Genomic DNA, 57,046 nt, shown 5'->3' on the forward strand with positions numbered 1-57,046 from the left:
GCCTGCAACACCAGGCGGACCAGCACGGGCAGAGGCCTGATGTCGTCGACGAGCCCGACCAGGGCGATCACGAGGGCGGAGCCGATCAGGGACAGGGGAATTGCGCCGGTGGCCCAGGCCGCCCAGGGCGCAGCCACCAGCAAGGTGGCTGCGATGACCGCGATGCCGGCGCCTTGCGGGGTCGGGATCTTGTGCGACGAGCGCGCGTTCGGACGCGCCAGCGCATAACGCTGCAGCAGCGGCATGCTCAGCCAGGTGATGCAGGCGGAGATCAGCGCAGCCAGCACGGCCGGCATGAGCGCGAGCAGCAGCAGTCCGGCCGCAAGGTCCGGACCGGCGACGAACGTCGTCACTCCGGCACCCCGATCGGCGCCGTCCCTTGCGCGGCCTTTTCCGCGCTGAGGATCCAGACCAGACCGCCGACCGCGCCGACGATGAAGAACACCGCGCCATACAGCAGCGAGACGTTGACGCCCTCATTGGTGGCGAGCCCGGCGAAGCCGAACGCCAGGCCCATCGTGGCCTCGCGCACGCCCCAGCCCGCGATCGAGATAGGCATCATCGTGATCAGCATCACCGGCGGCACGAGCAGGAAGACGTCGCTGAAGCCAACCGGGGCGGCGATCGACTGCACCACGCACCAGGCGATGACGACGGCGAGCACGTGCACGAGGATGGAGAGGATTGCGATGGCCGGCCCGCGGCTGCGGCTGAAGATCACGCGGTTCGCGATCACCGCGCAGGCGTGAAGGTGGTGGGTGGCCCACCACGTCTTCAGCCAGCGCCAGTTCAGCGCGCCGAAGATCAGGAAGCCGACGCCGCCGGCGAGCGCCAGGAGGTCGACGAGCAGCAGCGCCGAACGCCCGTGCGCATCGGTGATCAGCGTGTAGCTCCAGGGCAGGCTGCCGACGATGAGAACCGCGAGCGCGATCAGGCCGATCGCGCGGTCGACGAAGATCGAGTAGGTGGCCGCACGCCAGCCGGCGCCGGCGCGCGCGACGAGCCAGAGCCGGACCGCGTCGCCGCCGATCGCCGACGGCAGTGTCTGGTTGAAGAAGGAGCCGATCACGTTGTAGCGCATGGCCCGGCCGAGCTCGAGCGGCGCACCGCAGGCGGCGCTGATCTCGCGCCAGCGCAGCACGCCGACGAAGATTTGCAGGAACGTGATCGCGATCGCGAGGCCAATCCAGAACAGGCTGGTCACGGTGAAGCGCGACAACAGCTCGGTCAGGTCGACCTTGCGCAGCGCCAGATAGAGCAGCGCCACGGAAATCAGGATTTTGGCCGCAGAAAGCAGGATTCGGCGCATCTCGCCCGCACGACAGGGTTTGCGAAGATTTGAGGCAACCCGACGCGAGGCGTCGAATTCGGCCGCTTTGGTATGGTTTTGGCGCCGATCTTGCAATAGCCCTCGTACAAGTGTCCCCTCGCAAAGGAGCCTCACGTCGGGCGCGGCGGGCCTATTGCGACCCCCTCGACGTCGCGGCTAAACAGGATCGGGCTAGGGATCCAGGGAACAGGATGACGGATCAGGCGATTTTGGTCACGGGGGCGGCCGGCTTCATCGGCTTTCACGTCGCCCGGCAGCTCCTCGGCGAGGGCCGCATTGTCGTCGGGCTCGACAATCTCAATTCCTATTACGATCCCGCGCTGAAGCGGGCGCGCCTGGCGCTGCTGCAGGGCGATCCCCGTTTCTCCTTCGTCGAGGCCGATCTGGCCGACCGCGAAACGATGGCGGCGCTGTTTGCGCGGCATGGTTTCACCGAAGTGGTGCATCTGGCGGCGCAGGCCGGCGTGCGCTACTCGATCGAGCAGCCGCACGCCTATGCCGATTCCAATCTGGTTGGCTTTCTCAACGTGCTCGAGGGTTGCCGCAACAACGGCTGTCGTCATCTCGTCTACGCATCGTCATCTTCCGTCTATGGCGCCAACACAAAAATGCCATTTGCGGTTGCTGACCGGACCGATCATCCCGTGAGCTTCTACGCCGCGACCAAGAAGGCGAACGAGGTGATGGCGCAATCCTACAGCCATCTCTATCGCCTGCCGGTCACGGGCCTGCGCTTCTTTACCATTTACGGGCCATGGGGACGGCCCGACATGGCCATGTTTCTGTTCGTGAACGCCATCCTGGCGGGCAAGCCGATCCGGCTGTTTAACCATGGCCAGATGCGCCGCGACTTCACCTATATTGATGATGTCACGCGTGTAGTATCCAAGCTGATCGATCTTGTGCCCGCGAACGATCCGGCTGCCGCAAATGCGCCGTTTAAGCTCTACAATGTCGGCAATCACCGCCCGGAGGAACTGATGCACGTCGTCGGTCTTCTGGAGCGCGAGCTGGGCCGGACGGCGATCAAAGAATTGCTGCCGATGCAGCCGGGAGATGTGCTGGAAACGTTCGCGGATGTCGAGGATTTGATGCGCGACACCGGCTTTGCACCGTCAACGCCGATCGAGCATGGGGTCCATAATTTTGTCACCTGGTATCGGGACTACTTTAGGGTTTGAGATGACGATGGACAAACGCATAATCCCCCTGATCATGTGCGGCGGCGCCGGCACGCGGCTGTGGCCGGCTTCGCGCGAGGTGCGGCCCAAGCAGTTCCTGCCGCTGTTCGGCACGCGCTCGACCTTCCAGGACACGCTGCTGCGCGTCTCCGATCCTTCCCTGTTCGACCGGCCCATCGTCATCACCAACGCGTCCTATCGATTCATGGTGCTGGAGCAGCTCGCCGAGATCGGCATCGAGGCCGACGTGATCCTCGAGCCGATGCGCCGCGATTCCGGTCCCGCGATCGCCGCCGGCGCGGTGTTCGCGCAGAACCGCGCCAATGAAGCCATCGTGCTCGCGCTCGCGGCCGATCACGTCGTGCAGGACAATGCCGCTTTCGTCGCCGCCTGCCGCGAGGGGCTTGCCGCCGCGAGCACCGGGCGCATCGTCACCTTCGGCGTCAAGCCGGAGCGGCCCGCGACCGAATACGGCTACATCAACCCGGGCGAGGTGATCTCCGGCGAGGTGCATGCGGTCACGCGCTTCGTCGAGAAGCCGGATGCGGTGAAGGCCTCCGACTACGTCAATTCGGGCTATCTCTGGAACAGCGGCAACTTCATGTTCCCGGCGAGCGTCCTGCTCGACGAATATCGCAAGGTCGACGCGGCAAGCGTCGAGGCCATCACCAATGCGGTCAACAATGCCGGCCGCGATCTCGGCTTCGTGACGCTGGAGCCGGAGGCGTTCGGCGCGGCCAAGGCGATCTCGATCGACTATGCCGTGATGGAGAAGACGTCGCGCGCCGCCGTCGTGCCGGTGTCCTGCGGCTGGTCCGATGTCGGCTCCTGGCACGCGGTGTGGGAATTGTCCGACAAGGACGCGCAGGGCAATGCCGCGCATGGCAGCGCCGTGTTCGAAGACTCCCGCAACTGCAACGTCACCACCGACCAGGCGCTGGTCGCGCTCGAAGGCGTCGACGATCTCGTCGTGGTCGCGACCGCGGATGCGGTGCTGGTCTCGCGCCAGAAGGATGCCAACGGGCTGAAGCGTCTCGTCACCAAGCTGAAGGCGGTCGCGCCGAAGGTCACCGAGGAGCATCTCAAGGTGCACCGGCCCTGGGGCAGCTACCAGTCGGTCGACAATGGCGAGCGCCACCAGGTCAAGCGCATCGTGGTGAAGCCGGGCGGGCGGCTGTCGCTGCAGAAGCATCATCATCGCGCCGAGCACTGGATCGTGGTGCGCGGCACGGCGCAGGTCACCGTCGACGAGACCGTGAAGATGGTGCACGAGAACGAGTCGATCTACATCCCGATGGGCGCGGTCCATCGCATGGAGAACCCCGGTAAAATCATGCTGGAACTCATCGAGGTCCAGACTGGAAGCTATCTCGGGGAGGACGACATCATCCGGATTGAAGACGACTACCAAAGGTCGTAACCAGCAAGCTCCGAATCACGCGACCCGGGCCCGACAAGCGGTATCTTTTTCGGCTTAAGGCCCGGGGAACGTGTAACTTTTTGAATCAAATCGTGTCCGGGCCGCAAGGGTGGCATTCGCCACAAATGTGGCGTCCGTGCTAGAAGCGCGCCGGGGATTTGCGTTGAATCGGGGTTTACTCACATGAGTTCCAAGGGATCTGCACCGGCAAAGGCCGGCTTGCGCGTCGGCGTCATTGGTGCCGGCGTGATGGGCAGCAACCATGCGCGCGTGCTCAGCGGCCTGCCGGGGGTGAGCCTCGTCGGCGTCGTCGATCCTTCGCCCGCCCATCGCACCCGTGCGACGGAACTTGCCAATTGCCCGAGCTTCGAGACGCTCGACCAGTTGTTCGCCGCCGGCGTCGATGCCGTCACCATCGCAGCTCCGACCCATCTGCATCACGAGGTCGCGCTCGCCTGCATCGCCCAGAATATCCATGTCCTGGTCGAGAAGCCGATCGCGTCCACGGTCGAAGAGGGCCGCGAGATCGTCTCTGCCGCGCAGAAGGCCGGCGTCACGCTGATGGTCGGCCATGTCGAACGCTTCAATCCGGCGGTCGCCGCCGTCAAGCAGGCCATCGCAGGCGAAGATATCCTCTCCATCGCGATCACCCGCGTCGGCCCGTTCCCGCCGCGCATGTCCAATGTCGGCGTCGTCATCGACCTCGCCGTGCACGACATCGACCTGATCCGCTGGTTCACCGAATCCGACATCGTCGAGGTGCAGCCGCAGCTCTCGAGCGCGATCGCCGAGCGCGAGGACATCGCGCTGCTGCAATTCCGCACCGCCAACGGCGTGCTCGCGCACATCAACACCAACTGGCTGACGCCGTTCAAGGCGCGCAGCGTCACGGTCGCCACGCGCGGCAAATACGTGATGGGCGATCTCTTGACGCGCCAGGTCACCGAATGCTTCGGCTTCAAGCCTGACGGCAGCTACTCGATGCGGCATCTGCCGGTCGGCCATGACGAGCCGCTCCGCGCCGAGCTGATCGCGTTCCTCAAGGCCGTGCGCAACGGCGAGACGCCGGCAGTCACCGGTGACGAAGGCGTCGCCAGCCTCGAGATCGCAACCCAATGCCTCGAGACGCCGTCACGGCCCGCAGCGACGTCGTCGGCCGTCAAGGGCCCGCGCCGCGTCGCCGGCTGATCCCCGTCCATGTCGACCGCTCACGACCAGCAAGGCGCCAAGAGCCAGACCATGAACCAGCATCTTCGTTCCGAACCCATTCCCTTCATCGACGTCGCCTCGCAGCGCCGCCGGCTCGGCGCCTCGCTCGATGCCGCGGTCAAGCGCGTGCTCGACCATTGCCAGTTCGTCAATGGCCCCGAAGTCGCTGAGCTCGAGAAGCAGCTCGCGGCTTATAGCGGCGCCAAGCACGTCATCGGCTGCGCCAGCGGCACCGACGCGATCCTGATGGTGATGATGGCGAAGAATGTCGGGCCCGGCGATGCCGTGCTGTGTCCGTCCTTCACCTTCATCGCGACGGCCTCGCCCGTGGCGCGGACCGGCGCAACGCCGGTTTACGTCGATGTGGACGAGACCACCTTCAACATGAGCCCGGACTCGCTCAAGCGCGGCATCGCGACCGCCCGCAAGGCCGGCCTCAAGCCGGTCGCGGTGATTCCGGTCGACCTGTTCGGCCAGCCCGCCGATCACGATGCCATCGCCGAGATCGCTCGGGCCGAAGGCCTGTTCGTGCTCGATGACGCTGCGCAAGGCTTTGGCGCGAGCTACAAGGGCCGCAAGCTCGGCACTTTCGGGCTCGCCACCGCCACCAGCTTCTTCCCGGCCAAGCCGCTCGGCTGCTTCGGCGACGGCGGCGCGATCTTCACCGATGACGACGAGCTCGCGGCGACGCTGCGCAGCATCCGCGTGCACGGGCAGGGCGTCGATAAATACGACAACGTCCGCCTCGGCCTGACCGGCCGGCTCGACACCATGCAGGCCGCGATCCTGATCGAGAAGCTGAAGATTTTCGACGACGAGATCGCCGCCCGCAACAGGGTCGCGGAGCGCTACGCGCGCGGCCTGAGCAACGTCGTGACCGTGCCGCGCCTGACGCCCGGCAACACTTCGGTCTGGGCGCAGTATACGATCCGTCTTCCCAAGGGGACCGACCGCGACGGCTTCGCTGCCGCGCTAAAAGCCCAGGGGGTGCCGACCGCGATCTATTACGGCAAGTCGATGCATCAGCAGACGGCCTACAAGCAATATCCGGTCGCCGAGGGTGGCCTGCCGGGTTGCGAGAGCCTGTCGCAGGACGTCATCAGCCTGCCCATGCATGCCTATCTGACCGAAGCCGACCAGGAACGAATCATCGCCGCCGTGCAGGGCGCGCTGGCGGGTTGATCTCGCGCTTTCTGCTGCGCTGGCCGTCATGCCCGGGCTTGTCCCGGGCATCCACGTTCTTTGTGCTGCGTGAAGACGTGGATGGCCGGGACAAGCCCGGCCATGACGCTGTTGCGACTGTCGGAGCACGCTAGCGAACGCGTCGGGTCCTATCGCCCGACCCGCAGGGAGAAGCGGACCTCCGACGCAGCTTCCACCTAGACCTAATCGCGCCATGCTCTAAAACAGGCGCATGCTCGGACGCATCTTCACGGTCGGTGGTTACACGCTGCTCTCGCGGCTGACGGGGTTTGCCCGCGACATCATGCTCGCGGCGATCCTCGGCGCCGGCCCCGTGGCCGATGCCTTTTTCGTGGCGCTGCGGCTGCCCAATCATTTCCGCGCGATCTTCGCGGAGGGCGCCTTCAACGCCGCCTGGGTGCCGGCCTATGCCCATGTCCATGGCGAGAAGGGCGAGGCGGCGGCGCACCTGTTCGCCGACCGCATCTTCACGCTGCTGCTGGCCTCGCAGGTGGTGCTGCTGATCGTCGCCTGGCTGTTCATGCCGCAGGCCATGAGCATCCTGGCGCCGGGCTTTTCCGAGGATGCCGAGCAGCGCAGGCTCGCGATCGAGCTCACCCGCATCACTTTTCCTTATCTGCTGCTGATCACGCTGGTGACGCTCTATGGCGGCATGCTCAACGTGATGCAGCGCTTTGCCAGCGCAGCGGCGGCGTCGATCTTCCTCAACGTCGCGATGATGATGACGCTGGCGGTTGCCGTCTGGTTTCCGACCGCAGGCCACGCCGCGGCGTGGGGCGTGCTCATCTCCGGCTTCCTGCAGTATTTCCTGCTCGCCGGCGATCTCGCCCGCCATGGCGGCCTGCCGCGCTTTGCGCCCCTCAAGCTCGACGAGGACGTGCGCGGCTTCTTTAGGGCGTTGGGACCTGCGACGCTGGGCTCGATGGGCACGCAGGTCGCGCTGTTCGCCGACACCATCATCGCGACCTTCCTGCCCGCGGGCGCGCTGTCCGCGCTGTATTACGCCGACCGCCTCAACCAGCTCCCGATCGGCGTGATCGGCATCGCCATCGGCACCGTGCTGCTGCCGGAGATGTCGCGGCGAATCACGGCCAACGACCTCGAGGGCGCGATGAAGGCGCAGCGCCGCGCCTTCGACTTCACGCTGCTGTTCTCGATCCCGTTCGTCGCGGCGTTCCTCACCGTGCCCGACGAGATCATGCGCGCGCTGTTCGCCCGCGGCGCGTTCTCCAAGGCCGATGCGGTTGCCGCTGGCGCTACGCTCGCGGCCTATGCGATCGGCCTGATCCCCTTCGTGCTGATCCGCAGCGCGGTCGCGACCTTCTATGCGCGCAAGGATACGGCGACGCCCGTGCGGGCGTCGCTGACCGGCATCGCCGTCAACGTCGCCCTGAAGGTCGCCTTGATGGGATCGCTGGCCCAGATCGGCCTCGCGCTGGCGACGGCTGTCGGTGTCTGGACCAATCTCCTGCTGGTGCTGTTCTTCGCCGTGCGACGCGGCTTCCTCGTGCTCGATCGCGCCTGGCTGATGTCACTCGCAAAATTCCTGCTGACTGGCATCATCCTTGCCGCCACGTTCTTGCTGATCGCGCGCTTTGGCGGTCCCTTGTTAGGTTCGATTCATTTCCGTGATGAATTGACGCTGGTCCTGCTCGCCGTCGGCGGCACGACCGTCTATGCGCTCACGATCCTCGTTTTGTTCGGCCGGCGCTGGCTGGTCTCGCTGGTGCGCGGTTAAGGCGGCCTGCGGCAAGCCTTAGTGAAAGTTCGACCGCGGACCACAGGCGGACATCGTAAGCGCGGCGTGACATAATCATGCCCTCAGTCCCTATGAGAGAAAATGGCACGCCCGCTGACCCCCATCGAGCGAGACTTGGTTGTCTTCATTCTAGGACCATCCTCAGCTTCGTATGGCCATTTTGACCTTGTGGAAGACATGAACGACGGTGGAATGGGTAGCCTTCGCTTTGTGGGCAGCGAAGACCGGCGTCTCGGCAAGTGTATTGGCGAGGCCGAATTTGACGATGCAGATGGGGTGCCGGTCTCGGTCGCGCTGAACGTCGATCAGTACGGACAATTGTTTGAACTCGATTTCTGGAAAGTGGATTTTTCGCCATTGAAGCAGATAGCGGCTCTAGAAGAATTCCGACGCCCGGCTTCGGACGCTCAGGACCCTGGATAAGACCCGCGCTCGACCCGTTCGGACATTCAGTCTGCAGCGGAGCGAAGAGTTCGCCTCCAGGCTGCAACCAACATTCGTACATCTCTTGATTTCGCGCGATCGCCGTGGTAGGTGTCGCTCATGATTAAACGTTCGCGCACCGTCAACCGCAACCACATGACCCGCTTCGGCTGGGCCGTGGGAGGAGTCGTGCGCTAGGAATACGACGACATCTTTTCCACCAGGCCCCGCCGGCATCGGACGGGGCCTTTTCTTTGGCCACGCTCCCTGCCGGCTCAACAGCAGGAGCATGCGATGCCACCCCAATTGACGACCATCACATCCGAGTCCGAGCGCGATGCCGCAGTGCTCCGCCTCGACCGCTCGATCGCGTTGGCAAAGGAAGCCATGGACGAGGTCTTGACGGCTGCGGCGCGCGTTAACGCATCCGTTGCAACGCCGCGCAGCACCTTCCCGCGAGGGGAAGACGCGCGCGGGGCGGCCGAACCGGCGCAAAGCCTCCTCGGCCTGCTCACGCAATACTGGGATGCGCTTCGGCGCCGGCATTCGCAGGTAGCGTTGCAGGGCCTGAGCGACAGGGAGCTGCGGGATATCGGCCTGACGCGCGGCGAAATCGACTACCTCACGCCCCAACGCGCGGTCGATGCGTTGAGAGATCGTGCGGCTGATCTATGGCGCCGAGGTGTGATATGAGCGGTCAACCAAACGGCTCTTTAAATGATTCCGTTTATTGAACGGCTGAATCACGCGACCAATGTGCTCATTGCGGGCTGCGGCGGCGGCTTCGACGTCTTCGCCGGAGTTCCGCTTGCGCAGCATTTGACCGCGCGTGGCAAGAACGTTGTGTTCGCCGGCCTGTCTTTCACGAACTTGTGGCTGTGCGGCGGTGAGCGTGTCGGCGAGACGGTTTGGCGCGTCGACCAGAGCGCCGCCGAGATTCCGTACTTCCCGGAGAAATGGCTGGCCGAATGGCTCGCCCGGGGCGAACAGCTCGTGCCAATCTATGCGTTTGCGAAGAGCGGCGTTCGGCCACTGGCCGCGGCGTATCGCTCGATCATCGATCGTCACGACATCGACACGGTTATTCTGGTGGATGGCGGCACAGACAGCATCGTCTTCGGCGACGAACCGGGTGTCGGCAGCGTCGTTGAGGATGCGGTCACGCTTGTGGCTGCCGATCATGCCGCGGGCGAGAACGTGCTGCTGGCGGCGATCGGCTTTGGCGTGGATCACTATCACGGGGTCTCACATCACGCTTTTCTGGAGAACGTCGCTCAACTGATTCGCGATGGCGGGTTTCTCGGCGCGTTCGCGTTGTCGCAGGGCAGCAAGGAAGTCGATGCCTTCCTCGATCTGGTCGATTATGCGAACCAGAGGCAGCCGCAGCATCCGAGCATTGTTTGCAATTCGATCGCAAGTGCGCTGCGGGGCGAGTTCGGTAACTATCATGCCACCAACCGGACCAGCGGGAGCGAGCTTTTCATCAACCCGCTCATGGCACAATATTGGACGTTCCGATCCTCGGCGGTGGTTCGCCGTATCGAGTATGCGGGAGAGCTGGGTGAGACCGAGCGTGCGGAAGACGTCCGCCGGATCATCGATCTTCACAGGGAAATGACCGAGCTGCGACCTTTTCGTCCGATCCCGCTCTGACAGGGCAGGCTCGGGCCGAATCCTCGCGACCAGGCCCGCCTAAACCCGTTTGCCTTGCCAGTTTTTCCACGGCAATATGCCCGCAAAACAACCATGGAACGGGAAGATAAAATGGCGGCTCCCATCAAGTTCGGCGTTGGCCAAAGCGTGCTGCGCAAGGAGGATGACGCGCTCATCCGCGGCAAGGGCCGCTATACCGACGATTACGCGCCGCAGGCTGTGCTCCGCTGCCTGATGCTGCGCTCGCCGCATGCGCATGCCAAGTTCACCATCGATGTCAGCCGCGCCCGCGGACTGCCCGGCGTGGCGCTGATCCTGACAGCCGCCGATGTCGGCGATCTCGGCGATCTGCCGTGCCTGTTCAACCTCGAGACCGACCCGTTCAAAGGGCCTCCTTATCCGATCCTGGCCAAGGACGAGGTGCGCCATGTCGGCGATTCCGTTGCCTTCGTCGTCGCCGAGACCATCGACCAGGCCCGTGACGCGATCGAGGCGATCGAGGTCAAATGGTCGCCGTTGCCGGCGGTGACCGGCGTCGTCAACGCCGTGAAGAAGGGCGCGCCGCAGGTCTGGCCCGACAAGGCCGGCAATGTGCTGTTCGACGTCTCGATCGGCGACAAGAAGGCGACCGAGGCCGCGTTCGCCAAGGCGCATGCGGTCGCCGAGATCTCGATCGTCAATCCGCGCGTGGTCGCGAGCTTCATGGAGACGCGCGCGGCGGTGTGCGAATATGATGCCAAGCGCGATCATCTGACGCTGACGGTCGGCAGCCAGGGCAGCCACCGCCTGCGCGACATCCTGTGCCAGAACGTGCTCAACATCCCCACCGACAAGATGCGGGTGATCTGCCCCGACGTCGGCGGCGGGTTCGGCACGAAGCTGTTTCCGTACCGGGAATACGCCCTGATGGCGGTCGCCGCGCGAAAACTGAAGAAGGCGGTGAAATGGGCCGCCGATCGCTCCGAGCATTTCATGGGCGACGCGCAGGGCCGCGACAATGTCACCACCGCGAAGATGGCGCTGGCCGAGGACGGCAAGTTCCTCGCGATGGATTGCGACCTGATGGGCGACATGGGCGCGTACCTCTCCACCTTCGGGCCCTACATCCCGCATGGTGGCGCCGGCATGCTGCCGGGCCTCTACGACATCCAGGCCTTCCATTGCCGGGTGCGCACCGTCTTTACCAACAGCGTACCTGTGGACGCCTATCGCGGCGCGGGCCGCCCCGAAGCCGCCTATGTCATCGAGCGTCTGGTCGATGCCTGTGCGCGCAAGCTCGACATGACGCCGGATGCCATCCGCCGCAAGAACTTCATCCAGCCGAAGGCGCTGCCGTACAAGACCGCCACCGGCAAGATCTACGATTCCGGCGACTTCGCCGCGCATCTCAAGCGCGCGATGGAGATCGCCGAGTGGAAGGAATTTGGAAAGCGCGCCAAGGCGGCCAAGAAGGGCGGCCTGATCCGCGGCATCGGGCTTGCGAGCTATGTCGAGGTCTGCGGCACCATGGGCGAGGAGACCGCCAATGTGCGGATGAACCCTAACGGCGACATCACCGTCCTGATCGGCACCCAGTCGAGCGGGCAGGGCCACCAGACCGCCTATGCGCAGATCGTCGCCGAGCAGTTCGGCGTCGCGCCCGAGCGCGTGCATATCCACCAGGGCGACACCGACGAGATCAAGACCGGTCTCGGCACCGGCGGCTCGGCCTCGATTCCCTCGGGCGGCGTCAGCGTCGAGCGCGCCACGCGTGAGCTCGGGCAGAAGCTCAAGGAGATTGCGGCGCAAGCCCTGGAGGCCAGCGCCGGCGACCTCGAGATTTCGGAAGGCGTGGTGCGCATCGCGGGCACCGACCGTTCGATCTCGTTCGCCGATCTCGCCAAGCGACCCGGCGCCGATCCGTCGAAGCTGAACGGCAGCGCGACCTTCGCCAGTGCCGACGGCACCTATCCCAACGGCACCCATGTCGCGGAGGTCGAGATCGATCCGGCCACCGGCATCATCAGAATCGTCAACTACGTGATCGTCGATGATTTCGGCAAGACGCTCAATCCGCTGCTCTTGGCCGGCCAGGTGCATGGCGGCGCCATGCAGGGCATCGGCCAGGCGCTGATGGAGCAGGTGGTCTATGGACCCACCGACGGCCAGCTCATCACCGCGACCTTCATGGACTATGCGCTGCCGCGTGCGGCGGACGGGCCGGCCTTCGTGTTCGAGACCGCCAACGTCCCCTGCAAGACCAATCCATTGGGCGTGAAGGGGGCGGGCGAGGCCGGCGCGATCGGCTCTTGTCCCGCCATCGTCAACGCTATCGTCGACGGGCTCTGGCGCGAATACAAGATCGACCACATCGACATGCCGGCGACCCCCGAGCGGGTCTGGATCGCGATCAGCGAGCATCATCGCCGTCACAGCCTGTAAGTCCAAGCAAACCGCGGAACGCGTGTTGCGGGCTCAGCCAACGATCCGGCGTGCGACGATTTATCGTCGCGCGCCGGAGGGAATGAAATCTGCCAATCGGTGTTGGCCCATGGAGGGGTCGGCACGATCCTGAGATCAAGGAAAGGGATTTTGCGAATGAAGAGAGTTTTGATTGTCGGGGGCGCGCTGCTGCTCGGAATGGGCGCGGTTTGGGCGCAACAGGACTCCGTCAAGGAAGTTCAGACCCTCATGAAGGGCAACGGCAAGAATGCCGGCGCGGTGTCGGCGATGGTCAAGGGCGAGAAGCCCTACGACCAGGCCACGGTGGATAGCGCGCTGGCGCAGTTCGAAGATACCGCCAAGAAGCTGCCGAACCTGTTTCCGGCCAGCGCCAAGGGCGTGAAGCTCGACGGCGACTACTCGACCTCGCCGAAGGTCTGGGAGGACAAGGCCGGCTTCGACGCCAAGATCGCAAGCTTCGCCAAGGTCGTCGGTGAAGCCAAGGGCAAGATCAAGGACCTCGACTCGCTCAAGGCGAATTTCCCGGCCGTGGGCAAGGAATGCGGCGGCTGCCACGAGACCTTCCGCGTCAAGAACAGCTGAGGCGAGGATCGTAGCCCGGATGGCGCGCAAGCGAAATCCGGGAAGGTCTGACCAAGCTGAAAGTCTGTCCCGGATGTCGCTTCGCTCATCCGGGCTACAAGAAACAATCGAAAGGGCGGTTGCGACAGCAGCCGCCCTTTTTCTATTTGCAAGGTCTGACGGGGCGCCGTCCGAACAGTTATCTTCGCAAGCAACGGCCGTGGCGTTGATGCGAGTCGGGTCATCGTTCCCGATCGCTCACGACATCAGGAACTCCAGCGCCCGGCGAGCACCTGATCAACAGAGAGACAGGCCATGGTCAAACCGCATCCGTCGAAGACTCACATCGGCAACCACATGCTGCATCCGGAAACCCTGATGCTGACCTACGGCTATGATCCGCAATTGTCGGAAGGCGCCATCAAGCCGCCGGTGTTCCTGACCTCCACCTTCGTGTTCAAGACGGCCGACGACGGACAGGACTTCTTCGATTTCGTCGCCGGCCGCCGCGAGCCGCCGGAGGGCATGGGCGCGGGCCTCGTCTATTCCCGCTTCAATCACCCCAACAGCGAGATCGTCGAGGACAGGCTCTCGATCTACGAGCGCACCGAGAGCTGTGCGCTGTTCTCGTCGGGCATGGCGGCGATCGCGACCACGATCCTCTCCTTCGTCCGCCCCGGCGACGTCATTCTGCATTCGCAGCCGCTCTATGGCGGGACCGAAACGCTGCTGACCAACACGCTGGCGCGCCTGTCGATCGGCGCCGTCGGCTTTGCCGACGGGATCGACGAAGCTGCGGTCAAGCAGGCCTCGGAGCAGGCCATGGCCAAGGGCCGGGTCTCGATGATCCTGATCGAGACCCCGGCCAATCCCACCAATGGCCTCGTCGACGTCGCCATGATCCGCCGCATCGCCGATGCCATTGGCAAGGCCCAGGGACACACGCCGATCATCGCCTGCGACAACACGCTGCTCGGCCCGGTGTTTCAGCGGCCGATCGAGCACGGCGCGGATCTGTCGCTGTATTCGCTGACCAAATATGTCGGCGGCCATTCCGACCTGATCGCGGGGGCCGCGCTCGGCTCGAAAGCGCTGATGAAAGGCATCAAGGCGCTGCGCGGCGCCATCGGCACCCAGCTCGATCCGCATTCCTGCTGGATGATCAACCGTTCGCTCGAGACGCTGAGCCTGCGGATGGAAAAGGCCGACGCCAATGCGCGCCTCGTGGCGGACTTCCTGGGCGATCATCCCAAGGTGGCCAAGGTCCATTATCTCGGTCATCACGAGGAGGGTTCACCCGCGGGCCGCGTGTTCGCGCGGCAATGCCTGGGGGCGGGATCGACCTTCTCGTTCGACATCGTCGGCGGCAAGGAGGCCGCGGTGAAATTCCTCAACGCGCTGCAGATCCTCAAGCTGGCGGTGAGCCTCGGCGGCACCGAGTCGCTCGCGAGCCTGCCGGCAACCATGACCCATTCCGGCGTTCCCGCCGACATCCGCCGTAAGATCGGCGTGCTCGATTCCACGATCCGGCTGTCGATCGGCATCGAGAACCCGTCGGACCTGATCGCGGACCTCACGCAGGCGCTGAACGCGGCCTGAGCAGGATGGAAAGGTGCGTAGCCCGGATGGAGCGCCAGCGTAATCCGGGTCTTCATCTCTCGGAGTCCGTCCCGGATTGCGCTGCGCTCCATCCGGGCTCCGAAGTCGTTTCGGAATCGAAAAGGCCGGACGCCCCCTCCTGCGCCCGGCCTTTTGCGACGAAGCAATCTTGGAAGCTTACTTCGTCACTTGACCGCGGATCTCGCCGCCCGGGTTGGCCGCGGTGTGAATGTTGACGTAGAGCTTGCCGGCGAGCAGATCGGCGGCCTGCGCGTCGGTCAGCGTCGCTTCACCCTTCACGGGGCTGGCGGTCGCATTCGGGATTGCGATCGCGACGCCGGCGTTCTTGCCGGCCTCCGCGGGACCATGGAAATGGGCGGCGGTGGCGGGGCCGGACAGCCCGGAATAGCTGACCGTCCAGGACAGCTTCTTGCTGGCGGCATCATAGTTCAGGTCGGCGGTTCCAGTGGCGCTGCTGGTCGTTGCCGGCACCTCGGACTTGCCGTCGAGCGTTGCTTTCAGCTTTTCGGCGCTGGCCGGAGCCGCAAAGGCGATGGCACCGAGCGCTACGGCGGCAATGACGGTCTTGTTCATGACGTTCTCCCTGCTGAACCCGTTCGGGCTGCCAAACTTCCAACAGTCGGCATTTCAGTTTATTCCCGTTTTTGGCTGGGCCGGGCTAAATTCTTCGTGGCTGGAGCCGCGACGACGTCGGCCCTAGGTTCGCCGCGACGAGTGAATGGATCCGCATGCTGCAACGAACAATGCTTCTTGGGGCGCTCGCGCTGGTCGCAGCCTTGGGCGTCTATTGGTGGCTCAGTGCGCCGGTGGTGGCCGCCGCGGGCAATGCGCCGGCCCATGTGGCCAACCTCGCCAATGGCGAGACCATGTTCAATGCCGGGGGTTGCGCGTCCTGCCATGCCACGCCCGACCAGGGCGATCGCCTCAAGCTCGGCGGCGGCGTCGCGATCAAGTCCCCGTTCGGAACGTTCTACGCGCCGAACATCTCGCCCGATCCGAACGACGGCATCGGCAAATGGACGGACGCCGACTTCGTCAACGCGGTGATGCACGGCGTGTCGCCGGGCGGGCAGCATTATTTTCCCGCTTTCCCCTATACGTCCTATCAGCACGCCAGGCGCGAGGACGTGCTCGATCTCTTCGCCTATCTGAAGACGCTGCCACCCGTGGCCGGCAAGGTGCGCGACCACGACATGCGTTTTCCCTTCAACATCCGGCGCAATGTCGGCATCTGGAAATTCCTGTTTCTGGACGACAAGCCGCTTGTTGCCGACGGCGCCAGGTCGCCGCAATTCAATCGCGGCGCCTATCTCGTCAACAGCTTCGGCCATTGCGCCGAATGCCACAGTCCGCGCAACGCGCTCGGCGGCATCATCTCCAGCCAGCGCTTCGCCGGCGGGCCCAATCCGGAAGGCGAGGGCTGGGTGCCCAACATCACCCAGAAGCGCCTCGGCGAATGGAGCGTGAAGGATATCGCCTATTTCCTGAAGAACGGCGAACTCCCCGACGGCGACAGCGTCGGCGGCGCGATGACCCGCGTGATCAAGAACACCTCGCAATTGTCCGACGAGGATATCGCGGCGATGGCGGACTACCTGAAATCGCTGCCGCCGGTAGAAGGGCCGCCGCGTCCCAAGCGCAAGGAAGCGGGCAAGGACGCGGGCTAGCTCAGCTCGCGCCGAACGCCTTGAAGGTGATGATGGTGAGGGTGTCCTGGATGCCCGGCAGCACTTGCACCTTCTCGTTGACGAAATGGCCGATGTCGGTGTCGTTGTCGACGTAGAATTTCACAAGGAGGTCGTACTGGCCGGCCGTGGAGTAGATCTCGGACGCGATCTCGGCTTCGGCAAGCGCATTGGCGACCGTATAGGACTGGCCGAGCTTGCATTTGATCTGGACGAAGAAAGGAACCATCGCGGGCACTCCGAAAGCATATCTGGCGGCTAATAGGCCAAACCCGGCCGGATTTAGCAAGCGGACTTGCCGGCCGCCAGAGGCTCAGGAGGTCACGGTGGCTGCGGCGAATGCATCCCTCAGCCGCTGGGCGAGCTCGACCTTGCGATAGGGCTTGGTCAGCACGATCGCCTGTGCATGCGCGTGGCCCTGCTCGACCAGGGTCTCCAGCGCGTAGCCCGAGGTGAACAGGACCGGCAGCGAGGGGCGAATCCGCCGCGCCTGGTCGGCGAGGTCCCAGCCGCTCATGCCGCCGGGCATCACGATATCGGTGAACAGCATGTCGATGCTGGGGTCGGTGCGGAGCTGCTGCAGGGCCTCCTTGCCGTTGACCGCGGCCACGACGCGATAGCCGAGGGCTTCCACCCTGCGGATCGCGGAAGAGCGAACGAACGGATCGTCCTCGGCGATCAGGATCGTCTCGTATCCGCGCGGCGCCGCGTCCTCGCTGTCGGACAGCTCGGCCGGTGATGGCCCGACATCCGCGCGCGGCAGGTAGATCCGGACCGTCGTGCCAAGGCCCGCCTCGCTGTAGATCGTGACGTGGCCATTGGATTGCCTGGCGAAGCCATAGACCATGCTGAGGCCGAGACCGGAGCCCTTGCCGACCTCCTTGGTGGTGAAGAACGGCTCGAACGCGCGCCGGGCGACCTCCGGCGTCATGCCTTCGCCGTCGTCGGTGATCGAGATCAACGCGTAGGTGCCGGAGGCGACTTCGGGGTGGAGGATGCGATAATCGTCGTCGAGCGTCGTCAACTCCGTGCTCAGGGTGAGGTGACCTCCGGCCGGCATGGCATCCTGGGCGTTGAGCGCAAGGTTCAGCACGGCGGATTCGAGCTGGGCGCGGTCGGCGAAGGCCTGGATGGTGCCGAGCCCGGAGCTCGTCTTGATCTCGATGTCTTCGCGCAAGGTGCGCTTAAGCAGCTTGAACATGGATTCGAGCAGGCTGCGGCAATCGATCGTCTGCGGCTGCAGCAATTGACGGCGGCTGAATGCGAGCAGCCGCTGCGTCAGCTCGGCACCCCGTTCTCCCGATTGGGAGATGTCGTCGGCAAAGCGCCGCAGGTCGGGCCTCGCCTTGAGCTGCTCGCTGAGATGCTCGGCGTTGCCGATGATGACGGTGAGCAGATTGTTGAAGTCGTGAGCGATGCCGCCGGAGAGCTGGCCGACCGTCTCCATCTTCTGCGCCTGCTGGAGCTTCTGCTCGGTCAGCTTGCGCGCGGTCAAATCGTGCACGATGCCGACGAAGATCAATTCGCCGTCCTGCCGCGCCTGGCCGACCGACAAGTCCATCGGGAAGGTCGATCCGTCCTTGCGCAGGCCGGTGGCCTCGCCGGCGGTCGCGAACTGCCTTGCCTGGCCGTCGGCCGTGGCGCCCGCCTCGGGCAGCAGCATCCTGACGTTCAGGCCCATCACCTCGTCGGCGCCGTAGCCGAACAGCCGCTCGCAGGCCGGATTGAACAAGAGAATGCGGTCCTGCGCGTCGAACAGAATGACGCCGTCGACCGCGGTCTCGACGATCGCCGTAAGGCGCGTCACGCTCTCGCGCATCGCACGCTGCGCGTCGCGGACCTGCTGCAGCAGCAGCGTGGCGTCCCGGCTCTTGATCTCCTCCTCCTCGAGCGCGGCCTGGACCTGCCGCAGCTCGAACGGGGAGGGGATCGTCAGGATTTTCGGCAGCAGCGGCCAGAGCGCGCCGGCCGTGACCACGGACGCCACCGCGGTCGCCGCCTTGACGATGCCCTCGATGCCGTAGACCGGCACCCACAGCGTGTAGATCGACAGCACATGGGTGAGGCCGCACGCCATGATGAAGATCGCGAAGGCCCAATAGACCCAGCCGAATTTGAGATCGCGCCGCTTGGTGACCAGGATTGCGAGCGCAAACGGAATCGAGAAATAGGCGGCTGCGATGCAGGCGTCGGAAACGACGTGAAGCCAGATCAGCTCAGGCTCCCACAACAGGCAGATGCCGTGCGGCGAGAACATGGACGAGTCGAGAAGACGTTCGAAAAAGGCCCACATCGTTCCACCCAAAGATTCCATTCCAGGCGGCTTGCGGACCGGAGGCGGCCCGCGACATCGGTGTCGCCGGACAGTTCCACCACTGACGTCTTACGCATCGGCGAAGCAGTGCGCGACTATACCAAGGGTTCGGCCCGGTTGCATTTTCATGCCCGCACCCATCGCGGCACGGAGGCCATGCTCCGTCCGCGCGACTCCTCGGGAACACGGGCAGTCGCGGTTTACGGCCAGTGGCGGCTCGGCAGCGCTTGCCGGAGTTCCAAGGTCGCGCTAGGACGGGCCATGGCGTTCCCATCCAACCCATGTGCCCGTCGATGACGACCCCGGTCGCACTCACCATTGCCGGGTCCGACTCGAGCGGCGGCGCCGGCATCCAGGCCGATCTGAAGACCTTTGCCGCGCTCGGCGTCTATGGCGCGTCCGCCATCACCGCCCTGACCGCACAGAACACGCGCGGCGTCACCGGCATTCACGCCGTTCCGGCGGAGTTCGTCACCGCCCAGATCGATGCGGTGTTCTCCGATCTCGATGTTGGCGCCGTGAAAATCGGCATGGTGGCCCAGGTCGAGAGCATCGATGCCATCGCAGCCGCGCTGCTGCGCTGGAAGCCGAAGCATGTCGTGCTCGATCCCGTGATGGTGGCGACCTCCGGCGACCGCCTGCTGGCCTCCGAGGCTGTCGAGGCCCTGCGCACCAGGCTGATGCCGCTGGCGTCGGTGATCACGCCCAACCTGCCGGAGGCCGCCGCTCTGCTCGAGGAGCCGGTCGCGCGAAGCGAGGCCGAGATCGAAAGCCAGGGACGGCGCCTGCTGGCGCTGGGCTGCCGCGCTGTCCTGATCAAGGGCGGGCACGGCGAGGGGCCCGAGAGCACCGATTATCTCGTCGATGCCGGCGACGCGCTTGCGCTGACCGCGGCCCGTGTGGCGACCCGCAACACCCATGGCACCGGCTGCTCGCTGTCCTCGGCGGTCGCCGCGGGCCTCGCCAGGGGCGAGGACCTGGAAAAAGCCGTGCGCAACGCCAAGGCCTGGATCAGCGCGGCGATCGGCGCCGCCGACCGCTTCAGCGTCGGCCACGGCCACGGCCCGATCCATCATTTCCACAGGTTCTACTGAGACGGGTTACCCAACCTCTCCCGCTTGGGGGAGAGGTCGCGCCGAAGGCGCGGGTGAGGGTTCTCTCCTCTTGGGGGATCCCACTGCGGAACACCCTCTCCCCAACCCTCCCCCGCAAGCGGGGGAGGGAGCGCACTGACTGTGTGGCTTCTAACGGCAATCTGATCTCTGACCCACTGCGGCGCCATGTCGCCTGATTGTCGCATGCGACTGATATTCGCGGGGAGGGCGAGGCGAAGCTTGATTCGTAATCGAGGGCGCCTCGAAGGTTCAATCGGTCATCCCCCTGTCACGGGACATTGTTACAGGCTGGCGCATGGGAAGTTACGATGTGAGTGACGAGAGCCCGGAGCGGCGCTTTCGCACGTTGTTCATCTCCGACGTTCATCTCGGAGCCCGCGGTTCTCAAGCCGATCTTCTGCTCGACTTCCTGCGCTACCACGACGCCGACACGATCTACCTCGTTGGCGACATCGTCGACGGCTGGGCGCTGAAATCGAGCTGGCACTGGCCGCAATCGCACAACGACCTCGTGCAGAAGCTTTTGCGCAAGGCGCGCAAGGGCGCCAAGGTCATCTACATTCCCGGCAATCACGACGAGTTCCTGCGCAACTATTACGGCACGCATTTCGGCGGCATCGACGTGGTCGAGAACACCGTCCACACCGGCGCGGACGGCAAGCGCTATCTCGTCATCCACGGCGACATCTTCGACCTCGTGGTGCAGAACGCGCGCTGGCTCGCCCATCTCGGCGACAAGGCCTACGACTTCGCGATCCAGATGAATCGCTTCGTCAACTTCTTCCGCCGCCTGTTCAAGGTGCCCTATTGGTCGCTTTCGCAATGGGCCAAGCAGAAGGTCAAGAACGCCGTCAATTACATCGGCGCGTTCGAGCAAGCGCTCGCCGCCGAGGCTCGGCGTCATGATGCCGACGGCGTGATCTGCGGCCACATCCACTACGCCGTGATCCGCGACGAAGGCGGCATTCGCTACATGAATTGCGGCGACTGGGTCGAGAGCTGCACGGCGCTCGTCGAGCACGACGACGGCCATTTCGAGATCATCACCTGGGCGGATCATCTGCAGAAGCCTGCAGCCGTCCCCGAGGTTGCAGCCAGAGCTGCATAGACAGAGGCCGCCTGATGCGCATCCTGGTCGCGACCGACGCCTGGCACCCGCAAGTCAACGGTGTGGTTCGGACGCTGACCAAGCTTGCCGACGCCGCCAAGGGGCTTCACATCGAAGGTGCCGGCGTCGAGTTCACCTTCCTGACCCCGCAATCCTTCCGCACCTTCGCGATGCCGAGCTATCGCGACGTGCGGCTCGCCATGCCGCGCCCGGCGCGCATCGCGAAGCTGATCGCGGAAGCTTGTCCCGACAGCATCCACATCGCGACCGAAGGGCCGATCGGCCTGATGGTCCGCCGCTATTGCCGCCAGCGCAAGCTGCCCTTCACGACCAGCTTCCACACCCGCTTTCCCGAATATGTCCGCGCCCGCGTCCCGGTGCCGGGCTCGCTGATCTGGCGGGCGCTGCGCCGCTTCCATGCCCCCAGCAGCGCCGTGATGGCGGCAACGCCGGCGCTCGCGCGCGAGCTGACCGAGCGCGGCTTTGACAACGTGGTGCTATGGCCGCGCGGCGTCGACACCGGACTGTTTCACCCCCGCGCCGTCGACCTCTGCCTGCCGGCACCGGTGTTCCTCTCCGTCGGCCGCGTCGCCGTGGAGAAGAATCTCGAAGCCTTCCTCGATCTCGACCTGCCCGGCACCAAGGTCGTCGTGGGCGACGGCCCGGCACGCGCCGCGCTGGAAGAGGCCTATCCCGATGCGATCTTCCTGGGGGAAAAGCACGGCGAGGAACTGGCGGACATCTATGCGGCCGCCGACGTCTTCGTATTCCCGAGCAAGACCGACACGTTCGGCCTCGTGCTGCTGGAGGCGCTCGCCAGCGGCCTGCCGGTTGCGGCCTTCCCGGTGAAGGGCCCTCGCGACGTGATCGGGGACGCTCCGGTCGGTGCGCTCGATCCCGACCTGCGCAACGCCTGCTTCGCGGCGCTCGACGTCTCCCGGCAGGACTGCGTCGCGTTCGCCTCGAACTACACCTGGGAAGCCTCGGCCCGGGCCTTCGTGGACAGCATCAGGGCGGTCGGCGCGGTGCTGCCGGGCCGAAACGGCGCGGAACAGCCTCGCTTCGTGGCCTGAAGAGGACAAAAACCTCTCGCGGAGGTGTCTTGCCCGGGCCTCATCGGCCGCGATACATTCGGCCATGACCGAACAGCTCCTCCCGATCGGCCCTGCCGATATCGACGCCGCAGCGCGCGTGATCGCGCCCTACGCCATCCGCACCCCGCTGTTGTCCTTTCCAGTGCTCAACGAGCGCGTCGGCGCGAAGGTGTTCCTGAAGCCGGAGATGCTCCAGCGCACCGGCTCGTTCAAGTTCCGCGGCGCCTTCAACAAGGTGTTCTCGATCCCGCAGGACAAGCGCGCCGGTGGCGTCGTCGCGTTCTCGTCCGGCAACCACGCCCAGGGCGTGGCGGCGGCTGCAAAGATCCTCGACATGCAGGCGACCATCGTGATGCCCGCGGATGCGCCGCTGTCCAAGCGCGAGCGCACCAAATCCTACGGCGCCGAGGTCGTGCTCTATGATCGCGACAAGGACGACCGCGAGGCGATCTCGCGCGGCATCGCCGAGAAGCGCGGCGCGACGCTGGTGCGGCCCTACGACGATCCCTTCGTGATCGCAGGCCAGGGCACCGCCGGCCGCGAGATCGCCGAGGACATGGCAACGCTCGGCCTCAGCCCCGACATCGTGGTGGCGCCGGCGTCCGGCGGCGGCCTGATCGCGGGCGTCGCGACGGCCGTGAAGGCGCGCTATCCGCGCGCCGAGATCGTCGTGGCCGAACCTGAGTCGTTCGACGATCACGGCATTTCGCTCACCGCAGGCCATCGCGAGCCGCATGGGCCCGCGGGCCGCACCATCTGCGATGCGCTGATGGCGCTGATACCCGGCGAGATGACCTTTGCGATCAACAGCAAGCTGCTCGCGCGCGGGGTCACGGCGTCGGACAAGGAAGTCGGGGCGGCCGTGGCGTTCGCCTATCGCGAGCTGAAGCTCGTGGTCGAGCCGGGCGGCGCGGTGGGGCTCGCCGCGCTGCTGGCAGGCCGACTCGATGTCGCCGGAAAGAACGTCGTCATCGTGCTGTCGGGCGGCAATGTGGATGCGGACCTGTTCGCCGAGCTGGTGGCCTAGCCGTCATTCCGGGGCTCGCGAAGCGAGAATCCGGAATCAATTTCTCCACCGTCTCTGCCGCACGATGGATTCCGGGCCTGCACCTGGCGGCGCATCCCGGAATGACAAGAACTGACATGGCGAAAGGGGCAGAGCGTTTCCGCTCTGCCCCTTCTTGTTGTGAATATTCGGACGAACTCTCCGCTTACTCGGTGCAACCTCTCCTGCTTGCGGGGAGGTCGGCGCGTAGCGCCGGGTGGGGGTTCTTTCCTGATCGGGAGTGTCCCGTTGCGGAGAAACCCTCTCCCCAACCCTCCCCCGCTAGCGGGGGAGGGAGCGCGCCTTCCTCTTCCTATCAGCGCATGAAGCCGCGGTGGTTGTTGCCGCCGCCCATGTTCGGGGACTGGTTCATCGACTGGCGGAAATTGTTGCCGCCGTTGTTGACCGTGCGGTTGGTCGCGTTGAACTGCTGGCGGTTGTTGTTCTGCACCTGCACCTTGTTCACCGGGTTGTTGCTGATCTTCACGCCGTTGTTGACACGGATCGGGTTGTTCTGCGTCTGAACATTCACCGGCTTGGTCTCGACGGTCGTGCCGCCCTTGCCGACATTCACCGGCATGCTGACGATCTTGCCCGGCTTGCCGTTGATGTTGCCGTTGACGTTGCCGCCATCCGGCTTGTTGTTGGTCGCCGGCAGGGTCACGATCTTGCCGATGCCGCCATTGTTGGTGGTGGTGTTGGTCGGTGCGGGCAGGGTGACGATCTTGCCCGGGGTCGGCGACGGCGTGCCGTTCTGCTGGCCCGGCTGGTTGTTGTTGCCGGCCGGCAGGTTGACGATCTGGCCGCCATTGCCGAGCTTGCCGATCACATTGCCATCGACCGGCTTCTGCACGACCGGCAGATTGCCGTTGATCTGACCGCCGCCATTGCCCTGCTGCATCTGCGGCATGTATTTGGGCTGGCCGAGATTGCCGATCTTGAAGGTCGGAGCAATGTTCTGCGGAGCCAGGAACTTGGTCGCCTGCATCAGGGGGATCTGCTTCGGCTGCATCTGCAGCTTCAGCGCCATTTGCGCATAGGGGCTGTTGCCGTAGCTGTCATAGAAGGTCTTGTAGCCGAAGGGCGAGTTCACGAGCACCGCCTTGTGCCAGGCCTGCGAGAGCAAGATGTTGTTGAGCAGCCAGCGGACGTGGTCGCACAGCGGGTCGTGCGGATACATCTGGATGAACTCCTGATAGTATTCCGGGCGGCCCTCGGACACGACGTAGTCATAGGCCTGGCGCGTCGAGCGGCTCGGCAGGTTGGCGGCCATCTGCACGACAGGAGCATTCACCGGCGCGCGGCTCGCGGCAACCACGGTGTCACCGAAGAAGGTGAAGTCCGAGGTGAGCGAGGAGCTCTCCCACGGGATCTGCGCGCCGCTGGTAGACTGGTTCACCTGCAGGCGGATGCGCTTGAACAGCTGCTCGATCGGCACGTTGGGTTCGCGCGCGACGTTCAGGAAGGCTTGCGTGTAGGGGCTGTGGCCGCCCGTGCCGTCGAGCGCTTCGGCGCCCGGCGCGGTCGAGTAACCGACGATCGAGCCGTTCGGCGCATCGACGATGGCAAGGCCGCGGCCGGCATCGTTGACGGTCGGGAACGGATTGTTACGGCAGGCATCGAGGATCACGATGCGCATGCGGCTCGGGATCGTCTCCAGCGTCGACATGACGTCGACGAGGCGCACCGAATTGCTGATGAGCTCGGTCGGGTTGGAGACCTTCGCGTCGACCGGCACGAGATAGTTCTCACCGGCGAGTTGCACGCCGTGGCCGGCGTAATAGACCATCGCCACCGTGTTCGGACCGCGCGCGGAGACCTTTGCGGAGAAGTCCTGCACCACGCGCAGCATGTCGTTCTGGCCGAGGTCGGTCGCGGCAACCACCTCGAAGCCGGCGGAGTTCAGGAACTGCGCCATCGACTGCGCGTCGTTGTCGGGATTGGCGAGCTGCGGGGCGTTCTGGTAGTTCGAATTGCCGATCACCAGCGCCACCCGCTGCTCGGGGCCCTGCAGCGCGGGCGCGGGCTCGACGGGGGCGACTTGCGCGCAAACGGGGCCGCAGGCGAAGCCGAACAGGCTTCCCACGAGGCCGGCTGTCATCAGCAAAGGCTTTAGGCGGAACATGGCGTGCTCCTTTGGCACTGATCTCGATGCGAGATTGGTTGCGGGGAAGCCTGACCGCGTTCGAGCTTGAGGACCGTGATCGTTGTCACCATCGCGCCCTCCGTGATCTGAATCACGCTTGGAACCTGCTATGGTGAACGATCGCTAACGGGAACCGTCCTCACATGCTGAAATCGATTGATCCGATCCTGACGCCCGATCTGCTCTGGCTGCTGGCGTCCATGGGCCACGGCGACGATCTCGTGGTCGTCGACGCCAACCATCCGGCCACGCACATCGCCCGCTCGACCTCGTCGCAGCGCCTGATCCAGCTGCCGGGCTTGACGATGGAGGCGGTCGTCCGCGCCATCATGTCGGTCTATCCGCTCGACGATTTCGATCCCGATCCGGTGCGCGTGATGGCCCCGGTCGACGATCCCGACCGCGTGCCGGACGTGCAGCGCGCGGTGCTGGCCGAGATCGCGCGCGCCAATGGCAGTGCCATGGTGCCGGGCAAGCTGTCGCGATCGGATTTCTATCGCGCGGCGGCCGCCGGATTCGGCGTCGTGCAGGTCGGCGACAGCAGGGGCTATGGCTGCTTCCTGATCAGGAAGGGCGTGATCAGCTAGAGCACGGTCCGGAAAAGTGTGCAGCGGTTTTCCAAAAAGATCATGCTCAAACGATAGAGGCTCGCATCAGCTCCGAGGGCCAGCCGATCCGGACGAGGAGGCCGTCGGGGCCATTGATACCGACTTCATACATGCCCCATTCGCGGTGACGCAGCACGCCGCCGGGTCGAATGATGAGATCATCCACGCGCGCGGCGATGGCCTCGACCTCGGGCGTGCGAATGAAGATGCCGAAGGGATTGTGCTCCGGCACGCGCCATGGGCCATCGCCGGCTTGGGTGAGATGAACCTCGCAACCCCAACCTCTCATGATGACGTAACCGGCATCGCCGCCTGTGCGCGCAAAGCCGAGACGTTCCCAGAAGGGAATCGCGGCGGGAAGATCGTTGCTGGGAACGATCGCAAAAGCGCCGACGTGCGGGCTTTCAGGCATTCGGTCACTCCGGAACATGCAAGCGGTTCGCGCCGCGCTGACGCCGCGCGTTGCGAGCTTATCGAGCGCGGCCGCCCGGCAGAAGCGGCGAAACGTCCCGCACTCGAATTTGAATGGCGCGGCGGGAACTGACTGTCTATGTTTGCTCCATGTCTCGCCTTATGTGTCTATTTGTTGCCGTCGTCCTGTCGCTGCTGCCGACCGTTGCGCCCGCTGCGTCAACGCAAAAGCGCCCCAAGCAGGCCTTTCAAGGCTACGGCTTCCTGCCCGGCTATCGCCAGCCGCTGAGCAACAGCATTCCGCTCTACAAGCAGAAGGACGCGATGCGCCGAATGTCGCGCGCCGACCGCCGCCATTGGTACATCGATCCGGTTCCGCAATATTACCGCTGGGACGGCGAGTGGCACTATTTCGGCCGCCCCGGCTTCAACGGCGGCCGCTACAACGGCGGCAGCTTTGGCCCGTGCTGGACCCGCACGCCGATCGGTGCGGTGTGGAATTGCGGGTGATCAAGTAAAGGCGCTCGCTGTCTCAGCACGTCATTGCGAGCGCAGCGAAGCAATCCAGAATCCCTCCGCGGAAAGACTCTGGATTGCTTCGCTGCGCTCGCAATGACGATGTCGCGGGAGCATGCGCCTCAATCGGGGGCCATGGTGCTGGGGAGGTTGGTGCTTCTGAGTCCCGGCTCTGCGCTTCGCTTGTCCGGGACACGAGAGTAAGGACGCGTCTCCCTTACGAGAAGAACGCGATCTTCTCGGCCTGGGTCATGCGGCGGATCGGGGCGAGGGGATCGTTGGCCGGTGTGCGGGGCTTTTGCAGAATGCCGCTGGCGAGGATGGTGGCGCCGAGCGAGGTCTCGGTCATGGATGAGGCCAGTGGCGAGGGCATCGGCGGCAGCGTCGCGGTTGGTGCTGCGGCGAAGTTTGCCGTCGCGACCATGGCCGGAGCCGGCTGCTCCATCACTTCGGCGGCGGCCTCCGCGATGGCGTCGGTGAGGCGCGCGAGCGAGTCCATTGCGATCGGCGCGTCTGCGGCGGGCTCTTCGGCCACGGGAGCTGAGACCGGCTGAGGCGCGATCGGCTCGGGCAACTCGGCCGCGAGCGGCGCTGCGGCCTCCGCGATCATCGGCTCCGGAACGGCCGCGTCCATCTCGGCCGCCGCCATGATCTCGTCGAACTCCGGATCGGGCGCGGCCATCTCGAGCGCGATGGCCTCGAGCACGGCGTCGTCCTCAGCCTGCGCAGCAGCATCGAGCGCGAATGCGTCGGCGGCTTCCGCGACGACGGCATCAGCGGGCTCCTCGAAGGAGACGCTCTCAAGCGCAGCATCTTCGGTCGCGGCAGCCTCAGTCGCGAGAGCCTCGGTCATGAGAGCCTCGGTCACGAGAGTATCGGGCGCGATCTGCTCGCGCGCGATGTCCTGGACCGCGACTTCGCTCTCGACGACGATCTGGCTTTCGACCGCGCTCTGGCTTTCGGCCGCGATCTCCGCTGCGGCCGCATCGTTCAATGCCTGCTCGGCAGCAGCGAACGCATCGGCCGCGGCGCCCGTTTCCATGGCGGCTTCGGGCTCGCCAGCCGCTGCGAGATCCTGCGGCGTCTCCGTAAAAGCCACGGGTGCTTCGGCGCTCGCGGCTGCTTCTCTGGCCATTGCCGCAGCCGCGGTCTCGACCGGCGGAACTTCCGGGACGGGTGCGGCCGCTTCCTGCACGGGAGCCGGCGCGGGAGGCGCCGCCTGCGGCGTTGCGCCGCCGTCGGTCTGCTCGACCCGATCCTTGAGCAGATCGAAGGCGATCCTGAGATCGACGCGGGGGTCGATGGTCGAGGCCTGTCCGCAGGCGGCCTCGATCGAAGACAGCTGCGAATCAATGAGGTCGCAGATTCGCCCGTCGGCGCCGATCTCGCGCCAGCGCCAGGAGATCTCCTTGATGATGCGCACCCCGCGCGGAATCGGCGCGAGGCTTGCCTCGATCGTCGCGGGGTCGAACGCTGCAAGCGCGATGGTCTCGGCCTCGCGGATCGCGCGGCGAATCTCGACCAACGCTTCGGGCAGGCGGTCCTCGACGACAGGTTGTCGCTGCGCCGCAAGGGTTTCTTCGATCTTCGCGACCGCGTCGAGCACCATGCGCGTGTCGGCATTGCGGTTGCGCTTGGCGTATTCGCCGAGGAACCAGCGGCCGCGCGCGGTCTCCATGAAGGCTTCGCGGATCGCGTCGTAATCCTGCTCGTTCGGCTCGGCCGCGCGGGCAGACATGGGCGAAAGGGCGAATGCTTCGTTGGCCATTGCGATCTCGTCGCGCAAATCACTGCGCGGTATTGTAACGATCACCACGATATCGACCGAATCGCAATTGGTTTGATGCAGTCCGAATCACAAATCCCCATCACGGCCTCGAAGAAGCGGCGATTCGCCGTGAACCTGGCCCTGTTCTATTCGGCCTTCTTCGCGGTTCTGGGCACGCACATGCCGTTCTTCCCGGTGTGGCTGAAGTCGATCGGCATCGACGCCGCCTGGATCGGCCTCATCAACGCGCTGCCGGCGATCACGCGCTTCACCACGCTGCCGCAGGTCGCGGCCTTTGCCGAAAAGCGACATGCCATTCGCGGCGGCATCATGGTGTCGGTGCTGGCGACGGCGATCGGATTTTCGGCCCTGGGCCTGCAGCAGCAGCCGCTGGCGCTGTTCCTGATCTACGCGCTGACCTGCATGATGTGGACGCCGACGATGCCGCTGACCGACGCCTATGCGCTGCGCGGCGTTGCCCGTTACGGGCTCGACTACGGTCCCTTGCGGCTGTGGGGCTCGGCGGCGTTCGCGGCGGGATCGCTGGCCTGCGGCTATCTCGTCGACATCATCGCACCGCGCGAGTTGATCTGGGTCATCGTGGCATGGGCCGTCGTTGCGGTTCTCGCCAGCCTGTTCCTGCGGCCGCTCGACGACCACGGGCGAAGGACGACGGGGACACAGGCCGGCAAGGCGCTGCTGCGCGATGCCGGCTTCTGGGCGGTGATCGCATCGGCCGCGTTGATCCAGAGCAGCCACATCGCGTTCTATACCTTCTCGGCCATCAACTGGCAGCTCCACGGCCTCACGGGGCTGACCATCGCCGGCTTGTGGACGCTGGGCGTGCTGGCCGAGATCGTGGTGTTCGCGCTGTCGCCGCGCTTCTCGCTGCATCCCTCCACGCTGATGGCGATCGGGGGCGTGAGCGCCGTGCTGCGCTGGATCGTCACCGCCAGCGAGCCTCAGCTGGCGCTGCTCGCGATCGCCCAGCTCGGCCACGGCTTCAGCTTCGGCATGACCATCCTCGGCACCATGAACCTGCTGGTGCAGCGCGTGCCCTCGCATCAGATCGCGCGCGGGCAGGGCTATTACGCCGCCTGCAACGGGCTGCTCGGCGCGGCGACCTCGATCGCCTCAGGCGCGATCTATGCCCGCATCGGCGACGGCGTCTATTACGTCATGGCGACGATGGCTGCCGCCGGTGCAATCCTGATCTGGTCGGCGCGGCACCGGCTCAAGGGGGAAAAGTCAATTTAAAGTAGCGGGCACAGTTTCTTGGGATATATCTTAGGTGCGATTTTGGCCGATTGATTTTTGGGCTGTGCACCATTTGACAGAGACCATACTAAATGCAGCACAATTGGCCTTTGATTGGGCCGTGAGCCAAGCAGTCACGGGCGTGCTGCAGTGGTTCGGAACAGCTCTTGCCGTCATCGGCATACCGCTTACCTATCGCCAATCTTGGAAGGCCGCGGTAGCAGCAAAAGAGGCCGCTCGCGCTGTCACTCAATTTCAATACCGGTTGGGTTCGGTGAATGTCGCTCATGCGTATTCACAGCTTGAGCTAGCGAAGGGCTTTGTCTTGTCCAAAGATTACACTGCGGCGATCACCGTTGTTGGAATTTTGAAACGAGACGTTCTTCACACCATCAGTTTTTTTGAGAAAGCTGCCAGTCCACCTCTCAATCTCTCTGTGGCTCGCCGAAACATTTCGGCGATCGAAGTCCAATTGGCAAAGGCCTCTCGTTCTGATTCTACCTTTAAGACGCGAACGTTGGACCGAGCTATTAGTGGCTTAAGTGATTGTCTAGTAGATTGGGAAAATCGGTTCGTCACTAACGCGGGGCAATAGAGATGCGGTCGATAAATGAGCTAATTCCAAGGTTACGACAAGCGACCGAAAATAAGAAGCTCAGGTGGGAGTCGGCCTCGGGAGGCTACACGTGCGCGTTTGGTGATTATAAGATTTTTGTATACGAGTGGTCTGATCCTGACAACTCATCGGCCGGCGTGACGGCGCGCCTCACGAAGAGTGAAAATAGATTCGAAACTTTAGATGAAGTCGTGGCGGATCAATTCGACTCTGAATTCGCAGAGGTTTCGAAGCTTTTTCTGGCCGCTCGACGATCAGCCCTGAATGTCGATGACGTGATCGCTGGTATAGAGGGCCTATTAGACAAGCTTTAGTACATTGGGGCGGAAAAGCGTGCGCGGCGCTTAGATTACTTTGAAGACGATGCTGTGATCGACTGGCCTCCCATCAGCCCCACAGCGAGACGTCGGGCGGATAGACCAGGCTGTCGTCATAACGCAGGCCGTGGTCGCGGTCGCGCGCGAGCAGCAAGGGGCCGTCGAGATCGACGAAGCGCGCCTCCGGCGTCACCAGCATCGCAGGCGCCATCGACAGCGAAGTCGCGACCATGCAGCCGATCATGATCTCGAAGCCGAGCGCCTGCGCGGCATCGGACATCGCGAGCGCCTCGGTGAGGCCGCCGGTCTTGTCGAGCTTGATGTTCACCGCGTCGTAGCGATCGCGGAGCGGGGCGAGCGAGGCGCGGTCGTGGACGCTTTCGTCGGCGCAGACCGTGAGCGGCCGCTTGATCCGCGCCAGCACCTCGTCCTTGCCCGCCGGCAGCGGCTGCTCCACCAGCGTGACGCCGACGGCGGCACAGGCGGCGAGGTTGGCTTCCAGATTGGCCTCGATCCAGGCCTCGTTGGCATCGACGATCAGCTCGGATTCGGGCGCGGCCCTGCGCACCGCGGCGATCCGCTCGGGATCGCCGTCGCCGCCGAGCTTGATCTTGAGCAGCGGCCGGCGCGCCGCCTTGGCGGTCGCCGCCGCCATGGCCTCGGGGGTGCCTAACGAGATCGTGTAGGCCGTGGTGCGCTCGCCCGGCACCGGGCGGCCGAGCAGGTTCCAGGCCCGCTCGCCGGCCGCCTTGGCCTCCAGATCGATCAGGGCGCAATCCAGGGCGTTGCGGGCCGCCCCGGGCGGCATGGCGGCCTGGAGGGCTTGCCGGGTGAGTCCGCCCGCGACGGCCTGCTGCATGGCCTGGATGGCGAGGAGCGTCGCCTCGGGCGTCTCGCCATAGCGGGGATAGGGCACGCACTCGCCGCGGCCGGTCAGCCCGTCCCGGCTGACCTCCGCCACGACGGTCACGGCCTCGGTTTTGGCCCCCCGGCTGATGGTAAAGCTGCCCGCGATCGGGAAGCGCTCGATTCGCGCCGCCAAGGCAGCAAGTTTCATGGAAGTCATTTTGAACTCTGGCGAAATCTGAACCTGCTAGTTACCTCTAGCAACTAACATTAACCACTTGGGGATACCTTCTCTGGGTAAGGGCGCGTGCGCAACTCTCTGATTTTCTCCGCCCCGGTACGGGAGCGGACATCTTGAACAGCGATCCGAAGCTGGAACGGATTGCCAAAGGCAATGCGCTGGCCCTTTGCGCCACCGGGACCTGGACCGCGAGTTTCGCGCCGGCCCTGGAGCGGATGGTGGCCGACGCCGAGAAGCTCGCAGGCACCCCGCAAAGCATCTTCATCGACGTCTCCGAGGTCGCCAAGCTCGACACTTTCGGCGCCTGGCTGATCGAGCGGCTGCGCCGCAGCCTGACGAAAGGGCCGGTCGAGGCCCAGATCGCCGGGCTGTCCGCCAATTATTCCAGCCTCGTGGACGAGGTGCGGCGTGTCAGGGCGACGGCCGTGGTCGACTCCAGCCCGATCACCATCACGGGCATGCTGGAGCAGATCGGCCGGGCGGTGGCCGGCGTCGGCGGGACGGTCGCGGGCCTCGTCGACATGCTCGGCGCCGTGCTCGCGGCGGGGTTTCGCGTCCTGATCCGTCCGCGCTCGCTGCGCCTGACCTCGACCGTGCATCACATGGAGCAGGTCTGCTGGCGCGCGGTGCCGATCATCGTGCTGATCACCTTCCTGATCGGCTGCATCATCGCCCAGCAGGGCATCTTCCATTTCCGCCGCTTCGGCGCCGACATCTTCGTGGTCGACATGCTGGGCGTGCTGGTGCTGCGCGAGATCGGCGTGCTTCTCGTCGCGATCATGGTCGCTGGACGCTCGGGCAGCGCCTACACCGCCGAGCTCGGCTCGATGAAGATGCGCGAGGAGATCGACGCGCTGCGCACCATGGGCTTCGACCCGATCGAGGTGCTGGTGCTGCCGCGCATGCTCGCGCTCGTGCTGGCGCTGCCGATCCTGGCCTTCCTCGGCGCGATGGCCGCGCTCTATGGCGGCGGGCTCGTCGCCTGGCTCTATGGCGGGGTCGAGCCCGAAGCCTTCCTGCTGCGCTTGCGCGACGCCATCTCGATCGACCATTTCATCGTCGGCATCGTCAAGGCGCCCGTCATGGCCGCCGTGATCGGCATCGTCGCCTGCGTCGAAGGCCTTGCCGTGCAGGGCAGCGCGGAATCGCTGGGCCAGCACACCACGGCGTCCGTGGTGAAGGGCATCTTCTTCGTCATCGTGATGGACGGCGTGTTCGCCATCTTCTTCGCTTCGATCGGGATGTGACGATGGCGCCCGAGATCGAGAACCCCATCATCCGCGTCCGCGACATCACCGTGCAGTTCGGGTCGACGCGCGTGCTCGACGGCCTCAACCTCGACGTCAAGCGCGGCGAGATTTTGGGGTTTGTCGGCCCCTCCGGCGCCGGCAAGTCGGTGCTGACGCGCACCATCATCGGCCTCGTGCCGAAGGTCGCGGGCTCCATCGAGGTGTTCGGCGTCGACCTCGATTCCAATACGGCGCAGCGGCGCAACGTGGAGCGGCGCTGGGGCGTCCTGTTCCAGCAGGGCGCGTTGTTCTCCTCGCTGACCGTGCGGCAGAACATCCAGTTTCCGATGCGCGAATATCTTCGCGTGTCGCAGCGGCTGATGGACGAGATCACCATGGCCAAGCTGACCATGGTCGGCCTCAAGCCGGAGGTCGCCGAGCGGTTTCCCTCGGAACTCTCGGGCGGCATGATCAAGCGCGTGGCGCTCGCCCGCGCGCTCTCGCTCGATCCTGACCTCGTGTTCCTGGACGAGCCGACCTCGGGCCTCGATCCGATCGGCGCCGGCGACTTCGACGAGCTGGTCAGGACGCTCCAGCGCACTTTGGGGCTGACCGTTTTCATGGTAACCCACGATCTCGACAGCCTTTACACCGCGTGCGACCGTATCGCCGTTTTAGGGAACGGTAAGATCATTGCGGCAGGGTCGATCGCCGACATGCAGGCCTCGCAGCATCCCTGGTTGAGGCAGTATTTCCATGGCAAGCGCGCCCGCGCGGTCATGACGTGAATAGCTGGGATGAGTAGCCGGAGTACCTGATGGAAACGCGGGCGAACTACGTATTGATCGGCTCGTTCACGCTGGCGGTGATCGCCGCGGCGATCGGCTTCGTGCTCTGGTTCCAGTCGCTGCACACCACCAAGCAGCGCAGCCCGTTGCGCGTCGTGTTCGAGGGCCCGGCGGCGGGCCTGCGCAATGGCGGCAGCGTCAACTTCAACGGTATCCGGGTGGGTGAGGTGGTCTCGGTGAAGCTCGACAACCCGCGGCGGGTTGTCGCACTGGCGATGATCGAGAACAACGCTCCGATCCGCAAGGACACGCTGGTCGGCCTCGAATTCCAGGGCCTCACCGGCGTCGCCGCGATCTCGCTCAAGGGCGGCGACGAAGCTGCGCCGTCGCCGCCGCTCGACCAGGACGGCATCCCGACGCTGACCGCCGACCCCAACAAGCTGCAGGACGTCACCGAGGCGATCCGCGGCACGCTGCAGAACATCAACAAGATCGTCGCCGACAATCAGGAGTCGGTGAAGAACTCGCTGAAGAATCTCGAGACCTTCACCAACTCGCTCGCGCGCAACTCCGAGAAGATCGACGGCGTAATGGCCAAGGTCGACGGCGTCATGCTCAAGGCCGACAATCTCATGCTCGGCCTCAACACGCTCGCCGGCGGCAAGGACGGTGGCGAGCTGTTCCAGGCGGTGAAGTCGATCCGCGAGCTCGCCGACGATTTCGACAAGCGCTCCGGTGCGCTGATGGCCGACGGCCGCCGCACCCTCGGTGACATCAGCCGCGCCGTGAACAATTTCGACCGCAACCCGACCCGCGTGCTGTTCGGCGCCAGCAACTCATCGCAGCCGGCCCCGCCGCCGGCCGAACCGCCGAAGCCGGTGCCCGCCGCGAGCGGCAGGCGGTAAGAAACGCAAGTTCGCGCCTCCCTCTCCACGTCATTGCGAGCGTAGCGAAGCAATCCAGGCTGTCTCCGCGGAGGCAGTCTGGATTGCTTCGTTGCTTCGCCTCACGCAATGACGTGCAGCAGCCGCAGCACAATCACTCTCGTGTCCCGGACGCGCTGCAGCGTGCAACGCTGCTGCGCAGAGCCGGGACCCAGACGGCCACACGGCACACGCCGCGACATGGGCCCCGGCTCTGCAGCGCACCACCCCGGACGATGCTCCGCATCGCCGGGCCGCTGCGCTGCGTCCGGGGCACGAGAGCGGAGCGAGTGGGGCACGGGCTCTATCCACCGTCATTGCGAGCGTAGCGAAGCAATCCAGGCTGTCTCCGCAGAGGCAGTCTGGATTGCTTCGTCGCCTGCGCAAAATTGCTTCGCAATTTTGTCGCGGGCTCCTCGCAATGACGGGGCGATACGAAAGTATGGGGGTCTGGCCGAGCCAAGGTAGGGGGAGGGGCTCGCCGTCATTGTCCGCTATATCGCGCTCGAGGCGTGCCCACGACAAGGCACGTCGACTTCACTCACAGGGGAGGAGAGCGCGTGGTACGCTTGCTGCTGTTGTTGCCGTTCATCGGCCTGATGATCGTGCCGTTCTACAATATCAGGGAGCCCTATCTGTTCGGCTTCCCGTTCTTCTACTGGTACCAGCTCGCCTGGGTGCCGCTGACCTCGCTCCTCACCTACATCGTCTACAGGAGCGCGCGCCGTGCTGACTGATGTCGATAGCGCGGCATTCGCCGTATTCCTCGCACTGTTCGTTCTCGTCACCGGCATGGGCTTCGTCGCCTCGCGCTGGCGCAAGCCGGAGACGCTCGCCCATCTCGACGAGTGGGGCCTCGGTGGCCGCAAGTTCGGGACCTGGATCACCTGGTTCCTGGTCGGCGGCGACTTCTACACCGCCTACACCGTGATCGCTGTTCCGGCGCTGGTTTATGCTGTCGGCGCCTACGGCTTCTTCGCGCTGCCCTACACCATCATCGTCTATCCTTTCGTGTTCGCGGTGATGCCGGTGTTGTGGAAGGTCGCCAAGGAGCGCGGCTATGTCACTGCCGGCGACGTGGTGCGTGGCGCCTATGGCTCGCGCGGGCTCGAGCTCGCCGTGGCTGCCACCGGCGTGCTGGCGACGATGCCCTACATCGCGCTCCAGCTCATCGGCATGGAGGTCGCGATCAAGGCACTCGGGCTGCACGGCGAGATACCGCTGGTTCTCGCCTTCCTGGTGCTGGCACTCTACACCTATTCGTCGGGCCTGCGCGCACCGGCGCTGATCGCCTTCGTCAAGGACATCATGATCTACATCGTGGTGATCGCCGCGATCGCGATCGTGCCGTCCAAGCTCGGCGGCTATGGTGAGATCTTCAGCGCGGCGGATGCGGCATTCGCCGCGAAGGGCGCGGGCGGCATCCTGCTGTCGCCGGCGCAGATCGTGCCCTACGCCTCGCTGGCGTTCGGCTCGGCGCTCGCCGCCTTCATGTATCCGCACACCTTGACCGGCATCTTCGCGTCCTCGGGCGGCAACACCATCCGCAAGAATGCGATGCTGCTGCCGGCCTACACGCTGCTGCTCGGCCTGCTCGCGCTGCTGGGCTACATGGGCCACGCGGCGGGGCTGAAGCTCGCCAGCAACAACGACGTCGTGCCCGAGCTGTTCAAGACGCTGTTCCCGAGCTGGTTCGCGGGCTTTGCCTTCGCCGCGATCGCGATCGGCGCGCTTGTGCCGGCAGCCGTCATGAGCATCGGTGCGGCCAATTTGTTCACCCGCAACTTCTGGAAGGTGTGGATCGACCCGAAGGTGACGCCGGCAGGCGAGGCCAAGGTCGCCAAGATCACCTCCATGCTGGTGAAGGTCGGCGCGCTGCTCGCCATTCTCCTGATGCCGACGCAGTTCGCGCTCGACCTGCAGCTGCTCGGGGGGCTCTGGATCCTGCAGACGCTGCCGGCGCTGGTGTTCGGTCTTTATCTGAACTGGTTCTCCAGCACGGCGCTGCTGGCCGGCTGGGCCGTCGGCCTCGCGGGCGGATCCTGGCTCGCCTGGTCGGACGGACTGAAGCCGCTGCACAGCATCGACTTCGGCGCCGGCAAGGTCGCGATCTACACGGGCCTCCTGGCGCTCGCGCTCAACATCGTGGTGGCCGTGGCGGTCAACCTGGTGGTCAAGCGCGCGCCGCAGCGACGGCTGTCCGGCGAGGCCGCCGAGTGATCGCGGGCGGCGGCCGGAGATTTTTCGGCCGCCGCTCCCTTTCGACATGAACAGCCTTCCATGCGATTGAAAACGCTCTAGTATCCGCCCGCGCCCCGGCCGCTCGCCGTGGGCGGATCAGACCGTCTCGGGTGAGGATGTCTTGCAGGCGTGGTTCGTTCTTGCGGTCGCTGCCGGCTATGTGACCACGCTGTTCCTGGTGGCCTGGTGGGGCGATCGGCGAAGCGCCGGCGGGCCGCTGGTGCCGCCGAATTCATGGGCGGCCGCGATCAGCTATTGCCTGACGCTTGCGGTCTACAACACCTCGTGGAGCTTCTACGGATCGGTCGGGCGGGCCGCGACCAGCGGACTGGACTTCGCCACGATCTATATCGGCCCGACGCTGGTGCTGCTGTTCGGCCAGAAGCTGCTGTCCAAGGTGATTGCGATCGCCAAGGCGCAGAACGTCACCTCGATCGCGGACTTCATCGCCGCGCGCTACGGCAAGAGCCAGGTGCTCGCGGCCTTCGTGACGCTTGCATCGCTGCTCGGCGTGCTTCCCTACATCGCGCTCCAGCTCAAGGCCGTGGGCAAGAGCTTCGACTATCTGATCCTCCAGCCCGAGCGGGCCGGCGGCGAGGCGCTGCGGTTCTGGCAGGATTCCGCCTTCGGCGTCGCCGCGTCGATGGCGCTGTTCGCGATCGTGTTCGGTGTCCGGCATGTCCATGCCAGCGAGCATCATCGCGGCCTGATGCTCGCGATCGCCTTCGAGAGCGTCGTCAAGCTGCTCGCGTTCCTGATCGTCGCGCTGTTCGTTCTGTTCGGATTGTCCGGCGGGCCGGCCACTCTGCTGTCGCAGTTCCAGTCGGAGCCGCAGCTCGCGGGAATTCTGAGCTTCGATCCAGCGCAGCCGGTATGGCCCGCGACCATCATCATCTCAGGCATTGCTTTCCTTTGCCTGCCGCAGGCCTTCCACGTCGCCGTCGTCGAGAACGAGGCGCCCGGCCATACGCGGACCGCGGCATGGCTCTATCCGGCCTATCTTGCGCTGTTCAGCCTCTTGATCCTGCCGATCGCCGCGGACGGGCTTGCCAGGTTCGGTGCGATGATGGACCCCGACACCTACGTCATCTCGCTGCCGATCGCAGCGGATGCGAGCACCATCAGCCTGATCGCGTTCCTCGGCGGATTGTCCGCCGCCACTGGCATGGTGATCATGACCTCGGTCGCCCTCAGCACCATGCTGTGCAACGACGTCATCATGCCGCTGCTGCTGCGCTCGCGCGTCTTCGGATTGCGGGCGCAGAGCCGTCCGATGACCTCGGTGCTCGTGGCGGTGCGCCGGCTCTCGATCCTCGGCATCCTGCTGCTCGCCTATCTGATGCACCGCCTGGTCAACCAATCCTATCCGCTCACATTGATCGGATTGCTGTCGTTCGTCGCGGTCGCGCAATTCGGTCCGGCGTTCGTCGGAGGGCTGTTCTGGCCGCGGGCCAACAAGGCCGGCGCCTCGCTCGGCATCGCGGTCGGCTTCTCCATCTGGGCCTACACGCTGCTGCTGCCCTCGGCCGCACCGCTCTGGCCCGCGATCGAGGAGATCGTCCGCCAGGGCCCGTGGCAGCTCGGCTGGCTCAGGCCGAACGCACTACTGGGTCTCGACGGGATCGATCCGATCTCGCACGCGACGCTCTGGAGCCTTGGTGCCAATCTCGTCTGCTTCCTCGTGGTCTCGGCGCTCGGGCGGCAATCCACCGTCGAGCGTAACCAGGCGGCCGCGTTCGCCGACGGCGTGGTCCGCGAATCCATCCCGAAACTCTCTTCACGCGTGTTGGTCCGGCTTGACGATCTTCGCGCGCTGGCGCTGCGTTTCGTCGGCGTGGAGCGCGGCGCCGCGGCCTTCGACAATTATCTGGCAGCCCGCAGCGCAGGGGCCGGGCCGCGCCTCGATCCGTCGGGCCTGGTCGACCTTGACTCGATCCGGTTCACCGAGAACCTGCTGGCCGGCGCCATCGGCGCGGCATCGGCGCGCGTCGTGATCGCGGCGTCGCTGGAAGGGCATTCGCTGTCGCGGCGGGAGGCCATGGCGATGCTCGACGAAGCCTCCGAAGCGCTGCGCTTCAATCGCAGCCTGCTACAGAGCACGCTCGAAAGCGTGCCGCAGGGCATCTGCGCCTTCGACGCCGAATTCAACATCACGGCCTGGAACGGCCGCTTCATCGCGCTGCTCGACCTGCCGCCGGATTTCGTGCGGGTTGGACTTGCCCTGGCGGACCTCATCGCGTTCAACGTCGAGCGCGGCGAATATGCCGCCTCCGAATTCGCCGCGCTCCTGGTCAACCGTGACGTCGCCGCGCAGAGCTGGCCCTATCGCTACGAGCGCAAGCGGCCGGACGGCACCGTGCTCGAGATCGTCTACGACCGCGTCGCCGAGGGCGGCTACGTCTCGACCTATACCGACGTGACCGAGCGTCACCGGGCCGCCGAAGCCTTGCGGCGCGCCAATGAAGGGCTCGAGCTGCGGGTCCGCGAGCGGACAGAGGCGCTCGAACAGGCCAAGGGGGAGGCCGAGCAGGCCAATCTCGGCAAGACCCGTTTCCTGGCCGCGGCCAGCCACGATCTGCTGCAGCCGCTGAATGCGGCGCGCTTGTTCCTGTCCGCGCTCGACGAGAGCCTGCATGCAGCTTCGCGATCGGGCGATGGCGACAAGGAGCGCGTCCTGGCGAGCAGCGCGATCACGGCTCTGCGCTCGACCGAGCACGTGCTCGACAGGCTGCTCGACATCTCCTCCTACGATGCCGGCGCCGTTCGCGCCGAGATATCCGACTTCCCGATCGCGGACCTGCTCGTTCAGTTGAACGTCGAATTCTCGGCGATGGCACGCGAGCGCGGCCTCGTCCTGCGCGTCGTCGATTGTCATCACGTGGTGCTGAGCGATCCGCATCTGTTGCGCCGGATCCTGCAGAACCTGCTGTCGAACGCGCTTCGCTACACGCCGAAGGGGCGCATCCTGCTCGGGTGCCGGCGGCGCGGCTCGGCGTTGCGCATCGAGGTCTGGGATACCGGCATTGGAATCGCGGCGGCGGACCAGAAGCGTATCTTCGAAGAGTTCCAGCGCCTCGCGCCCGGGGCCGAGAAGGGATTGGGACTCGGGCTCGCCATCGTCGAGCGCGTGTCGCGGCTTCTCGACCACGCCGTCGACGTCCGTTCGCGTCCGGGACGGGGGTCGTGCTTTGCCGTCACGGTGCCGCTCGGGCGCGGGCCGGGCCGGCCGCTGCAGCGCAGCCCGGCGATGGCCGCGCCGACCGTGGCGGAACGTGCGCTGACCGTCCTGTGTCTGGACAATGACGCGACGATCCTCGATGGCCTCTCGGCGCTGCTCGGTGGCTGGGGACACCGCGTGCTGGTCGCAACCGACGCCGCCGCGGCGATGGACGCGGCCGCGACCGTCCCGCCCGACATCGTGCTGCTCGACTACCATCTCGACGGCGGCCGCAACGGCTTGGACTTTCTCGATGATCTCAGGCAGAAGGCGGGACGCGACGTCCGTGCGCTGGTCGTTACCGGCGATCGCGGCGAGGCGGTGCGCAAGGCGGCGAGGGCGCGCGGCTGCGAGGTTCTGTCGAAGCCGGTCAAGCCGGCGGCGCTGCGGCGCTTTCTCGGCGGCGAAGCCCTGACCCGGCAGTTCGGAACGAAACCGGAGACGTTCTGACGATGCGCATCCTGATCGGGGACGACCATCCGCTGGTGCAGGCCGCGCTGCGCAGCGCGCTGTCGAGCGTGCTGCCCGATCTCGACATCGTCGCCTGCCAGTCACTGGACGAGGCGATCGGCATCCTGACGGGCCAGGCCGACGACATCGACCTGATCCTCTGGGATCTGACCATGCCGGGTATCCAGGGCTTTGCCGCGCTGTTCATCCTGTCGGCGCAATTCCCGACGGTGCCGGTTGCGATCATCTCGGCGCGTCAGGACGCGGCCACGATCCGCCGCGCCATCGCCTATGGCGCGTCCGGCTACATCCCGAAATCGCTCGGCCTGCCCGAGATGGCGGAGGCGATCACGAAGATCCTCGCCGGCGAGATCTGGATGCCACCCAATGTCGGCGGCCGTGGCTCGATCCAGAGCGCCGACGTCGAGCTGGCGGCGCGGATGGCGACGCTTTCGGCGCAGCAACTGCGCATCCTTGCGATGATCGTGGAGGGCAAGCTCAACAAGCAGATCGCGGGCGAGCTCGACATCGCCGAGCAGACCGTGAAGGGCCACGTCTCGACCATCCTGCGCAAGCTCGGCGTCGGCTCGCGCACCCAGGCCGCGGTGCTCGCCGAGCGGCTGTCATTCGGCCAGCCCGGCGGCAATTGAGCTTCAGGACATCCAAACAAAAACGGAGGCCGCAAGGCCTCCGTTTTCTCATTTGCGATTGGCTTGCCGCTTATCCCAGCCGTCCCGCCGCATGGGCGAGCAGCGTGTAGACCAGACCCGTCTCCGAGGTCAGGTGGCTGCGCAGCTCCTGCGGACCTCGGCCATCGCGGGCGACCTCGTCGAGCAAGCGCTCGAACTCGGCGACGTAGCGGTCGACCGTGGCCTTGAAGTTGCGGTCGGCGCGATACTTGCGGGCGACCTCGTCGAAGGCCTTCTGGCCGGCGGGCGTGTACAGGCGCTTGGTGAAGGCCTTGTTCTCGCCGCGCTGGTAGCGGTCCCACATCTCGGCCGCGAGGTTGCGGTCCATCAGCCGGCCGATGTCGAGCGATAGCGATTCCAGCGGATTGCTGCTTGCCTGCGGCGCCTGGGGCTGCGGCGCGGGGGCGGCGCGGCCACGGGGAGCCTCACGTCCGGTCGGGGCGCCTTGATTGGCGTCCGTGCGGTTGAGCAGGTCCGACAGCCAGCCGTCACGGCCCTGGTCGTTGCCGCCGGGCGCGACCGGCGGCGCTTCGGTGCGGCGCGAGGGCGCGGGCATGCCGAGGTCCGGCGGCGGCAGCGTGGAGGCGCTGCCGGTGTCGCGCATGCGGGTCTCGGCGGCGCGAGCGCCGGCGGTCGCCATCATCGGCTCTTCCTGGCGCTGCACGGCGACCGACGCACGGCCCGCCGTGGTGACGTCGAGGCCGCGGCCATGCTGGGCCACGATGCGGTTGAGCTCGGCGAGCGCCTCGATCTGGTCGACGATCACCTTGCGCATCTGCGCCGTGCTCTCGGCGGCCTCCTGCGGCATCTCGAGCACGCCGCGGCGCAGCTCGTTGCGGGTGGCTTCGAGCTCGTTGTGCATCTCGAAGGCCATCTGCTTCATGCTGGAGACGAGGTTGGTGAACTTCTCCGTCGACTGCTTGAACATCGCATCCGCCTCGTCGGTGGTCTGGCGGTAGATGTCGTGCATCGCCTCGATGGTCTGGCGGTGCTCTTCCTCGGAGGCCGAGCGCACCGCCTCGAACTGGCGGGTGATCGCGGCCGAGCCGGCGCCGGCGGTCTCGGCGACGACGCGGGCGATGTCGCGGGCACGCTCTTCGGCCGCGGCCAGCGATTCATCGAGCAGGCCGGTGAAGCGCGACAGCCGCTGGTCGAGATCGGCGGTGCGCAGGTCGATGGTGGTGACCAGCGATTCCAGCGCCTGCTTGCGCTCGGCGAGCGAGGCGGTGGTGTTCTTGTTGCTCTGCTCGACGACCTGTGCGGCCTCGACCAGCGCCTGGCCGTGCTTGTCGAACTGGGTCGAGAGTTCGCCGAGGTCCTGCAGCGCCTTCGTGGTCTTGCTGTTGAAGACGTTGAGCTGGTCTTCCAGGTTCTGCGTCGCCGCGCCGTTGCGCGAGGTGACGTCATTCATCGCCGAGACGAAGTCGGCGACACGCGTCACCAGCGCCCGCTCGAGCGAGTTGAGGTTGTCGTGCGCACCGGTCAGCACCTCCTGGAGGAGGATGTTGCCTTCGCGCAGACGCTCGAACAGCGCCACGGTGTCGGTGCGCAGGATCTTGCTGGTCTCCTGCATCTCGGTGACGGCCGCGATCGAAACCTGGCGCGACTGGTCGATCGCGGAACGCGAGGCCTGCTCGAGGTCCTTGAGCGACTTGCCGACCGCGCTGGTGGCGATCTCGCTCGCCGCGTTGATGGTGCGGGCGACTTCCGAGCCGTTGCCCATCATGGTCTGCGAGAAAGCCTGGCCGCGCGTCTCGATCGACTTCAGCGCGTCCGAGGTGACGCGGTCGATGTCGAGCGTGAGCTGGCTGGTCTTCGAGCCGATCGCGTCGACCAGGGCGCCGCGCTTGGCGTCGATCATGTTCGACAGGCGGTCGGCCTGCTGCTGCACATAGGTGACGATCTCGTCGGTCTTGCCGGTCATGGCCTGGCCGAAGCTGGAGCTGGCGGCGAGCACCGAGCGCTCGACGTCGGAGGAGCTCGACTTGACGCGCGAGCTCGCCTCGTTGGAGGCCGTGATCAGCGCGTTCTGGGCGTTGAGCGCGCTGGTCTGGATGTCGTTGGTCGCGTTCGCGGTGGCCGCGCTCAGCGTGCGCTCGATCTCGGTCGAGATCGTGCGGATCTGGCTCGCGGCATCCGCCGAGGTCGAGGTCAGCGAGGTCTGGGCCTCACGCGCGCTGTTGAGGATGGTCGAGGCGGTGTCGGCGCCGACCGCGGTCAGCGTGCGCTCGATGTCCGTGGTCAGCGACTTGATCTGGCTTGCCGCGTCGGTCGAGGCGGTGATCAGCGAGCCCTGGGCCTCGCGCACGCCGCTGGTGAGCGCCTCGATGGTGGCGCCGCCGGCGGTTGCCAGCGCGCGCTGCATCTCGGCCGCGAGCGAACGGACCTGGCTGGTCTGTTCGGCCGAGACCGTGAGCAGGGTGCTCTGGGCGTCGCGGGCGCTGGTGGTGATCGTCTCGGCGGTGGTCTGGCCGACCTGCGAGAGCGAACGATGCACCTCGGCCGCGAGCGACTTGACCTGGTTGGCTGCCTCGGAGGACGCCGTGACCAGCATGTTCTGCGCTTCACGCGCGCCGGCCGTGATGGTTTCGGCGGTCGAGGAGCCCGCCATCGAGAGCGAGCGCTGCACGTCGGCGGTGAGCGACTTGACCTGAGCCGCCGCATCCGTGGAGCCGGCGACCAGGGTGTTCTGGGCCTCGCGGGCGCCGGTCATGATGGTTTCGGCGGTCGAGGTGCCGGCCATCGTGAGCGAACGCTGCACGTCGGAGGACAGTGCCTTGATCTGGTTGGCGGTCTCGCTCGAGGCCGCGATCAGCGCGCTCTGCGCGTCGCGGGCACCGGCGGTGATCGATTCCGCCGTGGTGCTGCCGGCCAGCGACAGCGAGCGCTGGACGTCGGCGGTGAGCGTCTTGACGTGGTTGGCCGCGTCCGAGGACGCCGTGACGAGGGTGGTCTGCACCTCGCGGGCGCCGGCCAGGATCGAGGCCGCGGTGGCGGAACCTGCCGCCGACAGCGTGCGCTCGACGTCGGTTGCAAGTCCCTTGATCTGGTTGGAGGCGTCGCCCGACGCTGCGATCAGCGTAGACTGCGCTTCGCGGGCGCTGGTCAGGATCGAGTTCGCCGCACCGGTGCCGACCGCGGTCAGCGCCTGCTCGACCTCGGCCGAGGTCATCTTGAGCTGGGCGTTGACGTCGGAGGAGACCGTCATCAGCGACTGCTGGGCGGTGCGCGCACCGGTCTGGATCGTCTCGCTGGTGTTGACGACGAGGTTGGTGAGCGAGCGCTCGGCGTCCTCGACATGCGAGCGGATCGCGGTCGAGATCATCTCGGCGCGGGACATCATGTCCTCGCTGGCCTGGCGGCCGCTGCTCTCGATGCGACCGGCGACGGCCTCGACACGCGAGCCGAGCAGGTCCTCGAACTGCGCCACGCGCACGTCGATGTCGCTCGCGACCGAGCCGACCTTGGTCTCGATGGCCTGGTGGATCTCCTGGAAGCGCGCCGTGACCGTGTCGGTCAGGTGCGTGGAGCGGCCGTCGATGATCTCGGTGACGCCGGTGATGCGGCGGTCGACCGCGTCGATCGCCTGGGCGGTGCCGTCGGTGAGCGTCGAGGTCAGGAGGGTGAGGCGGGTGTCGATCGACTGCACGGCCTGCGAGGCGCCGTTGGTCACCGCGGTGCTGAGATAGGTGAGGCGGGAGTCGATGGATTCTAGCGCCTGTGTCGCATTGCCCGTCAGCGTCGTCGTGAGGTGCGTCAGGCGGGTGTCGATCGACTGGATGGTCTGCGAGGCGCCGTCCGTCAGCGTGCTCGTGAGGTGGGTGAGGCGGGAGTCGATCGAATGGATCGCCTGCGTAGCGCCGTCCGTCAGCGTCGTTGCCAGCGTGCCGAGCCGATTGTCGATCGTGTCGGTCACCGATTTGGCACGGGTGTCGAACGATTCTTCGAGCGCGGCGACGCGGCCGACGAGCTGCTCGTCGAAGGTCTTGATGTGACCTTCGATCGTTCCGTCGAGGCTGGAGATCTTGCCGTTCAGCGAGGCGTCGAAATTGCTGACGCGTTCGCCGATCGTGGTTTCGAACTGGACCAGGCGCTGGTCGAGCACGGCCGTGATCTCGCCGCCGTTGGCGGTGAAGCGGGTGTCGAAATTGTCGACATAGGTCTTCAGCGACTCGTGGATGTCCTGCGTGCGCTGGCCCATGCGCTCGACGATCTCGCCGCCGAACGTCTTCACGGTGCGGTCGAACTCGGAAATGTGGCGCGTGATCAGGGCGCCCAGCGTGCCGCTGTCGCGGGCGAACTTCTCGACCAGCTCGGTGCCCTGGTTCCGAACCAGCTCGTCGAACGCGCTCATCTGCAGCGACAGCGAGTCGTGCGCGGTCTCGGTCTGGCTCACGACCTTGGCGACGAGGGTGTTGACGGTGGCGTCGAGCGCCTCGCTCGCCTTGTCGCCGCTCGTCATGATCTGGCCGGCGAGGCGGTTGCCGGCGTCGTCGATCTTGGAGGAGAGGTCGTTGGAGCGCAGCTCGAGCTCGAGCAGCAGCGAGTCCGAGGAGTTCTTCAGGCTGTCGTGCACCTGTTCGGTGCGCTCGGAGATGCCGTCGACGATCGCGGCGGAGCGCTGCTCGAACTCGCCGGTGATGCGGTCGATGCGCTCGTTGAGCATCTCGTGGACGCGGTCGGCGAGGTCGACGAACTCGTCGTGGACGTGGCCGGTCTTGAAGTTGAGGCTTGTGGTCAGCCGCTCGCTGGCGTCGAGCACGGCGCGCGTGGTCTCGTTGCTGGCCTCCTCGAGGCGGTCGAGCAGGTCGCCGCCGCGCTCGCCGAGCGCCAGGATCATGTTGTCGCCGGCATTGCTCAGCGCGCTGGTGATGTGGGCGCCGCGCTCTTCCAGCGCGCCGGTGATGGACTTGGCGACCTCGTCGACGCGCGAGGCGATCGCGTCCGAGATCAGCGCGATGTCGTGGCGCAGGTCGATCTGCACGCCGGAGATGGCGCTGCGGACCTGCTCGGCCTGGCCGACCAGATTGTCGCGCTGATGGGCGATGTCCTGGAGCAGGGCGCGGATGCGCACTTCGTTGTCGCTATAGGCGCGCTCCAGAGCTGCGACCTCGTTGGCGACCAGGGTCTCGAGCTCGCCGGCGCGCGCGATCGCGCGTTCGATGCCGTCGCCCATCGCCGCGACCTCGCGGCGGATGGCCTGGCCGACCGTGACCATGGAATCGGAGGCCGAGCCCTCGGGCTCGGAGAAGCGGATCGCGACCTGCGCCATCGCCTGGGCGACCGAACTCATTTGCTGGCCACGCCAGACGAGGCTCGCCAGGAAGAAGAACAGCATGATCGGCGCGAAGAACATCGTGACGAGGCCGGCAATGGCCAGCACGCCGCCGCTCTCGCCGATGGCGGCCCGGATCGAGGGCAGGAAGCCGACGGTCAGCGCGGCGCAAGCCGCGAGCCAGATGACGGTGAAGATGATCGCGCCCGTGTAGATGTTGCGGGACGGGCGTCCCGTCTGCAACGTCTGCAGGAGCTGGCCGATGGTGGCGCGGTCGTCATTGGCGGCACGGCGCGACGAACGCGGTTCCTCGATCGTGTCGAACACGGCAGCGCGCTCGTTGGCGGCGGGGCGCGGCTCGAAGGTCGGTTCATCGAACATCGGCGGGGCGGGCGGCGGCATGGAAGATGCCGTTTCGTTGCGCGCCGAGGCGTTGCGGCTGGTATCCGCAGCGGTGTCGCTGATGTTGAGGGCTTCCTGGATCGCAGAAAGCGCAACTTCTGTGGGGTCTTTGACCTTTTTCGGAGTGTTCGCCATGTTCAGTCCGAGCCCTCGTTACTTTTACGCGTCCCCCCGCGAGCCCTGCGCGCTGCGCAAGCCCACAGACCGGATCATGCCGCTTACGCGGATCTCCGAGCCATCCCCACCCGGACGGCTTGTCCGCCAATTTCCGAAACATCCTATTGGCAGAGCGTCGCGAATGAAATGCCCGCGATTAAGACATTCTTAATCATCGTTAACAGGATCGCGCCCTAACGCCTTAGCAATAAATGCAATTCTCCACCGGCCATGGTCGATTGCGGCAACTTTTCGTCAATAAACGGGCAGATCTGCGTCAAACAGCCCAAACATTTCGTTAACCATTTCCGTGCTTGGGTGGGGCGAATTCGCCGCCGAACCGGCGGAACCGTCGCGCGATGCCGGGGCCTGCGCCATGACGCCTGAACTGCAACGGATGGACTGGATGCCCTCGCCCCCGCTTGCACCCATCAACAGCCCGCTCGACCTCGACCATCTCTCCCGGATGACGCTCGGCGATGCCGAGCTGGAGCAGGAAGTGCTGGCCATGTTCGCCGAGCAGGCGGTCCGCCTGGTGGCGGCGATGGCGACCCTGCCGGCCGAGGCCGGCGCGCTTGCCCACAAGCTCAAGGGCTCGGCCCGCGGGATCGGCGCCTTTGCGGTGGCGGATGCCGCGGCGAGCCTGGAGACCGCGATCCAGACCGGCGAGAACCAGCGCCACGCCTTCGCCGCGCTGAAGGAGGCGGTAACCGAGGCCCGCGCCGCCATCGAGGCGATGCTGAAGCCCTAAGGGCCCCGCGGCCGAGCCGGGCTCTAGTCTCTTGTTTTGACGCATTTTCTTGCCGCAAAGCGGGATTCACTTCGCAGCAAAACCCTATGGCGCCGGGCTTATCGACCCGTTATAGGACAGCCGGACCCTCCTTCATTCCCAGCACCGCGGCAGCACGAGCACACATGGCCAAGATTCACTTTGTCGACCACAAGGGCGAAACCCGCACGGTGGAAATCGAGAACGGCGCAACCGTGATGGAAGCCGCGATCCGCAACAGCGTTCCCGGCGTCGAGGCCGAATGCGGCGGCGCCTGCGCCTGCGCGACCTGTCATGTGTATGTCGACGAAGCCTGGCGCGAGAAGGTCGGCAGCCCGACGCCGATGGAAGAGGACATGCTCGATTTCGGCTTCGACGTGCGCCCGAATTCGCGCCTGTCCTGCCAGATCAAGGTCTCCGACGAACTCGACGGTCTCGTCGTGACGACGCCGGAGCGGCAGGCCTGATCGTTCTGGCCTGCGCCTTTCTTAAATCTACGATGTGCTCGGCGGCGCGACTTCGATGCCGCGCTTGTGCCAGGGTCTGAATTTCTCGATCACCTCAGGGGTCAGCGGGGCCGGCCGGCGCGTCGCCTCGTCGAGCAAGACGCCGACCGAAATCGCCGAGGCGATGCATTTTCCTTCCGAGAACACGACCTGCTCGAAGGTCACGGACGTCCGTCCCAGCTTCACCACGCCGAGGCCGAGCTCGATCGTGTTCGGCCAGTGCAGCTCGGCGCGGAAATGCATGTCGAGCCGCACCATGATCCAGGCCAGGCCCGGCGGGGTCAGGCCGTACTGGGGAAGCTTCATCAGCGTGACGCGACCGGTCTCGAAATAGGTTGCGTACACTGCGTTGTTGACGTGCTGGTTGGGGTCGAGATCGCCAAAGCGCACATTGTCGCTGAGGCGGAAGGGGAAGTCCTCCAGACGCGGCGTCGTGTCGAGGCGGCTTGGTGCGTTCACCGATTGATCTCCGTCATATCCATCCTCGTTACAACTCAGTTATCCTGACCCGGCAAGTGGGCGCGGCTGCGGGGCGCTCCCGCTTTTATGCCTTCCCTGATCCATCCCCGTTGGCTAGACAGGCAGGGTCACCTCTGCCCGCCGGGGCGCCGTCCAACCGATAACGACCGATAAAGAGACGACATGAGCGACGTGATCAAAACCGATGTGCTGATTATTGGTGCCGGCCCCTGCGGTCTCTTCGCCGCGTTTGAGCTTGGCCTTCTCGACATGAAGACGCACTTCGTCGACATCCTCGACAAGGTCGGCGGCCAGTGCGCCGAGCTCTATCCGGAAAAGCCGATCTACGACATTCCCGGCATTCCGCAGGTTTCGGGGCAGGGCCTCACCGACGCGCTGATGGAGCAGATCAAGCCGTTCCATCCGACCTTCCATCTCGGCGAGATGGTCGAGACCGTGGAGAAGATCGGCGATCCCGCTTTTCGCTGCACCACGGATGCCGGCAAGGTGTTCGAATGCAAGGTGCTGGTGATCGCGGCCGGTGGCGGCTCGTTCCAGCCCAAGCGTCCGCCGGTGCCGGGCATCGAGGCCTATGAAGGCACCTCGGTGCATTATGCCGTGCGCAAGATGGAGACGTTCCGCGACAAGAACGTGCTGATCGTCGGTGGCGGCGATTCCGCGCTGGACTGGACGCTCAACCTGCATCCGATCGCCAAGCGCATCACGCTGCTGCATCGGCGCGACGAGTTTCGCGCCGCGCCCCATAGCGTCGAGCAGATGCGTGCGCTGGTTGCCGGCGGCAAGATGGATCTGAAGCTCGGTCAGGTCACGGCGCTGTCCGGCGCCGAGGGCAAGCTCGCCGGCGCGACCGTCAAGGGCAACGACAACACCATCTCGGAGGTCGCCTGCGATACCATGCTGCCGTTCTTCGGGCTGACCATGAAGCTCGGCCCGGTCGCGAACTGGGGCATCGCGCTGGAGAACAATCTGGTGCCGGTCGAGACCTCGGCATTCGAGACCAACGTGCCCGGCATCTTCGCGATCGGGGACATCAACACCTATCCCGGCAAGATCAAGCTGATCCTGTGCGGCTTCCACGAGGGCGCGCTGATGTCGCAAAAAGCACATCGCTACGTCTACCCGGAGAAGCGGCTCGTGTTCCAATACACGACCTCGTCGTCCAGCCTGCAAAAGAAGCTCGGTGTCAACTGATCGCAGTGGGGCAGGCTGGGGATGCCCCATGTTTCTGGTGCTGGAACGGTTCGCGAAATCGCCGTAGTCTGCGGCCATTCCGGTCGTGGAATAACAAGGTGATCTAATGCGGAAATTCTCCAGCCTTCGGCTGCTCCCCTTCCTCGCGCTCGCGCTGACACTCGCGACGGTGACGCCGTCCGCGGCGCAGACCGCCGAGCCCACGGCGGCGGGCCTCTGGCAAAAGGTCGAAGACGGCAAGACCGTCGGATGGTTTCTCTTCATCGACCACAGCGGCATTTTCGAAGGCGTGATCGCAAAGACCTTCCCGCGTCCCGGCGACGATCCGAACGAGATCTGCGCCAAGTGCACCGACGATCGCAAGAACGCGCCGGTGCTCGGCATCTCCTTCGTCCGCAACATGAAGCGCGAAGGGTTGAAGTACGAAGGCGGCAACGTGCTCAATCCGCGCGACGGCCAGATCTGGAAGGCCAACATGAAGGTCAGTCCCGACGGCCAGACGCTGACCCTGCGCGGCTATCTCGGCATCTCGCTGCTCGGCAAGGACGAGACCTGGCAGCGCTTGCCGGATGCCAACATCACCCAGGTCGACCCCGCCATCGTCGCCAAATACATGCCCGCGCAGGCGCCGGCGACCAAGCCTGCACCCGCGGCGAAGAAGGGCGGCGGCATGATGATGGCCCCGACGAAGCAGTAAACTGCTTTCCCAATTCTGAGAGCCGTCCCGTCGGCGTTGGATTTTGATCCTACGCCGCATTCGTCGAAAGGCGCATGCCGTTGCGCCCTGCGACAGTAGTTCCCCGGAATGCGCGCTGGCAGCGGATTTGCATAGCTATCGCCAGGGTGCTGGAGGAACGAGTCGCCGGCGCCGTGCCTCGAGTCGAGGCACGGACAACGGACGGCATTGTCTGTCCCCCGCACGAATGATTTTGATCGCGGGACGACGAGATGAAGTCTTCAAGATTGTGCGCAGCGACGCTGCTGGGAGTGGCGGCTCTCCTGGCAATCCCGGCACAGGCGCGCGACGACGGGCGCTACGCCAACTCGCCGCTCAAGCCCTGGTTCGAGAGCTTGCATAGCGAATACGGACAATGCTGCACCGACGCCGACGGCTATGTCATTGCCGACGTCGATTGGGAGTCCGATCGCGGCCGCTACCGCGTCCGCATCGACGACGAATGGGTCGTGGTGCCTGATGGCGCTGTGATCACCGTGCCGAACAAGATCGGGCGCACCATGGTGTGGAAGCACTATATCGACGGCCATCCGCGCGTGCGCTGCTTCATGCCGGGCAGCATGACGTAACCGGCTTGTTGTTCCGGCGGCGCCAAAAGGTCGTCATGCCCGGGCTTGTCCCGCGCATCCACGTTCTTGTCGTTGCTCAAGACGTGGATGGCCGGGACAGGCCCGGCCATGACGCTGTGGAAAGTTCAGCGCACGACAAATGATGGTCGTTAGGTGACGAGAGGGGCTTAGCGCGCCTCGCTTCCGGAGTTCGCGCTGGCGAGCCGCTTGACGCGCGGCGACAGCACCGAAACCTGTGCGGGCGAGGCGGGCATGCCGGCGACGATCATGGCGGGTGCGGTCGACTGCTCCTCGACGCCGGTGCCGCCGAGCACCTGCACCTGCATCGCCGAGATCGGCAAAGACTTCACTTCGTAAGAGGGGAGCTCGCCGGCGAACGCCGCGGTCGAGCTTGCAATCACGGCGCTGGTGACGGCAATCATTTTGAGAACGCGCATTGGAAAATCTCCGTTGAAGATGTCAATCGGAGGTTTGGTCGTGACGATGTAGGAAGAGGTTCGCTCGTGTGCGAACATTCGTGTGTCCGCAAACGAAGCCTTTGATTGCGTGATACGACAGCACGAAACAGCGACGAAATTTTCCGCCTCAATGTTTCCGGACGGTTTCGTGCGATCGCGCGGCGCAGCCGCCGGCTAGCCTGCCTGCAATTCCAGCGGCGCAGATTTGGTCGGTGCGGCGGTCACCGGAAATTGCAGGCGCACTGTGGTGCCTCGGCCGGGTGCGGACGAGATGATGAGTTCGCCGCCGTGGGCCGCCATGATCTCGCGCACGATCGACAGGCCGAGGCCGGCGCCGTCGCCGACTGTGTTGCCGGTCTGAAACGGCTCGATCGTTCGGTTCTCCACGCCATCGGGCAGGCCTGCGCCGTCGTCGTGAATCGAGACGCCGTCGCGGTCCAGCGTGGCGACGATGCGGCGCGCACCGCGCGCGTGAATGAGCGCATTGCCGACGAGATTGGCAAGTGCGCTGCGGATCGCTGCGTCCACGCCCTGCACCAGGAGCGGACCCTTCTCGTCCTGGTCAAGCGCGAGCTCGATGCCGGCGTCCACTGCCGAGGGGCCGAAGTCGGCGAGCACGTCCAGGGTGATCTCAGCCAGATCGATCGGTCGCTTCTCGATCGCATGATTCTGCAAGCGGGCCAGGTCGAGCATCGCGGACACCAGCGACGTCAGGCGCCTGACGTCGCGCACCAGTTCGGCCCTGAGCGCGGGCTCCGGCACGTCCTCGATTTTCGCGCGCAGCAGCGTGAGCGGCGTACGAAGCTGATGGGCGGCGTTGCCGAGAAAGCGGCGCTGCATCCGGATATAGGCGTCGATCTCGCCGAAGGCGCGGTTCAGCGCCTCGACCAGAGGCTTCAATTCGCGAGGAACTTCGGACAGTGAGATCAGGCCTTGAGGCGCCGATGGATCGATCGCAAGCGCGCGAAGCGCCACCCGTTCGATACCGCGTGAGACGAAACGCGCGGCGAGTGCGGAGCCGATCGCGACGGTAGCCGCAAAGGCCAGCGCCACGAGGATGATCGAGGAGACTCTGCGGAGGAGGAAAGTCCTCGCAATCCGACCGAAGCGAACCTGAGGCTCGCCGACCATCATCGCGAGCCGCAACGAGCCCCGTTGTACGGCGGAGAGACAGAAAGTGCTGTTCTGGTCGAGCGTGCTGAAGACGGACGAACCGACGGGCCCGTGGTAGGGAAACACGAAGGGGAGGGCGGGCCGATGTTCACTGCCATACTCGCTGAGCAGGTCGCCCGCCGACACGACGTACCAGAGGTTTGGGCTGTCCGCTTTCAATTCCTCGAGGGCAGGAGTCGAACGTACCGTCAGTTTTTGTCCTTCGATGACCGTCGCGCGATCGAGAATGGCAGCCACGACCTGACAGGACCTAAACTCGCGTTCCTCGGTCGGATACCGCCAGATGAAGATACCCAGCATGATCAGGAATATCATCGTCGCGGCGATGCCGAGAGAGACAGCGAAGGTCCGGGCGATCGATTTCATCGCGGCGTTGCCAGCCGCAGGATGTAACCGATGCCCCGCATGCTGCGGATTTCGACGTCGCCGCCGAGCTCGGCGAGCTTCTTCCTCAGCCGCGACACCTGAGCTTCGAGCGTGTTGGATTCGATCTCGTCGTCGAAGCCGTAGATCTCTTCGATCAGGGCGGCGCGGGTGATGACGCGGTCGCGCCGCATCAGCAGCGCGCCGAGGATCAGCGCCTCGCGCCGCCGCAGCAGGATCTTGGTGTCGGCGACCACGGCCTCGTTGCTGCCGAGGTGCAGCTCGACATTGCCGAGCGACAGCACCGAGGGCGCGAGCAACCGTGGCCGCCGCAGCACCGCGCGCACCCGCGCAAGCAGCTCCTGCGGCTCGAACGGCTTGCCGAGATAGTCGTCGGCGCCCCCGTTAAGGCCATCGACGACATCCTCCGTGGTGTCCTTGGACGTCAGCATGATGATCGCGGGACGTTCCGACGACCGGCTCAGCGCCGTCACCACCTGGAGTGCATCGCCGTCGGGCAGCATTCGGTCCACGATCGCGAGATCATATTTGAAGTTTTCGAGCGCCTGGCGGGCATCGGCAATCGAGCCGACAAGGTCGACGATCCCATGCAATTGCCCGAGCAGGCGGCTGACATAGGCGCCGATCTGCGGTTCGTCTTCGATCACGAGGGAGCGCACGCGGGTCGTCCTTGACTCCTGTGGGGCAATGAAACCCCGACCTTGACGCTCTCTGGCCGAATTCCGGCAGTTCGGTTGGTGCGCGAGTTCCGTTTAAGGCAGCGAGCTTGGCGAATAAAAGGCAGGCCTGAAGCCGCTTGCCGGCGCCGGCGGAGAAAGTTTCGAAGCCCGCATGCGGCCGTGCAATGTTCGGGCAATGTTGATCCGCCGGTGCACCCGATGCGCGGAATGTCGCAGGCGCTGTGGCCGGTTGCAATCTTGGGGCAATTTTGCCGGACCACAAGCTGGGCTCCTGACCACACCAGTCTGTTCGGCCAGCAAGGCCGATGGGGCCCCGTAAATGAAGCATTTTGACGAAGCCGCTCTCCGCGTCACGGCGCATGCGCGGCGGACGACCGCCTGTCTCGCCGCGCTCGGCACACTCATGGCGACCGCGCAAACCGCATCGGCGCAGACGGCGTTCACGCTGCCGGCGCCGCCGTTCGAGCTGCCGATGCTGCCATCGCCGTCCGGAAACTGGACCGTCATGGTCGGCATCGGCGGACAGTACATGCCTGACTTCGTCGGATCGAAGAACGGCAAGCTGATGCCGATCCCGATCTTCTCCATCCGCCGTGCCGGATCGATCGACCAGTTTCGCGGGCCGCGCGACAGCGCCAGCATCGCGCTGCTCGACATCGGCAATTTCCGCGCGGGCCCGGCGTTCAAATACGTCGCCTCGCGCAAGGCCGACAAATATGCCGAGCTGACGGGTCTCGGCGACGTCAAGGCCGCCTACGAGCTCGGCGGCTTCGTTGAATATTATCCGGTCGACTGGCTGCGCCTGCGCAGCGAACTGCGCCAGGGCATGGGCGGCCATACCGGCACGGTCGCCGACGTCTCGGCCGATGTCATCGTGCCGCTGATCCAGCGGCTCACGATCTCGGCCGGTCCGCGCTTTACGTGGAAGAGCACCAAGGCGACGGCGCCTTATTTCGGCGTCGATGCGGCGCAGGCGCTGGCGTCGGGGCTGTCGAGATACGATGCGAAGGGCGGCGCGCATTCGGTCGGCTTCGGCAGCCAGATCTCCTATCGCGTCAATCCGCAATGGGAGGTGCATGCCTATGTCGAATACGAGAAGCTGCTGGGCGATGCCGCGGACAGTCCGCTTGTGAAGCTGCGGGGGGCGTCGAACCAGACCACCGTCGGCATCGGTGCGTCCTACTCATTCGACTTCAGGATCCGATAGCGATGCGCAGCAGAGTTATCCTGGCTCTCGCCTGTGCGATCGCTTGCGTCGCGCTCGGTGCCGCCGCGGCCTTCGAGACGCGCGCAAGCCGCCTCCAGGCCATCAATACCGTCGGAATCGTTTCGGCCATCGGCGAGGAGATGAGCCTGACGCAGGCCGGTCTGACGGCGCTCGGCAACACCGGGCAAAGCCTCTCGATCAGCGCCTGGGGGCTGGACGACATCATCGTTCAGCAAGCGACGAGGCTATTGAGCGGACGCTTTCGCGTACAGCCGGTGACCTATCGGCGCGCGGCATTCGCCGCGATCAGGGATTCGGCGGTTGCGCCGGTCAACCTGCTGCGCAGCGATCCTTTCAAGGAGCTGGTTCGCAGCGATGTCACGCCACAGGGGTTGGATGCTTACGTCGTCATCACCCGCGCGAGATCGAAGCTCGGCAACGGTCGCAACGTCGAGGGCGTCGGGCTCGCCGAATACCGGACGCTGCTTGCGGATTACGGCCTGGTCCACGCGCTGTACGAAGTCCGAATCGTCGACGGCAAGACGTTCGACGTGATCGAGAAGCGCGCAGCCGCGCCGCTCGACAACACCGGGACCGTGCGGATCGCGGGCCCGAGCGGGCCCGTCGACGAGACGTTAGGGGGCACGGCTTCGAGCGAGCGTCTGCGCGCGGCGATCACTGATCTCATCGCGCGCAGCCTGCCGGTCACGCTCGGCGACATGCACCTGATCGACAGCCAGTAGGCCTCAGGTCACCGGCGCCGGATTGAACAGCGTGAGATCGTTGTGGATGCCCCAGCGGTCGGACCACGGCTTGGTGCGGCCGGAGGCGACGTCGAGGATCAGGCGGAACAGGTCCCAGCCGCATTCCTCGATGGTCTTCTCGCCGGTGGCGATGCTGCCTGAATCGAAATCGATCAGATCCTTCCAGCGCCGCGCCAGCTCGCTGCGGGTGGCGACCTTGATCACGGGCGCGGCTGCGAGGCCGTAGGGCGTGCCGCGGCCGGTGGTGAACACCTGCAAGGTCATGCCGGAGGCGAGCTGCAGCGTGCCGCAGATGAAGTCGCTTGCCGGCGTCGCCGCGAACAGCATGCCCTTCTGCGTCGCCTTCTCGCCGGGCGAGAGCACGCCGGTGATTGCGGACGAGCCGGACTTGACGATCGAGCCAAGCGACTTCTCGACGATGTTGGCGAGACCGCCCTTCTTGTTGCCGGGCGTGGTGTTGGCGCTGCGGTCGGCGCCGCCGCGGGCGAGGTAAGAATCATACCAGGCCATCTCGCGCACCAGCGCGCGGCCGACATCCTCGTTGATGGCGCGGCGCGTGAGCAGCTGGATCGCGTCGCGCACTTCCGTCACTTCCGAGAACATCACGGTCGCGCCGGCGCGCACCAGCAGGTCCGCGGCAAAGCCGACGGCGGGGTTGGCCGTGACGCCGGAGAAGGCGTCGCTGCCGCCGCATTGCAGGCCGATGACGAGATCGGCGGCCGGGCAGGTCTCGCGCGTGCGGGTGTTGAGGATCTTCAGGCGCGCTTCGGCTTGCGTCATGATCGCATCGACGATCGCGCCAAAGCCGTCGAAAGCTTCGTCCTGCATGCGGACAATGGCATCCGTGACGCCTTCCGGCACCAGCCGCTCG

The 57,046-nt window shown here is 65.4% G+C and carries 49 protein-coding genes (2 of these 49 only partly in view); 34 read left to right on the forward strand and 15 right to left on the reverse strand.

The annotated features are described in order from the left end of the window. Together QRQ56_RS00260 and QRQ56_RS00265 are read right to left on the reverse strand one after the other, a co-directional pair. Nucleotides 1-296, reverse strand: the 5' portion of a protein-coding gene (locus tag QRQ56_RS00260; protein WP_438740026.1) for an MraY family glycosyltransferase. Its footprint begins 682 nt before the window's first position; only the first 296 of its 978 coding nucleotides appear in the window; the start codon lies at nt 294-296; its stop codon lies beyond the left edge, outside the window. A gap of 53 nt (nt 297-349) precedes the next feature. Continuing rightward, nucleotides 350-1,309: a lysylphosphatidylglycerol synthase transmembrane domain-containing protein gene (locus QRQ56_RS00265; protein WP_438736687.1), complete on the reverse strand. Its 960-nt coding sequence runs from the start codon at nt 1,307-1,309 to the stop codon at nt 350-352. Between the two features lie 212 nt (nt 1,310-1,521). Between QRQ56_RS00265 and QRQ56_RS00270 the strand changes: the two genes are divergently transcribed. The 11 genes from QRQ56_RS00270 (at nt 1,522) to QRQ56_RS00320 (ending at nt 14,780) form a co-directional block, all read left to right on the forward strand. After that, the gene (locus QRQ56_RS00270; RefSeq protein WP_438740027.1) at nt 1,522-2,511 is read left to right on the forward strand and encodes an NAD-dependent epimerase; all 990 of its coding nucleotides are present in this window, start codon (nt 1,522-1,524) and stop codon (nt 2,509-2,511) included. Nucleotides 2,512-2,518: 7 nt separating this feature from the next. Continuing rightward, complete coding sequence (locus QRQ56_RS00275) at nt 2,519-3,931, forward strand: mannose-1-phosphate guanylyltransferase/mannose-6-phosphate isomerase (protein ID WP_438736688.1); 1,413 nt, start codon at nt 2,519-2,521, stop codon at nt 3,929-3,931. A gap of 183 nt (nt 3,932-4,114) precedes the next feature. After that, nucleotides 4,115-5,119 carry a Gfo/Idh/MocA family oxidoreductase gene (locus tag QRQ56_RS00280; protein ID WP_438736690.1) on the forward strand — a complete coding sequence of 335 codons (1,005 nt, stop codon included), beginning with the start codon at nt 4,115-4,117 and terminating at the stop codon, nt 5,117-5,119. 51 nt (nt 5,120-5,170) lie between these two features. Then, nucleotides 5,171-6,322 carry a DegT/DnrJ/EryC1/StrS family aminotransferase gene (locus QRQ56_RS00285; protein ID WP_438740029.1) on the forward strand — a complete coding sequence of 384 codons (1,152 nt, stop codon included), beginning with the start codon at nt 5,171-5,173 and terminating at the stop codon, nt 6,320-6,322. A gap of 232 nt (nt 6,323-6,554) precedes the next feature. Then, nucleotides 6,555-8,081: a murein biosynthesis integral membrane protein MurJ gene (murJ, locus tag QRQ56_RS00290; protein WP_438736692.1), complete on the forward strand. Its 1,527-nt coding sequence runs from the start codon at nt 6,555-6,557 to the stop codon at nt 8,079-8,081. Nucleotides 8,082-8,183: 102 nt separating this feature from the next. Continuing rightward, nucleotides 8,184-8,525 carry a DUF6984 family protein gene (locus tag QRQ56_RS00295; RefSeq protein WP_438736694.1) on the forward strand — a complete coding sequence of 114 codons (342 nt, stop codon included), beginning with the start codon at nt 8,184-8,186 and terminating at the stop codon, nt 8,523-8,525. A 294-nt stretch (nt 8,526-8,819) separates the two neighbouring features. After that, nucleotides 8,820-9,218 (forward strand): DUF1127 domain-containing protein, encoded by a 399-nt coding sequence (locus tag QRQ56_RS00300; protein ID WP_438736696.1) that lies wholly within the window; start codon nt 8,820-8,822, stop codon nt 9,216-9,218. Nucleotides 9,219-9,242: 24 nt separating this feature from the next. After that, entirely contained in the window at nt 9,243-10,178 is a 936-nt protein-coding gene (locus QRQ56_RS00305) for a DUF1152 domain-containing protein (protein WP_438736698.1), read from the forward strand. Nucleotides 10,179-10,289: 111 nt separating this feature from the next. After that, entirely contained in the window at nt 10,290-12,599 is a 2,310-nt protein-coding gene (locus tag QRQ56_RS00310; RefSeq protein ID WP_438736700.1) for a xanthine dehydrogenase family protein molybdopterin-binding subunit, read from the forward strand. Nucleotides 12,600-12,755: 156 nt separating this feature from the next. After that, a complete protein-coding gene (locus QRQ56_RS00315) occupies nt 12,756-13,202 on the forward strand; it encodes a c-type cytochrome (protein ID WP_438736702.1) in 447 nt (148 codons plus the stop codon). A gap of 294 nt (nt 13,203-13,496) precedes the next feature. Continuing rightward, entirely contained in the window at nt 13,497-14,780 is a 1,284-nt protein-coding gene (locus tag QRQ56_RS00320) for a cystathionine gamma-synthase family protein (protein ID WP_438736704.1), read from the forward strand. Between the two features lie 177 nt (nt 14,781-14,957). On the opposite strand, the gene QRQ56_RS00325 is transcribed toward QRQ56_RS00320, so the two are convergent. Next, nucleotides 14,958-15,374 carry a CHRD domain-containing protein gene (locus QRQ56_RS00325; protein ID WP_438736706.1) on the reverse strand — a complete coding sequence of 139 codons (417 nt, stop codon included), beginning with the start codon at nt 15,372-15,374 and terminating at the stop codon, nt 14,958-14,960. 155 nt (nt 15,375-15,529) lie between these two features. Between QRQ56_RS00325 and QRQ56_RS00330 the strand changes: the two genes are divergently transcribed. Next, nucleotides 15,530-16,468, forward strand: coding sequence for a c-type cytochrome (locus tag QRQ56_RS00330; protein ID WP_438736708.1), 939 nt, complete (start codon nt 15,530-15,532; stop codon nt 16,466-16,468). 1 nt (nt 16,469) lies between these two features. Here QRQ56_RS00330 and QRQ56_RS00335 read toward each other — a convergent pair whose 3' ends face one another. Beyond that, the gene (locus tag QRQ56_RS00335; protein ID WP_106951518.1) at nt 16,470-16,715 is read right to left on the reverse strand and encodes an Lrp/AsnC ligand binding domain-containing protein; all 246 of its coding nucleotides are present in this window, start codon (nt 16,713-16,715) and stop codon (nt 16,470-16,472) included. 84 nt (nt 16,716-16,799) lie between these two features. Then, entirely contained in the window at nt 16,800-18,743 is a 1,944-nt protein-coding gene (locus QRQ56_RS00340; protein WP_438736710.1) for a PAS domain S-box protein, read from the reverse strand. Between the two features lie 350 nt (nt 18,744-19,093). Between QRQ56_RS00340 and thiD the strand changes: the two genes are divergently transcribed. The 4 genes from thiD to QRQ56_RS00360 all read left to right on the forward strand — a co-directional run bounded on the left by thiD (nt 19,094) and on the right by QRQ56_RS00360 (nt 23,144). Continuing rightward, entirely contained in the window at nt 19,094-19,894 is an 801-nt protein-coding gene (gene thiD / locus QRQ56_RS00345) for a bifunctional hydroxymethylpyrimidine kinase/phosphomethylpyrimidine kinase (RefSeq protein ID WP_438736712.1), read from the forward strand. Between the two features lie 316 nt (nt 19,895-20,210). After that, complete coding sequence (locus QRQ56_RS00350; RefSeq protein ID WP_438736714.1) at nt 20,211-21,023, forward strand: UDP-2,3-diacylglucosamine diphosphatase; 813 nt, start codon at nt 20,211-20,213, stop codon at nt 21,021-21,023. Between the two features lie 14 nt (nt 21,024-21,037). Beyond that, nucleotides 21,038-22,096: a glycosyltransferase family 4 protein gene (locus QRQ56_RS00355; RefSeq protein WP_438736716.1), complete on the forward strand. Its 1,059-nt coding sequence runs from the start codon at nt 21,038-21,040 to the stop codon at nt 22,094-22,096. A gap of 64 nt (nt 22,097-22,160) precedes the next feature. Beyond that, nucleotides 22,161-23,144, forward strand: a complete 984-nt coding sequence (locus QRQ56_RS00360; RefSeq protein ID WP_438736718.1) for a threonine/serine dehydratase — start codon at nt 22,161-22,163, stop codon at nt 23,142-23,144. Nucleotides 23,145-23,478: 334 nt separating this feature from the next. On the opposite strand, the gene QRQ56_RS00365 is transcribed toward QRQ56_RS00360, so the two are convergent. Beyond that, the gene (locus tag QRQ56_RS00365; RefSeq protein ID WP_438736720.1) at nt 23,479-25,287 is read right to left on the reverse strand and encodes a caspase family protein; all 1,809 of its coding nucleotides are present in this window, start codon (nt 25,285-25,287) and stop codon (nt 23,479-23,481) included. Between the two features lie 164 nt (nt 25,288-25,451). Between QRQ56_RS00365 and QRQ56_RS00370 the strand changes: the two genes are divergently transcribed. Beyond that, on the forward strand, nt 25,452-25,895 hold the full coding sequence (locus tag QRQ56_RS00370; RefSeq protein ID WP_438736722.1) for an RbsD/FucU family protein: 444 nt from the start codon (nt 25,452-25,454) through the stop codon (nt 25,893-25,895). Between the two features lie 46 nt (nt 25,896-25,941). Here the strand turns inward: QRQ56_RS00370 and QRQ56_RS00375 are convergent, their stop codons facing one another. After that, nucleotides 25,942-26,328 carry a VOC family protein gene (locus QRQ56_RS00375; RefSeq protein WP_438736724.1) on the reverse strand — a complete coding sequence of 129 codons (387 nt, stop codon included), beginning with the start codon at nt 26,326-26,328 and terminating at the stop codon, nt 25,942-25,944. Nucleotides 26,329-26,477: 149 nt separating this feature from the next. Here QRQ56_RS00375 and QRQ56_RS00380 point away from each other — a divergent pair, with 149 nt between their 5' ends. Then, nucleotides 26,478-26,837, forward strand: coding sequence for a hypothetical protein (locus QRQ56_RS00380; RefSeq protein ID WP_438736726.1), 360 nt, complete (start codon nt 26,478-26,480; stop codon nt 26,835-26,837). A gap of 223 nt (nt 26,838-27,060) precedes the next feature. Here the strand turns inward: QRQ56_RS00380 and QRQ56_RS00385 are convergent, their stop codons facing one another. Further along, nucleotides 27,061-28,611, reverse strand: a complete 1,551-nt coding sequence (locus QRQ56_RS00385; protein ID WP_438736727.1) for a hypothetical protein — start codon at nt 28,609-28,611, stop codon at nt 27,061-27,063. Between the two features lie 75 nt (nt 28,612-28,686). Here QRQ56_RS00385 and QRQ56_RS00390 point away from each other — a divergent pair, with 75 nt between their 5' ends. Continuing rightward, complete coding sequence (locus QRQ56_RS00390; RefSeq protein ID WP_438736729.1) at nt 28,687-29,868, forward strand: MFS transporter; 1,182 nt, start codon at nt 28,687-28,689, stop codon at nt 29,866-29,868. 34 nt (nt 29,869-29,902) lie between these two features. Further along, nucleotides 29,903-30,463, forward strand: coding sequence for a hypothetical protein (locus QRQ56_RS00395; RefSeq protein ID WP_438736731.1), 561 nt, complete (start codon nt 29,903-29,905; stop codon nt 30,461-30,463). 408 nt (nt 30,464-30,871) lie between these two features. Here QRQ56_RS00395 and dgcA read toward each other — a convergent pair whose 3' ends face one another. Then, nucleotides 30,872-31,867, reverse strand: a complete 996-nt coding sequence (dgcA, locus tag QRQ56_RS00400; protein ID WP_438736733.1) for an N-acetyl-D-Glu racemase DgcA — start codon at nt 31,865-31,867, stop codon at nt 30,872-30,874. Between the two features lie 134 nt (nt 31,868-32,001). Between dgcA and QRQ56_RS00405 the strand changes: the two genes are divergently transcribed. The 7 genes from QRQ56_RS00405 (at nt 32,002) to QRQ56_RS00435 (ending at nt 41,386) form a co-directional block, all read left to right on the forward strand. Beyond that, entirely contained in the window at nt 32,002-33,135 is a 1,134-nt protein-coding gene (locus QRQ56_RS00405; RefSeq protein ID WP_438736735.1) for an MlaE family ABC transporter permease, read from the forward strand. A gap of 2 nt (nt 33,136-33,137) precedes the next feature. After that, entirely contained in the window at nt 33,138-33,905 is a 768-nt protein-coding gene (locus QRQ56_RS00410; protein ID WP_438736737.1) for an ABC transporter ATP-binding protein, read from the forward strand. Between the two features lie 29 nt (nt 33,906-33,934). Beyond that, nucleotides 33,935-34,810: an MlaD family protein gene (locus QRQ56_RS00415; RefSeq protein WP_438736739.1), complete on the forward strand. Its 876-nt coding sequence runs from the start codon at nt 33,935-33,937 to the stop codon at nt 34,808-34,810. A 578-nt stretch (nt 34,811-35,388) separates the two neighbouring features. After that, complete coding sequence (locus tag QRQ56_RS00420) at nt 35,389-35,565, forward strand: DUF3311 domain-containing protein (RefSeq protein WP_438736740.1); 177 nt, start codon at nt 35,389-35,391, stop codon at nt 35,563-35,565. Further along, complete coding sequence (gene mctP, locus QRQ56_RS00425) at nt 35,555-37,048, forward strand: monocarboxylate uptake permease MctP (protein ID WP_438736741.1); 1,494 nt, start codon at nt 35,555-35,557, stop codon at nt 37,046-37,048. The genes QRQ56_RS00420 and mctP overlap by 11 nt, the downstream gene beginning before the upstream one ends. 142 nt (nt 37,049-37,190) lie before the next feature. Next, a complete protein-coding gene (locus tag QRQ56_RS00430) occupies nt 37,191-40,736 on the forward strand; it encodes a hybrid sensor histidine kinase/response regulator (protein WP_438736742.1) in 3,546 nt (1,181 codons plus the stop codon). Continuing rightward, nucleotides 40,733-41,386, forward strand: coding sequence for a response regulator (locus QRQ56_RS00435; protein ID WP_438740030.1), 654 nt, complete (start codon nt 40,733-40,735; stop codon nt 41,384-41,386). Before QRQ56_RS00430 ends, QRQ56_RS00435 begins: the two co-directional genes overlap by 4 nt. A 70-nt stretch (nt 41,387-41,456) precedes the next feature. Here QRQ56_RS00435 and QRQ56_RS00440 read toward each other — a convergent pair whose 3' ends face one another. Then, a complete protein-coding gene (locus QRQ56_RS00440; protein WP_438736743.1) occupies nt 41,457-47,237 on the reverse strand; it encodes a negative regulator of septation ring formation in 5,781 nt (1,926 codons plus the stop codon). Between the two features lie 397 nt (nt 47,238-47,634). Between QRQ56_RS00440 and QRQ56_RS00445 the strand changes: the two genes are divergently transcribed. Both QRQ56_RS00445 and QRQ56_RS00450 read left to right on the forward strand, forming a co-directional pair. Continuing rightward, the gene (locus QRQ56_RS00445) at nt 47,635-48,009 is read left to right on the forward strand and encodes an Hpt domain-containing protein (protein WP_438736745.1); all 375 of its coding nucleotides are present in this window, start codon (nt 47,635-47,637) and stop codon (nt 48,007-48,009) included. A 164-nt stretch (nt 48,010-48,173) separates the two neighbouring features. Continuing rightward, nucleotides 48,174-48,494, forward strand: a complete 321-nt coding sequence (locus QRQ56_RS00450; RefSeq protein WP_438736747.1) for a 2Fe-2S iron-sulfur cluster-binding protein — start codon at nt 48,174-48,176, stop codon at nt 48,492-48,494. Nucleotides 48,495-48,521: 27 nt separating this feature from the next. Here QRQ56_RS00450 and QRQ56_RS00455 read toward each other — a convergent pair whose 3' ends face one another. Then, a complete protein-coding gene (locus QRQ56_RS00455) occupies nt 48,522-48,992 on the reverse strand; it encodes an acyl-CoA thioesterase (protein WP_438736749.1) in 471 nt (156 codons plus the stop codon). Nucleotides 48,993-49,175: 183 nt separating this feature from the next. On the opposite strand from QRQ56_RS00455, the gene QRQ56_RS00460 reads away from it, so the two are divergent. The 3 genes from QRQ56_RS00460 to QRQ56_RS00470 all read left to right on the forward strand — a co-directional run bounded on the left by QRQ56_RS00460 (nt 49,176) and on the right by QRQ56_RS00470 (nt 51,509). Beyond that, the gene (locus QRQ56_RS00460) at nt 49,176-50,204 is read left to right on the forward strand and encodes an NAD(P)/FAD-dependent oxidoreductase (protein ID WP_438736750.1); all 1,029 of its coding nucleotides are present in this window, start codon (nt 49,176-49,178) and stop codon (nt 50,202-50,204) included. A 106-nt stretch (nt 50,205-50,310) separates the two neighbouring features. Next, entirely contained in the window at nt 50,311-50,901 is a 591-nt protein-coding gene (locus QRQ56_RS00465; protein ID WP_438736752.1) for a DUF2147 domain-containing protein, read from the forward strand. 251 nt (nt 50,902-51,152) lie between these two features. Continuing rightward, complete coding sequence (locus tag QRQ56_RS00470; RefSeq protein WP_438736754.1) at nt 51,153-51,509, forward strand: hypothetical protein; 357 nt, start codon at nt 51,153-51,155, stop codon at nt 51,507-51,509. Between the two features lie 167 nt (nt 51,510-51,676). On the opposite strand, the gene QRQ56_RS00475 is transcribed toward QRQ56_RS00470, so the two are convergent. The 3 genes from QRQ56_RS00475 to QRQ56_RS00485 form a co-directional block, all read right to left on the reverse strand. Continuing rightward, nucleotides 51,677-51,946, reverse strand: coding sequence for a hypothetical protein (locus tag QRQ56_RS00475; protein WP_438736756.1), 270 nt, complete (start codon nt 51,944-51,946; stop codon nt 51,677-51,679). 195 nt (nt 51,947-52,141) lie between these two features. Then, entirely contained in the window at nt 52,142-53,506 is a 1,365-nt protein-coding gene (locus QRQ56_RS00480; RefSeq protein ID WP_438736757.1) for a sensor histidine kinase, read from the reverse strand. Beyond that, nucleotides 53,503-54,183 (reverse strand): response regulator transcription factor, encoded by a 681-nt coding sequence (locus QRQ56_RS00485; RefSeq protein ID WP_438736759.1) that lies wholly within the window; start codon nt 54,181-54,183, stop codon nt 53,503-53,505. Before QRQ56_RS00485 ends, QRQ56_RS00480 begins: the two co-directional genes overlap by 4 nt. A 340-nt stretch (nt 54,184-54,523) precedes the next feature. On the opposite strand from QRQ56_RS00485, the gene QRQ56_RS00490 reads away from it, so the two are divergent. After that, nucleotides 54,524-55,411 carry a MipA/OmpV family protein gene (locus QRQ56_RS00490; protein ID WP_438736761.1) on the forward strand — a complete coding sequence of 296 codons (888 nt, stop codon included), beginning with the start codon at nt 54,524-54,526 and terminating at the stop codon, nt 55,409-55,411. Between the two features lie 2 nt (nt 55,412-55,413). Continuing rightward, a complete protein-coding gene (locus tag QRQ56_RS00495; protein WP_438736763.1) occupies nt 55,414-56,154 on the forward strand; it encodes a hypothetical protein in 741 nt (246 codons plus the stop codon). Nucleotides 56,155-56,157: 3 nt separating this feature from the next. On the opposite strand, the gene garD is transcribed toward QRQ56_RS00495, so the two are convergent. Continuing rightward, nucleotides 56,158-57,046 carry the 3' portion of a galactarate dehydratase gene (gene garD / locus QRQ56_RS00500; RefSeq protein ID WP_438736765.1) on the reverse strand. The gene runs 653 nt beyond the window's last position, so only the last 889 of its 1,542 coding nucleotides appear in the window; its start codon lies beyond the right edge, outside the window; its stop codon occupies nt 56,158-56,160.

The organism is Bradyrhizobium sp. U531 (assembly GCF_051710265.1).
GTDB lineage: Bacteria > Pseudomonadota > Alphaproteobacteria > Rhizobiales > Xanthobacteraceae > Bradyrhizobium.

What these genes read in the sequence shown, in the direction of transcription:
- QRQ56_RS00265 (WP_438736687.1), bottom strand. Translation starts at nt 1,309, where the DNA reads ATGCGCCGAATCCTGCTTTCTGCGGCCAAAATCCTGATTTCCGTGGCG.
- QRQ56_RS00270 (WP_438740027.1), top strand. Translation starts at nt 1,522, where the DNA reads ATGACGGATCAGGCGATTTTGGTCACGGGGGCGGCCGGCTTCATCGGC.
- QRQ56_RS00275 (WP_438736688.1), top strand. Translation starts at nt 2,519, where the DNA reads ATGGACAAACGCATAATCCCCCTGATCATGTGCGGCGGCGCCGGCACG.
- QRQ56_RS00280 (WP_438736690.1), top strand. Translation starts at nt 4,115, where the DNA reads ATGAGTTCCAAGGGATCTGCACCGGCAAAGGCCGGCTTGCGCGTCGGC.
- QRQ56_RS00285 (WP_438740029.1), top strand. Translation starts at nt 5,171, where the DNA reads ATGAACCAGCATCTTCGTTCCGAACCCATTCCCTTCATCGACGTCGCC.
- murJ (WP_438736692.1), top strand. Translation starts at nt 6,555, where the DNA reads ATGCTCGGACGCATCTTCACGGTCGGTGGTTACACGCTGCTCTCGCGG.
- QRQ56_RS00295 (WP_438736694.1), top strand. Translation starts at nt 8,184, where the DNA reads ATGGCACGCCCGCTGACCCCCATCGAGCGAGACTTGGTTGTCTTCATT.
- QRQ56_RS00300 (WP_438736696.1), top strand. Translation starts at nt 8,820, where the DNA reads ATGCCACCCCAATTGACGACCATCACATCCGAGTCCGAGCGCGATGCC.
- QRQ56_RS00305 (WP_438736698.1), top strand. Translation starts at nt 9,243, where the DNA reads ATGATTCCGTTTATTGAACGGCTGAATCACGCGACCAATGTGCTCATT.
- QRQ56_RS00310 (WP_438736700.1), top strand. Translation starts at nt 10,290, where the DNA reads ATGGCGGCTCCCATCAAGTTCGGCGTTGGCCAAAGCGTGCTGCGCAAG.
- QRQ56_RS00315 (WP_438736702.1), top strand. Translation starts at nt 12,756, where the DNA reads ATGAAGAGAGTTTTGATTGTCGGGGGCGCGCTGCTGCTCGGAATGGGC.
- QRQ56_RS00320 (WP_438736704.1), top strand. Translation starts at nt 13,497, where the DNA reads ATGGTCAAACCGCATCCGTCGAAGACTCACATCGGCAACCACATGCTG.
- QRQ56_RS00325 (WP_438736706.1), bottom strand. Translation starts at nt 15,374, where the DNA reads ATGAACAAGACCGTCATTGCCGCCGTAGCGCTCGGTGCCATCGCCTTT.
- QRQ56_RS00330 (WP_438736708.1), top strand. Translation starts at nt 15,530, where the DNA reads ATGCTGCAACGAACAATGCTTCTTGGGGCGCTCGCGCTGGTCGCAGCC.
- QRQ56_RS00335 (WP_106951518.1), bottom strand. Translation starts at nt 16,715, where the DNA reads ATGGTTCCTTTCTTCGTCCAGATCAAATGCAAGCTCGGCCAGTCCTAT.
- QRQ56_RS00340 (WP_438736710.1), bottom strand. Translation starts at nt 18,743, where the DNA reads ATGTTCTCGCCGCACGGCATCTGCCTGTTGTGGGAGCCTGAGCTGATC.
- thiD (WP_438736712.1), top strand. Translation starts at nt 19,094, where the DNA reads ATGACGACCCCGGTCGCACTCACCATTGCCGGGTCCGACTCGAGCGGC.
- QRQ56_RS00350 (WP_438736714.1), top strand. Translation starts at nt 20,211, where the DNA reads ATGGGAAGTTACGATGTGAGTGACGAGAGCCCGGAGCGGCGCTTTCGC.
- QRQ56_RS00355 (WP_438736716.1), top strand. Translation starts at nt 21,038, where the DNA reads ATGCGCATCCTGGTCGCGACCGACGCCTGGCACCCGCAAGTCAACGGT.
- QRQ56_RS00360 (WP_438736718.1), top strand. Translation starts at nt 22,161, where the DNA reads ATGACCGAACAGCTCCTCCCGATCGGCCCTGCCGATATCGACGCCGCA.
- QRQ56_RS00365 (WP_438736720.1), bottom strand. Translation starts at nt 25,287, where the DNA reads ATGTTCCGCCTAAAGCCTTTGCTGATGACAGCCGGCCTCGTGGGAAGC.
- QRQ56_RS00370 (WP_438736722.1), top strand. Translation starts at nt 25,452, where the DNA reads ATGCTGAAATCGATTGATCCGATCCTGACGCCCGATCTGCTCTGGCTG.
- QRQ56_RS00375 (WP_438736724.1), bottom strand. Translation starts at nt 26,328, where the DNA reads ATGCCTGAAAGCCCGCACGTCGGCGCTTTTGCGATCGTTCCCAGCAAC.
- QRQ56_RS00380 (WP_438736726.1), top strand. Translation starts at nt 26,478, where the DNA reads ATGTCTCGCCTTATGTGTCTATTTGTTGCCGTCGTCCTGTCGCTGCTG.
- QRQ56_RS00385 (WP_438736727.1), bottom strand. Translation starts at nt 28,611, where the DNA reads ATGGCCAACGAAGCATTCGCCCTTTCGCCCATGTCTGCCCGCGCGGCC.
- QRQ56_RS00390 (WP_438736729.1), top strand. Translation starts at nt 28,687, where the DNA reads ATGCAGTCCGAATCACAAATCCCCATCACGGCCTCGAAGAAGCGGCGA.
- dgcA (WP_438736733.1), bottom strand. Translation starts at nt 31,867, where the DNA reads ATGACTTCCATGAAACTTGCTGCCTTGGCGGCGCGAATCGAGCGCTTC.
- QRQ56_RS00410 (WP_438736737.1), top strand. Translation starts at nt 33,138, where the DNA reads ATGGCGCCCGAGATCGAGAACCCCATCATCCGCGTCCGCGACATCACC.
- QRQ56_RS00415 (WP_438736739.1), top strand. Translation starts at nt 33,935, where the DNA reads ATGGAAACGCGGGCGAACTACGTATTGATCGGCTCGTTCACGCTGGCG.
- QRQ56_RS00440 (WP_438736743.1), bottom strand. Translation starts at nt 47,237, where the DNA reads ATGGCGAACACTCCGAAAAAGGTCAAAGACCCCACAGAAGTTGCGCTT.
- QRQ56_RS00445 (WP_438736745.1), top strand. Translation starts at nt 47,635, where the DNA reads ATGACGCCTGAACTGCAACGGATGGACTGGATGCCCTCGCCCCCGCTT.
- QRQ56_RS00450 (WP_438736747.1), top strand. Translation starts at nt 48,174, where the DNA reads ATGGCCAAGATTCACTTTGTCGACCACAAGGGCGAAACCCGCACGGTG.
- QRQ56_RS00460 (WP_438736750.1), top strand. Translation starts at nt 49,176, where the DNA reads ATGAGCGACGTGATCAAAACCGATGTGCTGATTATTGGTGCCGGCCCC.
- QRQ56_RS00465 (WP_438736752.1), top strand. Translation starts at nt 50,311, where the DNA reads ATGCGGAAATTCTCCAGCCTTCGGCTGCTCCCCTTCCTCGCGCTCGCG.
- QRQ56_RS00470 (WP_438736754.1), top strand. Translation starts at nt 51,153, where the DNA reads ATGAAGTCTTCAAGATTGTGCGCAGCGACGCTGCTGGGAGTGGCGGCT.
- QRQ56_RS00475 (WP_438736756.1), bottom strand. Translation starts at nt 51,946, where the DNA reads ATGCGCGTTCTCAAAATGATTGCCGTCACCAGCGCCGTGATTGCAAGC.
- QRQ56_RS00480 (WP_438736757.1), bottom strand. Translation starts at nt 53,506, where the DNA reads ATGAAATCGATCGCCCGGACCTTCGCTGTCTCTCTCGGCATCGCCGCG.
- QRQ56_RS00490 (WP_438736761.1), top strand. Translation starts at nt 54,524, where the DNA reads ATGAAGCATTTTGACGAAGCCGCTCTCCGCGTCACGGCGCATGCGCGG.
- QRQ56_RS00495 (WP_438736763.1), top strand. Translation starts at nt 55,414, where the DNA reads ATGCGCAGCAGAGTTATCCTGGCTCTCGCCTGTGCGATCGCTTGCGTC.